This window comes from Pseudomonas fuscovaginae SE-1, assembly GCF_000364705.1.
Lineage (GTDB): Bacteria > Pseudomonadota > Gammaproteobacteria > Pseudomonadales > Pseudomonadaceae > Aquipseudomonas > Aquipseudomonas fuscovaginae_A.
Genome location: NZ_AQOH01000127.1, coordinates 1 through 51,417 on the forward strand (window position 1 = coordinate 1; position 51,417 = coordinate 51,417).

Consider the following 51,417-nt stretch of genomic DNA (forward strand, 5'->3'; position numbering starts at 1 on the left):
AACGCCGTGGCGCGATTGACGGGGCAGCGTATCCGCAGCCTGCCGTTGAGCCGCTACACCTTCACCTGACCCGCGCGGAGTCTTCATGAACAACAGCCGATTCGCAAGAACCGCTGCCTGGCTGGCTGTGCCCTGCCTGGTCGCGGCAGGCCTGCTGGCCTGGTATGTCACCCGCGAGCCCGCCTCGCGCCTGGAAAACCAACCGCTCGCCGTGGCCGACATCGACCCGGCGCTGGTCAGCCGTGGCGAATACGTCGCCCGCCTCGGCGACTGCGTGGCCTGCCACAGCGTGCCGGGCGGTGCGCCCTTTGCCGGTGGTCTGGAAATGGCCACGCCGCTGGGGGGGATCCATGCCACCAACGTTACTCCGGACCGGGAAACCGGTATCGGCCGCTACAGCCTGGCGGACTTCGACCGCGCCGTGCGCCACGGCGTGGCACCGGGCGGGCGGCGCCTGTACCCGGCGATGCCGTATCCGTCCTACGCCAAGCTCAGTGATGACGATGTACGTGCGCTGTACGCGTTCTTCATGAAGGGCGTGGCACCGGTCAAGCAGGCGAATGCCGACAGCTCGATTCCCTGGCCGTTGAACCTGCGCTGGCCGATCGCCCTGTGGAATGCGGTGTTCACCGACTCCGCGCCCTATGCCGACAAGTCGGCCCAGGATGCCCTGTGGAACCGCGGCGCCTACATCGTCCAGGGCGCTGGCCACTGCGGCAGTTGCCATACGCCGCGAGGCCTGGCGTTCAACGAGAAGGCCCTGGACGAGTCCGGCACGCCGTTCCTGGCCGGTGCCTTGCTCGATGGCTGGTATGCGCCGAGCCTGCGCGCCGACCACAACACCGGCCTGGGTCGCTGGAGCGAGCCGGAGATCGTGCAGTTCCTCAAGACCGGTCGCAACAAGCACGCGGTAGTGTTCGGCTCGATGACCGAGGCGTTCAACAACTCCACGCAGTTCATGAGCGATGACGACCTGGCGGCGATCGCCCGCTACCTCAAGTCGCTGCCCGGCGACCGCCAGCGCGACGGCACCCCTTGGCAATACCAGGCAGCTTCGGCTGCGGAGTCTCCGGACAGGCCGGGTGCGCAGACCTACGCGACCCGCTGCGCGTCCTGCCATGGCCTGGACGGCAAGGGCCAGCCCGACTCGATGCCGCCGCTGGCCGGGGCGACGTCCGCGCTGGCCACCGAGAGCGCCTCGGCGATCAACATCACGCTCAACGGTTCGCAACGGGTGGTGGCCGCCGGAGTACCGGACGCCTACCGCATGCCGGCGTTCCGCGAGCAACTGTCGGACCAGCAGATCGCCGATGTCCTGACGTTCGTGCGCAGCACCTGGGGCAACCAGGCCAGCGCGGTGCGGGCCGAGGTGGTCGGCAAGTTGCGCGGGCATACCGACCCGGCCAGCAGCAGTCCGATCATCCTGCAGATGCGCTGAAGGAGGCCCCATGGAAAGCATCGATCTGCTGGTCCTGCGCACCGCGCGTGACTGGCTGGCCGCCGGCGAGCGCGTGCTGCTCGCCACCGTGGCGCGAACCTGGGGTTCGTCGCCGCGCCCGGTGGGCTCGATGATGGCGCTGCGCAATGACGGTCGCGTGGTGGGCAGTGTGTCCGGTGGCTGCATCGAGGACGACCTGATCCACCGCTACACCACGGCCCACGGCGGCACTGGCCTGGGCGAGGGGCCGGTCGAGGTGGTGCGCTATGGCATCACCGCGGATGAGGCCCATCGTTTCGGCCTGCCCTGTGGTGGCACGCTCGAACTGATCCTCGAGTTCAGGCCAAGCCAACAGGCGCTGGACGAGCTGCTGGCGCAGCTCGATGCCGGTCGGCTGGTGCGCCGTTGCCTGACGCTGGACTCCAACACGGTGACGCTGGCCGCCACCGCCACACCGGAAGCGTTCAGCTTCGACGGCCAGCGGATGCTCAACACCCTCGGCCCTGGCTATCGGCTGCTGATGATCGGCGCCGGTGCGCTGGCCGAGTACCTGGCGACCATGGCGCTGTTCAACGGCTTCAAGGTGGCGGTCTGCGACCCGCGCCCCGAATATATGGAGACTTGGGCGGTGGCTGGCGTGGAACGGATCGTCGGCATGCCGGACGACGTCGTGCGGGATTTCTCCGTGGACCTGCGCACCTGCATCGTCGCCCTCAGCCATGATCCCAAGCTCGACGACCTGGCGTTGCTCGAAGCGCTGCACAGCCCGGCTTTCTACATCGGTGCCATCGGTTCGCGGCGCAACAGCCAGGCGCGGCGCGAGCGCCTGATCGAGCATTTCGGCGAAACCGAAAGCTCCCTGGCGCGCCTGCACGGGCCCATCGGTCTCTACATCGGCAGCAAGACACCGGCGGAGATCGCGGTGAGCGTGATGGCGGAGATTCTTGCGGCCAAGAACGGTATCGTGCTGCCTGACACCGTCACTGTCGCCAGGGCCAAGCAGGCGAGCGAGCGTCTGTCTGTCGTGCAGTCTTCCGCATAGCGTTTCGATGTAGCGGTTAGCGCAGGTGCAGTTGCTCCAGCACTACCCGCAACGGCGCCGTCTGCTGACGGCTCGGGTAGTACAGGTGGTAGCCGGGAAACGGCTCCGACCAGTCCGCCAGCACCTCGATGAGCATCAGCGATATCCGGGAGATCCTGGTGCAGTTGTATGCCTACGCCGGATTCCCGCGCAGCCTCAATGCCCTGAGCGAGCTGATGAAGGTGCAGGAGGCGCGCCGGCAGCAGGGCATTCACGACCTGCCTGACACTGAATCGAAGCGCCCGATCCCCCGGGGCGATGCCTTGCTGGCGGCGGGTACCGCCAACCCGACGTGGCTCTCTGGCGCTCCGGTGCAGGGGCCGCTGCTCGACTTCGCACCGGTGGCCAACCAGTACCTGAGCACCAACAAAAAAGCCGCCCGAAGGGGCGGCTTCCTGCCAACCGGCGTGACTACAGCCAGGCCTTGATCCGGGCGCTCACCGCGTCGGTGGAGATGCCGTAGCGATCATGCAGCGTCGGCAGGGCCCCGGCATCGAGGAAGGCATCCGGCAGGGCGATCTGCCGGAAGGTCGGCGTCACGCCGTTGCGCAGCAGCAGGCCGGCCACGGCTTCGCCCAGGCCACCGATGATCGAGTGGTTCTCCGCCGTCACCACCAACCGACCCGGTTTGCGGGCTTCGGCAAGAATGGTCTGCTCGTCGAGGGGCTTGATGGTCGGCACGTGCAGCACGGCCACATCGACCCCATCGGCCTGCAGCTGTTGCGCCGCTTCCAGCGAGCGCATGGTCATCAGCCCGGTGGAAATGATCAGCACATCGTTGCCGGTACGCAGGGTCTTGGCCTTGCCGATTTCGAACCGGTAGCTGTATTCGTCGAGCACCAGCGGCACGTTGCCGCGCAACAGGCGCATGTACACCGGGCCCTGGTGGGCGGCGATGGCCGGCACTGCCTGTTCGATCTCCAGCGCGTCGCAGGGGTCGATGATCATCAGGTTCGGCATGGCCCGGAAAATCGCCAGGTCGTCGGTCGCCTGGTGGCTCGGCCCGTAGCCGGTGGTCAGGCCCGGCAGGCCACAGACGATCTTGACGTTGAGGTTCTCCTCGGCGATCGCCATGCAGATGAAGTCATAGGCCCGGCGCGAGGCGAACACCGCGTAGGTGGTCGCGAACGGCACGCAGCCCTCGCGGGCCATGCCGGCGGCGGCACTCATCAGCAACTGTTCGGCCATGCCCATCTGGTAGAAACGCTCCGGGTGGGCCTTGGCGAAAATGTGCAGGTCGGTGTACTTGGACAGGTCCGCCGACAGGCCGACGATCTCCGGGCGCTGCTCGGCCAGGGCCGCCAGGGCGTGGCCGAACGGCGCCGGGCGGGTGGCCTGGCCTTCGGCGGCGATGGAGGCGATCATGGCCGAGGTGGTCAGGCGCTTCTTGCCGGTTTGTGGGGTGTTTGCGGTGCTCATGCGGTTCTCCCGACCTGAAGGTTTTGCAGGGCCAGATCCCATTCGTTTTCGTCGACGCGGATGAAGTGGGTTTTTTCCCGGGATTCGAGGAAGTCCACGCCCTTGCCCATGCGGGTGTCGCAGATGATCACCCGGGGTTGCGCGCCCTCATGGCTGCGCGCGGCGTCGAAGGCGGCGACCAGCGCCTCGATATCGTTGCCGTCGACCCGCTGGGTGAACCAGCCGAAGGCCTGCCAGCGGTCGACGATCGGCTCGAACGCCAGCACTTCGCTGGAATGCCCGTCGGCCTGCTGGTTGTTGACGTCGATGATCGCGATCAGGTTGTCGAGCTTCCAGTGCGAGGCCGACATGGCCGCTTCCCAGGTCGAGCCTTCGTTCAGTTCGCCATCGGAGAGCAGGTTGTAGACGAACGACTCGGACTGCTTGCGCTTGAGTCCCAGGCAGGCACCGACCGCGATGCCCAGGCCGTGGCCCAGGGAACCGCCGGTGATTTCCATGCCTGGCGTGTAGGCCGCCATGCCCGACATCGGCAGGCGGCTGTCGTCGGCGCCGTAGGTTTCCAGCTCGTCCAGCGGAATTACCTCGGCCTCGATCAGCGCTGCGTAGAGGGCGATGGCGTAATGACCGATCGACAGATAGAAACGGTCGCGCTGTTCCCACTCGGGGTCGTGCGGCCGGTAGCGCAGGGCGTGGAAGTAGGACACGGCCAGCAGGTCGGCGGCGCCCAGGGCCTGGCCGACATAACCCTGGCCCTGGACCTGACCCATGCGCAGGGCATGGCGACGAATGTTGTAGGCGCGTTCGGCAAGCGAGGGCGCCGCGTTAGAGGATGAATGTACATTCATGGTGATGACTCCGGGGACTTAACGGTTGACCTGGGCGGCCGGGATGCGCAGCACCAGCGTGGCGCCGAACAGCAGCACGGCGGTGATCAGGTACATGCCAATGGCGCTGGAGCCGGTCGAGGTGGTGACCCAGCCAATCAGGTAGGGCGAACAGAAGCCGGCGAGGTTGGCGAAGCTGTTGATGCCGGCGATACCGGCGGCCGCCGAGACCCCGCCCAGCAGCGTGGTGGGCAGCATCCAGAACAGCGAGGACGCCGACAGCACGCCAGCCGCCGCCAGGCACAGGCTGAGCACCGAGAGCAGCAGGTTGCCGCCCAGCAGGGCCGCCAGGGTCAGCCCGGCGGCGCCGGCGATCATCGGCAGCACCAGGTGCCAGCGGCGTTCCTGATGCTTGTCGCCGCTGCGTCCCATCAACAGCATGGCGACGATGGCGCACAGGTACGGCAGGCTGGTCAGCAGGCCGATGTGCAGCGGGTCGGACACCCCGGCGTTGCGCACCAGCGTCGGCAGCCAGAAGGTGATCGCGTACTGGCCCATGACCACGCAGAAGTAGATGCCCGCCAGCAGCCACAGGCGCCGGTCACGCAGGAACTCGCGGGTCGAGGCGTGGGTGACCTTGCGGCTGTTGTCCTCGGCCAGTTCGCGGTTGACCAGGGCCTTTTCCTCATCCGTGAGCCAGGTCGCCTGGTGCACGCCATCCTTGAGGTAGGTCAGCACCAGCAGGCCGACGATCACGGTCGGCACCGCCTCGATGACGAACATCCACTGCCAGCCGGCCCAGCCGTGCATGCCGGCGAAGTGGTTCATGATCCAGCCCGACAGCGGGCCGCCGATCATGCCCGAGAGGGGGATGGCGACGAACCACAGCACGGTCATCCGGGCACGGCGGTAGGACGGGAACCAGTAGGTCAGGTACAGCAGCAGGCCGGGCGCCAGGCCCGCTTCGGCGACGCCGAGGAGAAAGCGCAGGGTGTAGAACTGCCAGGCGGTTTCGACGAAGGCGAACAGCGCGGAGATGATGCCCCAGGTGATCATGATGCGGGCGATCCAGCGCCGGGCGCCGACGCGGTGCAGGATCAGGTTGCTGGGCACTTCGCAGAGAAAATAGCCGAGGAAGAAGATGCCGGCACCGAGGCCGTAGACGGTTTCGCTCAGGGCCAGGTCGTTCATCATCTGCAACTTGGCGAAGCCGACGTTGACCCGGTCGAGGTAGGCGCACAGGTAGCACAGCATGAGAAACGGCATGAGCCGCCAGGCGGTCTTGCGATAGGCGTTGGAGCGGACGGACAGGCCCGCTTCCAGGGAGAGGGTACTCATGAGGATCTGATCTCTTGTTGTTATGGGCAGCGCGGGGCTGCTCTCGATTCAGAACAACGCCAGCCCGCAGGCTGGCGTGAGGCTCATCAGTGAATGAGCATGCCGCCGTTCACGTCCAGGGTGATGCCGGTCAGATAGGACGACAGGTCGCTGACCAGGAACAGCGCGGCATTGGCCACGTCCTGGGCTTCGCCGAGGCGGCCGAGGGGGATGCCTTCGATGATGGCATGGCGACGTTCGTCCTGCATCAGGCCGCCGGTGATGTCGGTGTGGATCAGCCCCGGGGCGATCGAGTTGACCCGCACGTTGTGCGGCCCCAGCTCGCGCGCCATGGCCTTGGCCAGGCCCAGCACGCCGGCTTTCGCGGCGCTGTAGTGGGGGCCGCCGAAGATCCCGCCGCCACGCTGCGCCGACACCGAGGACATGCAGACGATGCTGCCGAAACCCTGTTCGCGCATCAGCGGGATGACCGCCTGGGACATCAGCAGGGTGCCGCGCAGGCTGACATCCAGCACCTTGTCGTAGTCGCTGTGGCGGATGTCGAGAATCTTCAGCGGTTGGGTGATGCCGGCGTTGTTGACCAGGCCGTCGATGCGGCCGTACTGCTCGATGACCTGGGCCACGGCCTGCTTGACCTGGCCCTCGTCGGCGACGTTGGCGGCCAGGCCCAGGTGGCCTTCGCCCAGTTGCGCGGCAGCGTCGCGGGCGGCGCTGGCGTCCAGGTCGAGGATGACCACGCGGGCGCCCTGGGCGGCGAAGAGGCTGGCGGTGGCGCGGCCGATGCCACGAGGGGAGGCGGCACCGGTGACGATGATGACTTTGTCTTGCAGCAGCATGAGGAAGACCCCTGATTGTTTTTATGAAGTCGATCGTGGGGGATCGATGGGCGCAGCTTGGTCTTCGGTCGAGGCGTGAGCAATAACGCAAAAATCATTAAGCGCTGAAAAAAATTCAGCACTCGTCAGGCGTTCGGCTTAGTGGTTGAATGAAAAATCTCATGAATCCCGCGGAAGGATTGGTATGCGCTCACTGGACGATACCGCGCCCACCCTGCCACCCCTGAGGGCTATTCAGGCCTTCGAGCAAGCCGCGCGCTTCGGCAACGTCGCCCGTGCGGCCGAGGTGCTGGACCTGACGCCGTCGGCGGTCAGCCATCAACTGGCCAAGCTGGAGGCCATGATCGGCCGCCAGTTGTTCGTTCGCGGCGCGCGCGGCGTGACCCTGACGCCGGTCGGCGAGCAGTACCTGAAGGAAGTCTCCGGGCTGCTGCACAGCCTGGCCGTGGCGACCGAGCGCGCCAGCAGCGACGTCAGCCTGGATTGCCTGCGCCTGCATTCCTCGCCGAGTTTCGGCCTGCTGTGGCTGATGCCGCGGCTGGAGGCGTTTCGCGATGAGCACCCGGACATCCAGATCAACCTGTCGTGCTCCTACGAGTCGTTGCACTTCAGCCGCGACAAGATCGACGTGGACATCCGCCACGGCGAACCCAACTGGCCCAGCTACGAAGTGCGCACCGTGCGCAACGAAACCTTCGAAGTGCTGGCGGCGCCGAAGCTGCTGGCGCGCCAGCCGGTCAGCAGCGCGTTGGACCTGCTCGATCGCGAGCTGATCCTCTCGGAGGCGACTCTGCTCCGCTGGCCGGCGTGGTTCGCCCAGCACGGCCTGGCCCGTCCGGAGAAACCCTACGCCTTGAGTTTCGACCGTTCCTACATGACCCTGGAGGCGGCCAGTCACGGCTTGGGGTTCGCCCTGGAAAGCGCCTTGCTGGCGCGTAAGTACCTGGATTCCGGCGAATTGGTGAAGGTCTCACCCGAGTCGCTCAGTGCTCCCGTGGCGGCCCATCACCTGGTGTTCCCGAAAGCCCACTCGAGCTTTTCCCGGGTCCGCCGCTTCCTGGCGTGGATGGAGAAGGAACTGGGGCATGGCTTCGATTTTTGACGCAGACGAGCCATCTATGGCGGGCGACCACGACAGCGGTCTCAGTGCCCGCCCTTCATCCGCCGGGCCACCAGGAAGAGGCCCAGCCCCGCCAGGGCCGTGGCGGCACCGATGTAGCCGGTGCTGGTCCAGCCCAGGCCGGCGGTGATCGCCATGCCGCCCAGCCACGGGCCCAGCGCGTTGGCCAGGTTGAACGCCGCATGGTTCGACGCGGCGGCCAGGCTCGGCGCCTCATGGGCGATGTCCATCAGGCGGATCTGCAACGGCGCAGCCAGGGCCACCATGGTGCCCACCAGGCCGATGCCCAACAGAATCGACCACAACGAACTGGCCGCGAAGCTGAAGAACAGCAGCACGGCGATCGACCACACCAGAATCAGCCCCACCGCGCGGAACTGCAGGCGATCGAACAGCTTGCCGCCGACGATATTGCCGATGATCCCGCCGACGCCGAAGGCCGCCAGGCCAAACGGGATCCACTGCGGCGACACCTTGGTCACCTCCAGCATGGTCGGCGCCAGGTAGCTGAACACGCAGAACATCCCGGCAAAGCCGATGGACGCGATCGACAGCGCCATCCATACCTGCGGCAGGCGGAAGGCCTGCAGCTCCTTGCGCGGATCGCTGCGCGCCTCATCGTGCCGCTGCGGCACGAAGCGCCAGACCATCGCGATGGTGCACAGCGCGATTGCGCCCACCAGCACGAAGGCCGAACGCCAACCGAAGAACTGCCCGAGGAAGGTCGCCACCGGGTTACCCAGCAGCATCGCCAGCGTGAGGCCCATCATCACCCGCGCCACGGCGCCGGCGCGCTGGTTGCTCGCCACCATGCTCGACGCCACGACCGCGGCGATGCCGAAGTAGGCACCATGGGGCAGGCCACTGATGAAACGGAAGGCCACCAGGCTGCTGAACGAGGGCGCGAACGCGGTCGCCAGGTTGCCCAGCGCATACAGTGCCATCAGCAGGAGCAGCATGTGCTTGCGCAGCAGCTTGGCGCCGAGGATCGCCAGCGTCGGCGCGCCGACCATCACGCCCAGGGCGTAGGCGCTGATCGCATGGCCGACCTGGGGCTCGGTCAATTGCAGGTTGTGGGCGATGTCCGGCATCAACCCCATGATGGCGAATTCGCCGGTGCCGATGGCGAAGCTCCCCAACGCCATGGCGGCCTCCATCCTGGCGACCGTGCTCTTTGAATAGGTGGGCGGTGGTGCTTCGTGAACAGACATCGGGATCCTTACTGAAATACGCTGAAACGATAAAGGTCCGATCTTAGACAATGGGGGGCGGGGGCGTCGAGGATTGATGTCGGTCAATGGACGGTGGTTTTGGCTTGGGTAACGCAGGTAGGGGGAGGGGGCTTGTAGCCACTGATGTCGACGACCGATAAGTAAAACAAGAAGGCGGTTCCCAAACGCATAAAGTATCTGTAGCGCCGGGTTGGCGAGAGGAAGGGGGAGATCTGCTGGGTTGCGCTGCACAACGCTGTTGTTCTGATTGCAATCAATGCTTAAAATGCAATCATTGATGAATGGCGGGGGACACCATGGCCAGCATGACGATTCGTAATGTTGATGAACAGCTCAAGGCACGCTTGCGAGTGCAGGCGGCTCTACACGGTCGTTCCATGGAGGAGGAGGCTCGCGATATCCTGTGTTCGGCGTTATCGGTAACGTCCGGGCGCTCCGGTTCGCTGGTCGAGGCCATTCGTGCACGGCTCGAACCGTTAGGTGGCGTGGATTTGGATATCGCGCCGCGTGAGGCAACGCGTGAGCCACCGGGTTTCGATGCATGATCATTCTGGATACCAATGTCCTGTCTGAAGTCATGCGGCCTGATCCGTCGGCGGGAGTCGTGGGTTGGTTGATGAAACAGCCACGAGCCTCGTTATTCACCACCACGATCACTCGCGGTGAAATCCTCTATGGTTTGCGTCTGATGCCTGAAGGGCAGCGACGGGACCGGCTGTGGGGTGTGGCTTTGGACATTTTCAATATCGACTTTGCCGGTCGATTGCTTGAGTTCGACAGCGATGCGGCAGATGCCTTTGCCGAGATATCGGCATCGCGCCGCCTTGCAGGTGCTCCCATGAGTCAGTTTGATGCGATGATCGCGGCGATGGCATGCTCGCGTGGTGCGATATTGGCGACTCGCAACGTCAAGGATTTTGTAGGCTGTGGCATTGATGTCGTGAACCCTTGGGACTGTTAGATACTGCCTCGAGTCCCACTGCGCCAGCCATGGATAGCTGGTTGCCCTGCTGGCTTGTGCATGGGCCGGGATTGAGGCAGGGTCGAAATAACATTAATCAAGATTTCTTCTGCCCCCAGGCGATAAATCCATTTCCGATCCACGGATAGTCATGGGCCATAGGCGTCATTTACTCGTCCCTTGTCTTCTACCGAGCCAGATGTAGAAATAAATTTTTCCCTCTCTGGGCGTAGGTCTGATCAGGCCTGACTTACCACTCCTCAGCCCGCTCCGTCCTCTGGTGCAGAATACGAAGCACTTGCACCTCGTCATAGCGCACCCGGTAAGGCGCAATGAATGGATAGCGAGAGAAAACCAACTCTCTGACATCTGGCGTCTGAGAGGGCCTGCCCAAACCGGTGAACGTTTCCAATCGCTCAAGCGCCTCGATCATCTCGGCGATGACTGCATCGGCTGATGCCGTACCTAGGCGCGCTTCGTAGTACTCATGAATGGCCTCAAGATCACTGTCCGCTTTGTCCGTCAACGCGATGTTTGGCACGGTTCACCCATTTGGCCTTGATGGCTTTCAGATCTGTCAGGTTGCCTGCATCTGCGTCGGCGATACCCTCGGCAATGGCGTTCATGTGCCAGGACTCGGACTCAATGTAGCGGGCCAAGGCGCGTTTCAGGTGATATTGGCGATCACGGTCCGTGGCTTCGGACAAGCGATCGAGTTGTTCAACCAGCTCATCCTCCACACGGAATGACAGCACAGGCGATGCCATGGCGGCGTCCTCATTGGTAGGTGTATACAAAGTATACGGGTCTGGAAAATGTATACCCCTGCGCGCGTGGCTTCAACTATCCCCGGCATCCTGTCCCGCACCCGCGCGGTGATTACGACGATTGGTCTTCATTAAATCTTTATTTGAGAATATAGTGTTTTAAATCATCTCAATTAGAGAATGAAAGTGGACCTAACCTCCCTCGAAATCTTCCAAACCGTGGCCGCCGAACTGAGCGTGACCCGCGCGGCGGCCGTGCTGGGGCGTGCGCAGTCCAACGTCACCACGCGCATCCAGGCGCTGGAGCAGCAACTGGGCGTCGATCTGTTCGTTCGGGAAGGGCGGCGCTTGTCGCTGACCGATCAGGGCAAGCTCTTCCTTGACTACAGCCAGCGCCTGCTGGCCTTGGCGGGGGAGGCCGTGCAGGTGCTGCATCCCGGTCAGCCGCAGGGCACCTTGCGCATCGGCAGCATGGAGAGCACGGCGGCGGCGCGTTTGCCCGGGGTGATGATCGGCTTCCAGCAGCGCTGGCCAGGTGTTCGCCTGGCGGTCAGGACCGGGACGACGCAGGCGCTCCTGGACCTGCTGGGTGATGGCCTGGTCGACTGCGCCTTCGTCGCGCTGACGGCGGAGGAGGGCAGCACCGTCGAGGAGGCGTTGGCCCAGCAGGGGCTGGCTGGCGTTGCGGTCTTCGAGGAACAGCTTGTCGCCGTGCTGCCGGCGGGGTTTGCCGAGGCGGGTACGCCGCTGACGCTGGCGGCCTTCGCGACCGGCTGCACCTATCGTCGCCTTGGTCAGCAGTGGCTGGCCGAGCAGCGCGACGTGGCGGTGTCCCTCACCCATGAGGTCGCTTCCTACCATGCCATGTTCGCCTGTGTGGTCGCCGGGCAGAGCCTGTGCATTGCGCCCACCAGCCTGTTGGCGCTGCAGCCGGCGTCGCAGGCGATCACTACCCGGCCGATCGCCAGCGTGGCGACCTGGCTGGTGTACCGAAAAGCTGGCCGGACGGCCGCTGTCGATGCTTTCACGGATCTCGCCCTGGCCTCGTAGATTACAGGTGACGCCATGCTCGCTTCTCGCTTGGAAACGGCTTCTTCGTTGGATCGCACGGTCACTTCCGCCCTGGCCGCCGCTGCGGTGATCGCGGTGGGCATGGGCTTTGGGCGTTTCGCCTTTACCGGGGTCTATCCGCTCATGGTGCAGGAGGGTGTGCTGTCGGTCAGCAACGGTACGCTGGCCGCTTCGGCCAACTACCTGGGCTATCTGGTCGGGGCCTTGCTGGCGGCCCGGCTGCAGGCGCCGAGTGCGCGGCGCTGGGGGCTGGTCTCGGTGGCCGCATCGCCAGTGCGCTGGTGGTCGGGGCGACCTTCATGGGCACGGTGACCATCGCGCTGCCGGCGTCCAAGCCGGTCTCGGCGGCCTTTCGGATGAACATCATGGCGGTGATGACCGCCGCGCACGGCATCGGCCAGATCCTCGGGCCGCTGGTCGCCGGTTTGCTGTATGCACGAACCCACTCGTTTTCCCCGTGGCTGTGGTGGGCGGCGCTGCTGACCCTTGGTCCTGTCACGCGCGAGTGAAACCCCTTTCAATACATCGTTCAGGTGCTGCCATGTCAAACGCTCTGCTGTCCTTGCTCAATGTGCAACTTCCCCTCATCCAGGCGCCGATGGCCGGGGTGTCGACGCCGACGTTGGCGGCCGCCGTGTCCAACGCGGGCGGGTTGGGTTCCCTGGGGATCGGCGCCTCCAGCGTCGACCAGGCGCGGCAGATGATCCGCGACACGGCGGCGCTGACGGCCAGGCCGTTCAACGTCAATGTGTTCTGCCACCAGCGAGTGCCGCATGACCCGGCCAGGGACACGAACTGGTTGCAGGTGATGGGCCCGCTGTTCCGCGAGTTCGGGGCCGAGCCGCCGTCCGTGCTGCGCGAGATCTATCGCTCGTTCCTCGACGATGCCGGGATGTTGCAGATGTTGCTGGAGGAGAAGCCGGCCGTGGTCAGCTTTCATTTCGGGCTGCCGCCTCAATCCACCATCACCGCCCTGAAGGGCGCCGGTATCACCTTGCTGTGCTCGGTGACCAGCCTGGCCGAGGCGAGGTTGGCGGAGCAGGCGGGCGTCGATGCACTGGTCGCGCAAGGCTATGAAGCGGGCGGCCATCGCGGGGTGTTCGATGTGCGCCAGGATGCCCGGATGGGGACGTTGGCCCTGGTCAGGCTGTTGGTGGCTCGCGGCACGTTGCCGGTCATTGCGGCCGGCGGGATCATGGACGGGGCCGGCATCCATGCGGCCCTGGCGCTGGGGGCTTGCGCCGCGCAGTTGGGCACGGCGTTCATCCTCTGCCCGGAGTCGGCCGCCAATGCGGCGTACCGTGCCGCGCTGAAGGGGCCGGCCGCCGAACACACCGAAGTGACCAGCGTGATCTCCGGGCGGCCCGCTCGTGGGTTGGTGAATCGCAACTTCACGCTGCTGGACGGGCGGGACGTCGAGATTGCCGCCTATCCCTACGCCTATGATGCGAACAAGCAGTTGAACGCGGCGGCGACAGCACAAGGCTGCCACGATTTTGCGGCGCAATGGGCGGGGCAGGCGGCGCCACTGGCGAGGGCGCTTCCCGCCGCCGAACTGGTGGCGTTGCTCGTGGCGGAACTGGCCGCCGCGCAAGGCTGAAAATCTTTCCCTGTCACTCACCACCGATGTGCGGATTCGGGCGCATCAGCGCCCGAGGAGGCCCACGAGGTGCGGTAGAATGCCGCATTTGGGACTAGCTCTTGATTGAGTTGTACGATAACGTACCTCAATGCCGAGCCAATAAATTCCCAATAAGTGCTACCGGAGCGTGTGTTTGTGAAAGTCCGCAGTATCGAGATCATCCGTCTGAGCATTCCTTTCAGCGCCGGGACGGTCGAACGCCAGTCCCAGGGGCAGGCCAAGGATGATGATGCCTTCAATGCCGCCTCTCCCCGTCATCGCCGCATGGAGTGCCTGGCGATCAAGGTCACGACCGACGATGGCCGGGTAGGCTGGGGCGAGGCCTTCGGCCACGGCTCGAACCCTGCCACTTTCAAGGCGCTGACCGATGTCGTCGCGCCGCAGTTCATCGGCAGCCCGGTGGCCGACCACCGGGCACAGATGGAGAAGGCCCGCCGCGCCCTGCACGGTTTCGGCAGCACCGGTCCGATTTTCTATGCGCTCTCGGGTATCGATATCGCCCTCTGGGACCTGGCCGCTCAGGCGGCTGGTCAGCCACTCTACGACTACCTCGGCGGTACGCCCCGGGAGCTGGAACTGTACGCCAGCCTGGTCAGCTACGGCGGCGATCCCGATGAGGTGTACCGCCAGGTGCGTCGTGCCCGCGACCTGGGCTTTCGCAAGATCAAGCTGCACGAAACCACCTACGAGTCCATCGCGGCTGCCCGCGATGCGCTGCCGGCTACCGAGGGCGAGTTGATGGTCGACGTCAACTGTCCGTGGACGGTGGAAGAGGCCGGGGCAATGGCCGCCCGCCTGCACGACCTGGACCTGACCTGGCTGGAAGAGCCGGTGTGGCCGCCGGATGACGCCCGTGGCCTGGCGACCTTGCGCGCCAGGGGCGTGCCGCTGTCGGCGGGCGAGAACGCTGCCGGCGTCAACGGCGTGCGCGCCTTGCTCGACCAGGATGCGATCGACGTGGTGCAGCCGAGTGTCGCCAAGATCGGCGGCATCAGCGCCATGCTTGAGGTGTTCGAGCTGGCCCGGCAATACGGCGTCAGGGCCGTGCCGCACTGCTTCTATTATGGGCCGGGGCTGCTGGCGGTGGCCCACCTGTGCACGCTGCTGCCCGAAGACGTGGCGGTGGAAGTGCCGTTCATCGAGTTCGAACGCCTGTTGTTCCCTGCCTTGGCGTTCCAGCCGCACATGCGCTTGAGCACCACCCCGGGACTGGGCTTTGCGCCGGACCTCGAGGTGCTCGACACCTATTGCATCGACCGGGCACTCATCGACTGACCCGCCGCCTCACCTGTTCAAATAACTATAAAAGGCCAGACAACAATGATAGGCAAATACCGCTGGAAGATCGCCGGGCTGCTGTTTTTCGCCGGCATCCTCAACTACCTGGACCGTGCCGCGCTGTCGGTGGTGGCGCCACTGCTCAAGACCGAGCTGCATATCGACGATGCGCAGATGGGTTTCATCTTCAGCAGCTTCTTCATCGGCTACTGCGCCTTCTGCTTCATCGGCGGCTGGGCGGCGGACAAGTTCGGGCCCAAGCGCGTGTTCGCGATGGCCGCGGGGACCTGGTCGGCGTTTTGCGGTGCCACCGCGCTGATCACCGGCTACTTCCAGTTGCTGGTGTTCCGGGTGCTGTTCGGCATGGGCGAGGGGCCGATGGGCACCACCACCAACAAGGCGATTTCCAACTGGTTCCCACGGGAAGAGGCGGGGCGGGCACTGGGCCTGACCAACTGCGGGCAGCCGCTGGGCGCGGCATTGGCTGGTCCGATCGTCGGGATCGTCGCGCTGAACTTCGGCTGGCGCATCTCGTTCGTGGTGATTGCCTTGCTGGGCATGGTCTGGCTGGCCGCCTGGCTGATGTTCTTCAAGGACACGCCAGATCAGCATCCGAAGGTGTCCCCGGCCGAACGCGAGCTGATCCGCAGCAGCCGCGCCACCTCCGCCGTCGAAGGCGTGCAGGAAGAGCGCAGCCTGGTTTCGTGCATCTTCTCGGCACCGGTACTGGCGGTGGCCACCGCGTTCTTCTGCTTCAACTATGTGCTGTACTTCTTCCTGACCTGGCTGCCCAGCTACCTGATGGACTATCAGCACCTGGACATCAAGAGCATGAGCATCGTCAGCGTGATTCCCTGGTTGGGTGCCGCCGTGGGTTTCCTCGGCGGTGGCGTGCTGACCGATTTCCTCAGCCGCAAGCTGGGCAGCGTCATCCGGGCCCGCAAGATCATGCTGGTGGTCGGCCTTGGCGTCGCCGCCGCTTGCGTGCTGCTGACCACCCGCGTGACGTCGCTGCACATGGCGGTGGCCTGCATTACGGTCTCCAGCGTGTTCCTGTTCGTCACGCCGCAGATCTGCTGGGCGCTGATCCAGGACATCGTGCCGAGCAACCGCGTCGGTGGCACTGGGGGCTTCGTGCACCTGCTGGCGAACATCGCGGGCATCATCGCGCCGTCGTTGACCGGGCTGCTGGTGCAGTACGGTGGCGGCTACAGCGGCGCCTTTGGTGTCGCGGCGCTGGTGTGCGCGGTCGGTGGCCTGGTGGTGGTCGTGGCGGTGAAGGGCCGCGATTCCGGGACCGGGCAGTTGGTGGCGCAGCATTGATTTGAATACGCCCGGACGGCCGTAGAGCCGGGCGGGCAAGCATGCGTGGGCCGGTTGGTGATCGCCGTTCGGCCTGACGTATCCGGCGGGGCGTCACAAGCGCCTTGTCGGCCTCCCACGATAGAATGACTGGCTTATTGCAGTGACGGTGCACCACGAGTGCGCCGTTTTTTTTGGGTCAGGGCCGGGGTGTATATCCGGTTGCGCGTTTTGATGATGTTACGGTTTCGCCCCTTACGGGCGAGTTCCTTTTGGCAGTCGTCGGGGTGCCGCATCACCCAAAAGGAACCAAAAGGGCTTGCCCCTCCATTGGCCCTCGCTGCGCGAGGGTTCCTTCGCTCCGGTCCTGTTTCGAGAGCACGCCGTGACGGGCCATCCATGGCCCAACACGGCTCGCCCGGCATCCCTGCCGGGCGACTCTCGGAACAGAACCTCCACTCAGCCGGCTGGGAACGGGGCCGGTAGATCAAAAGCCAAAGCCAAAGCCAAAGCCAAAGCCAAAGCCAAAGCCAAAGCAAAAGCAAAAGCAAAAGCCGAGTTCTTGGTTGAGCTGGATATTGCAGGCGCCACCGCCTCCTGTGGGAGCCGGCTTGCTGGCGATCCGCCAAAGGCGGCCATTCAACAAGATCCATGCTGCCTGACACATGGCCATCGCCAGCAAGCGCAGCGCCGCCCGTCTCCCACAAGGTATCACCTGTGTCCAACCGACCTACCACATGAACTTCAGCTCAACCCCGAGGTAGTTGCTGTCATCCCCGCCGGCATCGCGCAAGGCCTCGCCGACTTCGTAATGCACCGCCTCGATGGCCCCGCTCAGGTTGCGGTTGAACGCATAGTCCATCCGTAGCTGATCGTAGTAACCGGTCCAGCGTCCACCCTGTCCGGCCGTGCCGGCCACCGGCAGGTTCGGTTGGGTGTAGACGGCATCCTCGGTGGTCTGGCGCCACAGCAGGCCGACGGCCGTCTGGATCGACAGGTTGGTGACCGGCTTGACGGTGATCGATGGCTTGACGTGGATCAGGTTGCTGTAGCCCGTATAGCCCGCCAGGGAGAAGTAGTAGCCATTGGGGAACAGCGGGTTGAAGGTGTTCAGCGTGCCGTCACCAGGATGCCGGTCACCCGAGGCTGCATCGAGTTGCAGGCCCAGGCGCGGTTTCCACGGGGTCGCTTGCCAGGTGTAGCCCAGGCGGCTGCCGCCACCCCAGGCGCGGATGTCCTTGGAACCCACCGAGCCGCTCTGGACCATCGCTTCCACGTCCCAGTCGTAAGGGCCGGAAGCACCACCGAGGCGCATGTCGAAGATGTTGCGGTGCTCGTCGCCTTGGGCGTCGAGGTAGCGTGCGTCGCGTTCTTCATACAGGCCGTAGTAGGCCGACAGTTCGTTCTTGCCACCAATCAGCCGCTCGACCCGCAGCATGTGAAACGCCACGTCCGCGTTGGACTTGTCGTCGAAATGCCGACCGTCCAGGTACTGCACCGGGTGGCTGGCCAGGCCGATGAAGCGCCAGTTCTCGGTTTCCCAGTCGCCCCACACCGCATCGAACGACTGGCGCACATTCGGCCCGTCGCGCGAGGAGATGAAGCGCTGCAGGTCGAAGGCGAAATCCTGGCGGCCAACCCGCGCCTTGAAGGTGTGGTCGGCCGTCTGGTCGACGTACTCGGCGAACGCCAGGCGCAGGTCGAGATGATTCTGGTCGGCGCCGCCGATGGTTTCCTTGCCGAAGGCGCGGGCGTCTTCCAGTTGGGTGAACACGCGCCAGTGTTCGTTCAGGTGCAGGTCGGCATGCGCCTGCAGGCGCTGGATCAGCCAGGAGTCACGCGAGCGCCCGCCAATGCCGAAACCGGCGGCATCGTTGAGTTCGAAACGCTCGCGCAGGGTCGCCCCGAACGACAGGTAGCTGTCCGGATTATTCGCGGACAATGGGATGTACTTGAGGTCGTCCAGCGGCGCGGTCTTCAGGGCCGGGTTCTGCAGCACCGACCAGTCTTCCTGCCAGCGGTTGGTTTTCAGCACCGGGCGTTCGGCGGGTTCGGCGGCGTGGCCGCTGGAAACTCCCAGCGGCCACAGCACGGCCAGAGCCCAGGCATAGACGCTATGCGAAGGGCGTCGGCTCATGGTTCACCTCTCTTCAAATCACTTGGCCGCGACGGGCTGGTGGATCTCGGCGACGTAGCCGCCAGGGAATTCGACGATCGCCGACTGCCGGCCCGGTTCGGCCTTGGGCTCGACCACCAGGCGCGCGCCCGAGCTTTCGGCCTTGGCCAGGGTCGCGGCCAGGTCGCTCACCTCGTAACCGGTGGTTTCCCGACCATATGGGTAAGGCAGGTGACCGTCGGTGACGAACACGACCATCTTGCCGAAGTCGGACTCCAGCTTGACCCGGCGGATGTGCTTGCCCGGCTCGCCGACCACGGCGCCGTCCAGGCGTTTTTCATCGGCGACGACCTTGCCGTGGGAGAACCCGACGAAGCCCTTGATGAAGGCGTCGGCGCGCTGTTCGGAGAGGTACACGCGGTTCTCCGGTACGGTCTGGAACGCCGCGTAGTCCGGGGTCTTGGTGTGCCAGTAGAGCTGCATGTTCACGCCGCCCGGCCATTGCACCACGGCATCGCGGCCGATCGGATCGGGGAAGTCGTGGACGATGACGTCGGCGCCATGCTTCTTCGCTTCGGCCAGGGCCACGTCGAGGTCCTTGACCAGGTAGCCGTTGCGCTCGGCACCGAACGGGTACGGGACCGGCGTGGTGAAGCCGAACAGCGACACGGTACCGACCGGCGTCTGCAGCAGCTGGGAGGTGGTGCTGCTGGGAACGGGCAGTACGTTGACCACGACCTGAGGCGTGCTCTTGCCGCCGAAGGTGGCGAGGAAGCTCTTGACGAACGGATCGACGTCGCCCGGGGCCACATACACGTGGCTGGTGTCGTACTGCGGCGCGACGGCCACGCGGGTGGAGGTGGCGGCATGGGCCGACAGCGAGGCGGTGAGTCCCAGTGCCAGGGCCAGGGAGAGCGGCTTGAATGAATGTTTCATTGAATACCCTTTCAATTGGAGGTGAGCAGTAAGGGCGCCCTCATCGGGTGGCGGGCGCCATGACGTTGCGGATGGCTTGAGAGTCAGGGCTATCGGGTTGCGGTAGTTCGGTGCGGGGAGGGCGCGGGCAACGCGCCCTCCGTCGATACGGGAGCGCTCAGTCGGCGGCGAGCCAGGCGGCCAGCCAGCGGGTCACCCTGGGCATGATCAGGTAGGTGACGAGGCCGACGATGCAGGCGGTGATGATCAGGTTGCTCGGCACGATGCCACCCAACGCCGGATAGGCCTGGAACGTCGGGCCCCAGAGTTGCGGAATCACCATCGACAGCGGCGCGATCACCACGTAGCTGAGCAGCGCCTGCTTCCACTTCGGCGGCTGCCTGGAGTCGCTGTGGTTGGGGGTGAACCAGAACTCGGCCTGGCTTTCGATCTCGGGATGGTCTTGCTCTTCCAGCATCGGCGCGACTTCGCGGATCAGTTGCTCGCGCAGTTGCGAGTTGATCCAGGCCTGCAGGCGGGTGGAGTCGATGAAGCGCACGATGGTGGTGAAGGTGTTGTCGGTTTCGCCCGGACGGATGACGTTGACGCCCAGGTGGCCTTCCTGCGACATGGCGGCGCGCACCGAGGTCTTGAGCCAGGCTTCGTACTCGGCCAGGTACGCCGGGCGTACGCGGTGTCTGACCACAAGTGTCACGATGTCATGGGTTGCGGTCATGGTCGGCATGGCGAAATCTCGGAGAGGAAAACATGCCGCACAGGATAGGGAGTGAGAACCATCCGTGATTGAACACCTGTGCTGTCTTCCCGATGCCCCGTGGCAGACGCCTCGCTACTCGCCCAGCGTCGGCACGAACATCCCGGTTTTCACGTTGCTCATCGACACCAGTGTCTTGAAGCGCTTGACGTTGTTGTTCTCGAAGAACAACTGCCGGGTCAGCTCGGTGTACTGCTCCATGTTGCGCACCAGCATGATCAGCACGAAGTCGCACTCGCCGGCGACGTAGTAGCACTGCTGCACCTGGGGGCAGGCCAGGAAGCTGCGCTTCATCTCGTCGAGCAGGTCCAGGCGTTCGTTCTCCACTTCCACCTCGGTGATGACCGTGAGGGTGTAGCCCAACACCTGGGCGTCGACCTGGGCCACCGTGCCCTTGATCACTCCCTGGGCGGAGAGTTTCTTCAGGCGCCGGTTGACGGCGGCGGAGGACAGGTTGACCTGCGCCCCCAGGTCCAGTTGCGAGGTGCCAGCGTCGCGTTGTACCGCGTCGAGCAGTGCCAGGTCAAAGTGATCGAGGTCCATGGGGAGCCTTCCGTAAAGCAGTGGCGAGAGATGCCTTGAAGGCGCAATAAAATTGCATCTAATGCCTGGAAATCAAGCTTTTCGTACACCGGATGCGAATAAAATTCTTCCATGATCGATAGCGAGGGCTGCGCCGACCGGTGCGCGGTCCCGGAGGAATGGACGGATGAAGGCAAGTACACCACTGCAATTGAACGGTCCGCTGCTGCTGCAGCAGATCCAGGCGCTGGGCCAGATCGGCGCTGATACCGAGCAGGGTGGCCGCACCCGGATCGCCTTGACCGACGCGGAAAAGGCCGGCCGCGACCTGCTGGTCGGCTGGATGCGCGAACTCGACCTCGACGTCCAGGTCGACCGCATCGGCAATATCTTCGGCACCCTGCGTTCGGCCAGCGACAACGGCGAGCAGCGGCCGCTGATGATGGGCTCGCACATCGACACCGTGACCAACGCCGGGGCGCTGGATGGCTGCTATGGCGTGCTGGCAGGTCTCGCGGTGATCCGCGCGTTTCGCGAGGCCGGCGTGCTGCCGCAGCGCTCGATCACGGTCGGCGCGTTCACCAACGAGGAGGGCGTGCGCTACCAGCCGGACATGATGGGCTCGCTGGTGTATGCCGGCGGCCTGTCGGTGGAGGAGGCGCTGGACACCATCGGTACCGATGGCACGCGCCTGGGTGACGAACTGCTGCGCATCGGTTATGCCGGCGCCCTGGAGCCGGGCGCCATCGTGCCCCATGAGTACATCGAATTGCACATCGAGCAGGGGCCGATTCTCGAAGCCGAGCACACCCTGATCGGCGTGGTCGAGAACCTGCAGGGCATTTCCTGGCAGCAGGTCGAGGTCAAGGGCAACGCCAACCATGCCGGCACCACGCCGACCCGCCTGCGCCATGATGCCGGCTTCGTCGCCAGTGCCATCGTCGCCGAGTTGCGTACCATCGCCGTCGAGGCCGGCTCGACCCTGGCCACCGTCGGCTGCATGAAGTTCGAGCCGGATGTGATCAACGTCATCCCGCGCAGGGCGACCTTCACCGTCGACCTGCGCGACCCTGACGAGGGCCGGCTGGTCAGTGCCGAACAGCGCCTGAACCAGTACCTCGTCGACATCGCCGAACGCGAGGGCGTGACCATCGCCACCGAGCGCCTGGTGCGCTTCCAGCCGGTGATCTTCAATGCCGAACTGGCCGATGAAATCGAGGCCAGCGCCCGGAGCTTCGGCCTCAGCCACCGGCGCATGACCTCCGGTGCCGGCCACGATGCCCAGATGATCGCGCGCATCGCGCCGGCGGCGATGATCTTCGTCCCCAGCCGTGGCGGCATCAGCCACAACCCGCGCGAGCACACCGATGACGAACAGCTGATCCAGGGCGCTGAAGCCCTGCTCGACGTCGTCAGCCGCCGCCTTGGCGTTTCCTGATTCCAGCTTTTCATCCTGCGCCGCTGAACACCGGGTTCAGCGGCATCGGCCCCGCTTTGCCTGTCAAAAGGAGTTCCTGATGTTGATCGCCAACCCCAAGGCCACCCGCCAACCGTACCCCGACTCGCTGAAGTCGGTCATGAGCATTGAAAAGGCCCGGCAGAGCCGTCAGTGGCTGGCGCCCTGGGCCCGGTTGAATGCCGGTGCCACGCCGCTGTATTCGCTGCCCGACCTGGCCCGTGAGCTGGGCATCGCGCAACTGTCGGTCAAGGACGAGTCGGTGCGCTCGGTACTCGGCAGCTTCAAGGCACTGGGGGCGCCGGTCGCGTTGCTGCGGCTGATCCTGAGTACCTTTCCCGAGCAACGCTTCGAACCGCACAAGCTGCTCGAAGGCCAGTACGCCGATGTCCTGGCGGACTTCACCGTGATCAGCGCCACCGACGGCAACCATGGCAAGGGCCTGGCGGCCGCGGCGCAGAGCATCGGTTGCCGCTGCGTCATCGTCCTGCATGCCAATGTCAGCGTCGAGCGCGAGGAGGCGATTGCCGCCTACGGCGCGACCATCGTGCGCATCGCCGGCAACTATGACGAGTCGGTGGAAGAAGCGGCGGCGCTGGCCCTGGCCAACGACTGGATCGTGGTCTCCGACACCTCCTATGAAGGCTACGAAGTGATTCCCCGCGATGTCATGCAGGGCTACGGCACCATCGCCGCGGAAATCGTCGAGGCCACTGCCGGCGGTGCCACCCCGGCGTTCAGCCATGTGTTCCTGCAGGGCGGGGTCGGTGGCCTGGCCGCCGGCATCGTCAGCTACCTGTGGGAGCAGCATGGCGAGCAACGGCCGACTTTCGTGATGGTCGAGCCGGTGCAGGCCGATTGCCTGTACCAGAGTGCAGTGCAAGGCAAGCCGGCGAAGGCTACCGGTTCGGTGGACTCGGTGATGGCCGGCCTGGCCTGCGGGGAAACCTCGCCGCTGGCCTGGCGGTTCCTGGAACCCAGCGTCGATTTCTTCATGACCATCGAGGACGACGAGGCCGTGGCCGCCATGCGCCGCCTGGCAGCCGGCAGCGCCGGTGACATTCCGCTGGTGGCGGGCGAGTCGAGTGTTGCCGGCCTGGCCGGTCTCGTGCGCCTGGTCAAGGACGGCGGGGCGACGGATATCGGCCTCGACGCCACCTCGCGGGTACTGATCATCAGCACCGAAGGCGCCACCGCGCCGGGTGTGTACGCCGAGCTGCTGGGGGAAACCGCCAGCTCCGTCCTGAGCCGCCAGAAAGCCTGGGCCGCGCCGGCCTGATCCGCCCGCAAGCCAACGCCTGCGCGCTGGTCGAGGCCGGTGCGCGCGTCGCTCCACACAAAAAGAATAATCGCAGACTCCATGAACAAGATAAAACGCGACATCAGCCCCTGGTCGCTGATGCTGACCGGCCTTGGCTCGATCATCGGTTCGGGCTGGCTGTTCGGCGTCTGGCACGCCTCGGCCATCGCCGGGCCGGCGGCCATCCTGGCCGTTTCCCTGGGCTCGTGCACTGGTCCTGAACGGCGAACTGACCCCCAGCGGGCTGGTCGCCAGCGCCGGTCTGGTGATGGTCTACTTCGCGCTCAACTATTGGGGCGTGAAGCTGTTCGTCAAGACCAACACGGCGATCACCGTGTTCAAGCTGGTGGTGCCGGCGCTGACCGCAGTGGCCTTGATCTCCAGCCGTTTCAATACCGACAACTTCGGTGACGGCAGCCTGTCGAGCTTCGCGCCCTACGGCTGGTCGGCGGTGTTCACGGCGGTGGCCGCCAGCGACATCGTGTTCAGCTACAACGGCTTCCAGAGCCCGGTCAGCCTGGCCGGCGAAGCGCGCAATCCCGGCCGTAGCATTCCCTTCGCGCTGATCGGTTCGGTGGTGATCGCCCTGGTCATCTATGTGCTGCTGCAGATCGCCTTTATCGGTGCGGTCAGCCCCGAGAGCATCGCCGACGGCTGGCACCGGCTGAACTTCGATTCGCCCCTGGCGCAACTGGCCCTGGCGTTGAACCTGAACTGGCTGGCGATGCTGCTGTACCTGGATGCCTTCGTCAGCCCCTCGGGCACCGGCTCCATCTATACCGCGACCACCGCGCGGATGATCTACGCGATGGAGAAGAACAACACTCTGCCCAGGATCTTCGGCCAGTTGCACCCGCTGTACGGCGTGCCGCGCCAGGCGATGTGGCTGAACCTGGCGGTGAGCTTCGTCTTCCTGTTCTTCTTCCGTGGCTGGGGCATCCTCGCGGCGGTGATTTCCTGCACCGAGTTCATCACCGACGGCATCCGCAACGCGATCCTGACCCATGTCACGATCATGGGCGACACCCGCAGCTACAGCCCCGAGGTGCAGCGTCTGCTGGAGACACGGATGTGCGAGATCAGCGAAGGCATCTGCCACCTGCATGGTGCCCGCTGCGAGTTCGAATACACCCATGAGTTCGCCCCGACGGTGAACTGGGCGGACAACACCGCGCTGGCCGTGGGGCGGGTGGTGGGTGAACAGGCCGTGGATGCGCAGGTGTCGCCGATGATGATCTCCGAGGATTTCGGTGCCTTCATTCAGCAGGTGCCGGGCAACTTCGTGTTCATCGGCAATGGGGCGCAAGGGGAGGAGGGGGCGACGCCGTTGCACAACGCCGCCTATGACTTCAATGACGCGATTCTGGCGACCGGCGCGCGTTACTTCGCTGAGGTGGTGCGCTTGAGCCTGCCGGCCTGAGGTTTTTCCAGGTTGTTCCCATGGTGCGGCTGATGGTCCTTTCGCGGGCAAGCCGCGCTCCAGGGACGATGTCGTACGCAGAATTTGCGAACGCCTCATGTCTGTAGGAGCGCGGCTTGCCCGCGAAGGCGTCAGTCGCTTTCCTGATCAGCCAATGGCCTGACGCGTGGTGGCCAGGATCAGTTGGCGTCGATCCAGATGGTCTTCAGCTCGGTGTACTGGTCGTGCGCCCACTGGGACTTGTCGCGACCGCCGAAACCGGACTGCTTGTAGCCACCGAACGGCGTCGAGGCATCGCCTTCGCCGAAGGTGTTGACGGTGACGATACCGGCACGGATTTCCCGCGACAGGCGCAGCGCGTTGCGCAGGCTGCCGGTGTAGGCCGAGGCGGCCAGGCCGTAGAGGGTGTCGTTGGCGAGCTCGATCGCCTGGTCGAGGGTCTTGAACGAGGTCACGCTCAGTACCGGGCCGAACACCTCTTCACGAAACAGGGCGTTGTCGGATGGCACGTTGTCGACCACGGTCGGCTCGACGAAGCCGTCGGCAGCCTTGCCACCGAAGAGGATCGACAGCTTGTCGCCGGCGGCCTGTTCGATGTAGCTGCGCACTTTCTCGAAATGCGATTTGCTGACCAGCGAACCCAGGCGGTTGGCCGGGTCCAGCGGGTCGCCCAGGCTCCAGTCGCGCAGTTGCACGCCGATGCGCTCGAGCAGGGCGTCCTTGATGTTTTCGTGGACGATCAGGCGCGAGGAGGCCGAGCAGTTCTCGCCCATGTTCCAGAAGGCGCCGTTGACCACGTGACGGGCCACGCGATCCAGGTCCTCGACGTCGTCCATGACCACGGCCGGGTTCTTGCCACCCAGCTCCAGCACGATGCGCTTGAGGTTGGACTCGGCGGCGTATTGCAGGAACAGGCGACCGGTGTCGGTCGAGCCGGTGAAGCTGACCATGCTCACGTCGTCATGACGGCCCAGGGGCTCGCCGACTTCCTTGCCACCGCCAGGCACCACGTTGAACACGCCGGCCGGGATGCCGGCCTGGTGCGCCAGTTCGGCCACGCGCAGGGCGGTCAGGGTGGTTTCCTTGGCCGGCTTGACCACGATCGAGCAACCGGCGGCCAGGGACGGGCCGATCTTCCAGGCCAGCATCAGCAATGGGAAGTTCCACGGCAGCACCAGGCCGACCACGCCGATCGGCTCGCGCACGACCAGGGTCAGGGCACCGGAACCGGTCGGGGCGGTGGCGTCGTAGATCTTGTCGATCAGTTCGGCGTGCCAGCGCAGGGTGTGGATGGTCTCCGGTACGTCGGTGGCCTGGCACTCGCCCACCGGCTTGCCGCTGTCCAGGCTTTCCAGCACGGCCAGCTCGTGGGCGTTGTCTTCCAGCAGTTGGGCGAAGCGCAGCAGCACGTGCTTGCGCTCACCCGGCGAGAGCAGATGCCAGCGACCGTCGTCGAAGGCTTCCTTGGCCGCGGCCACGGCCACGTCGACGTCGCTGCTGTCGCAGGCGCTGATCTTCGCCAGCAACTGGCCGGTGGCCGGGTTGAAGGTGTCGAAGGTCCGGCCGCCCAGGGCGTCGCGGAATTCACCGCCGATGTAGGCCTGGGTCGGAAATTTCAGGTTGGCGGCAATCGCCGCGTATTCGTCTTTGCTCAGTACGTCGGCCATCTGCTTAGGCTCCCTTGATTGCGGCGACTTTGGCCTTGAGGGTCTTGATGATTTCCTGCAGGGCGGCTTGCTCCTGCTCGTCCAGGCCGCTCAGCGGCGCGCGCACGCCACCGGTGACCAGGCCGTTGAGGGCCACGCCGTGTTTGATCGACTGGACGAACTTGCCGCCTTCGAGGAAGTCCATCAGCGGCATCATCGCGGCCATGATCTTGCGGCCCTTGGCGAAGTCGCCTTCGAGCACGCAGGCTTCGTACAGGGCGATGTGTTCGGCCGGGATGAAGTTGGAGCCGGCGCAGACCCAGCTGCGCGCGCCCCAGGCGAAGAATTCCAGGGCCTGGTCGTCCCAGCCGCAGGACAGGGCGATGTGTGGGTAGCGCTCGGCGAAGTGGTGGAGACGGGCGATGTCGCCGGAGCTTTCCTTGATGGCGGCGATGTTGCGGCTGCCGCTCACGGCTTCGAAGAACTCGGGGCCCATGTCGACGCTCATGCGGCCCGGGTAGTTGTAGAGCATGATCGGCAGGCCGGCGGCGCGGTCGACCGCCAGCACGTGGTTGGCGATTTCCTGCTGGGTCGGCAGTGCGTAGGGTGGCGAACCGACCAGGATGGCGTCGACCTTGGCCGCCTTGGCGGCTTCGGCGTAGGCGACCGACTCCTCGGTGCGGATGGCGCCGGTACCGATCACCAGCGGGGTGCGGCCGTTGATCACCTCGGCGGCCAGGCGGGTCAGGTCCAGGCGCTCCTGGAGGCTGTGAGCGTAGTACTCGCCGGTCGAGCCACCGATGATGATGCCGTGGACCTTCTGCTCGATCAGGTATTCCAGGACCTGGGCGAAGGCGTCGGTGTCGATGGAGCCGTCAGCGGCCAGGGGGGTGATGGCGGGGGTAAAGATACCGTCGAAGTTCATCATTGTTCTCCAGAGAAACAAGGGTCGGGTGGCGCTGCCGGCGAACGGGGTGCTGGCGGCGCCGGTACTACGGGTTTCAAGGCAGTCAGGTCAGCGAAGCGGCTTGTTGCAGGTTCAGCGAGCGGGTTTCCGGGGCCAGGCCCCAAGAGAAGGCCAGGCCGACGAAAGTGACGATGGCGGCGGCGTACATGGTCTGTTCGATACCGATGCTGTCCAGGGCCGCCGGTACCAGCCAGGTGCCGATCGCGGCGCCGACGCGCGACATCGAGGTGCCGACGCCCACGGCCTGGGCACGGATCTCGGTGGGGAAAATTTCGTTCGGGTACACCAGTTGCAGCACCTGGGCACCGCCGATGAACAGCGCGTAGGCGCCGAACAGGGTGAGGATCACCAGGCCCGAAGCGTTGTGCGAGGCGCCCAGGGCGAGCAGGGCCAGGCCGGACCAGAAGAAGCTGTGGATCAGCATCCGGCGACGACCCAGGCCGTTGATCAGGCGGGTGGCGACGATGCAGCCGACCACGAACAGCAGGGTGATCGCCACCGAGCCGACCGAGGCCAGGGTGCCGTCCAGGTTGAGCGCGCGCAGCACTTGCGGGGCGAAGGCGTATACGGCGAACACCGGAATCACCGAGCAGGTCCAGAACATGGTGACGAACAGCATGCGTTTGCCGTAGCCCGAGTGCAGCAGGCTCAAGATCGAGACTTTGCGCTCGGCCGGTTCTTCCGGCAGGTTGGCCAGCGAGTACGAAGGGCCGAACACCTGCTGGATGATCGCTTCGGCTTCCTGGGCACGACCTTTCTTGAGCAACCAGCGGGGCGACTCGGGGGTGCCCAGGCGTACCAGGAACAGCAGGGCGCCAATCACCGCGGCACTGGCCAGAACCAGGCGCCAGGCATCGGGGCCGGCGACGTGGATCAGCAACTCACCCACCAGGTAGGCGAAGGCGGCACCGGCGAACCAGAGGATGGTCAGCGTCGCCAGGCGTGGACCGCGATACTTGCGCGGCAGGAATTCCACCAGCAGAGCGGTGGCGACCGGGTATTCGATGCCGATGGCGACTCCCAGCAGCAGGCGGGCGATGAAGATCTCTTCACCGGATTGGGCCCAGAGCTGGGCCAGCGAGCAGAGGATGAACAGGGTCGGGCCGACGAAGAAGATGCGCTGACGACCGAAGCGATCAGTCAGCCAGCCGCCGACGAAACCGCCGAAGAAGATCCCGATCAGCGCCGAAGCGGCGATCAGTCCTTGCCAGAAGGCATTGAGGCTCAGGGCGGCGGCCATGTGCACCATGGCCACGCCGACGATGCTCAGTACGTAGCCGTCGACGAAGGAGCCGCCGCCCGAGCGGACGGTCAGGCGCTGGTGAAAGCGGTTGAGGGGGGCGTCTTCGATCGAGTGATTGTTGTTTTTCATATTGTCTCCACGTGTTGATCGTTCGTGGCTTCCGGCCTGATGCGGACGGGGCCGGGCCGCACCGCGATATCCGGGGAGGGTCGCGGCAAATCGTTCAGGAGGCCGTCTGGAGCGGGCCCTGTTTTCAGCTCTCCGCGCCGGCGCGGTACTGACCCCAGCGCAGGTTCATGTTCACGCCCATCGACAGGAACGGTTGTGGCGGGTTGGCGCAAGGACCCGGGGCCTTGAGCAGGAACCGGGTGAGTTCGTCTTCCTGGCCGCTGAGCCAATCGCCCAGCAGCTTGCCGGTGGCGCTGCCGCGGGTGACGCCCAGGCCGTTGCAACCCAGGGCGCCATAGACGTTGGGTGCCAGTTGGCCGAAGAAGCCGTTGTGGTTGCGGGTCATCGCCAGGGCGCCGCCCCAGGTGTATTCGAAATCCACGTTCGGCAGCATCGGGAAGCGCCGGGCGTAGGAGGCGCGATGACGTTCGATGAAGCGTTCCAGGTAGCGCTCCCGGGCGCGGCCGTCCGGGTTGAAGCTGAAGCTGTTGCGGATCAGCAGACGCTGGTCCGGGGTGCGGCGCACGGTGGTGCCGAACGGATCGGCGGGGATGATGCCCCAGTACGGATCGCCGCCCAGGCGCGTCTGTTCTTCGTCGGTGAGCGGGCGGGTGATGCTGGCGTAGGTGAAGATCGGCAGCATGCGGCCCTTGAGGAAACCGAAGTGCATGCCGAAGGCGTTGTTGGCCAGGACCAGGCGGTCGGCCTCGATGCTGCCGTTGGCATGCTTGAGGACGATACGCGGGCTGTACCCGACTTCGAGGATTGGCGTGTGTTCGTATAGGCTGACGTTGCCGGGCAGGGTGTCGGCCAGGCCCTTGACCAGGGCCGACGGCTGGATCAGCGCGGTGCCGGGGGTGAACAGCGCCTGGCGGTAGAAGCCAGTGCCGACCCGCTGGCGCAGGGCCTCGGCACCGACCATCTCGCACGGCTCGCCGAGCTTCTCCAGGCCACGCCGGTAGGCGTCGAGCACGGCCATGCCGCGATCCTCGACGGCGGCCTGGTACTTGCCGCAGAAGGTCATCTGGCAGTCGATGCCGTAGGTGTCGACCAGTTGCTTGAGGTAGCGCTGGCCGGACAGATTCAGCTTGAGCACGGTCTTGGCGGTGTCGATGTCGCCGATGTAGTCCTCGGCGCCGATGTCGTGGGGCAGGTCGATGGCGAAACCGGCGTTACGCCCGGAGGGGCCGAAGCCGACCTCCTGCGCTTCCACCAGAATCACTTCGTCATCCGGATGACCCAGCGCCAACTGGCGAGCGGCGGCCAGGCCGGTGAACCCGGCGCCGACCACCACCCAGCGCGCCTTGGAGTGGCCGGTATGCGCGGGGCGGGCCTGGCGCTTCTGGCTGAGGTGATACCAACCGCAGGTCTTGTCGTCGGCTGGAAGGGAACTGATCTGTACCATGGGCACCGCTCTTTTGTTATTTGACATCACCCGTGGGCGATACGGATCGTCACGGAAAACTTGATGTATACATGTTGTATCCATAAATATGCGGCAGGTTGTCGCGGCTGTCGAGTGCCGTTGGGCCTGCTCGTGAGCAAAGTGCTGCAAATGTCGTTGGCAGGCGATGGGATGTCGCAGGCAAACTGATCGACCTGGACGACGTGCCGGGAAACCGGCTGAAGAGGGCAGGCACGTCTCGGAAATCGGTGTTTATCGATTTCCGACAGACTCATACTTAAAACCGACTATTTCCCGTATGACGAATTTCGGTTAACTAATTGATTTAAAACGTAAAAATCTAAATCCATCTTGTGTTCGTTGTGTATACACAGTGAATTCAATGGATTGACCACGCCCGAGTTGCGTGGGAGTCTGTTCTCAACCACGGTGCCATCACTGGCATCCAGAACACCGGAGGTTCCTGGTGAAAAGTGGCAAAACTGGGCTTTACGAAGACCTGAAGCGGCAGATCCTGACGATGGAGCTCGATCCAGACCAGGTTCTGGACGAGGTCACCTTGAGTGAGCGCTACGGTCTTTCTCGCACCCCGGTTCGAGAAGTGTTTCGGCGCCTGGAAGGTGAGGGCTACCTGGATATCCGCGAGAACCGTGGAACCCGGGTGATCCCGATGAACCATTCGACGCTGCGTAATTTTTTCCTGGTAGCACCGATGATCTACGCTGCCATAGGGCGTCTGGCGGTGCAGAACTTCACACCGGCGCAGTTGGAGGAGCTCAAACAGACCCAGCAGCGTTTTCGGCGGGCCTCGGTGGAAAGAAATCCCCTGGCTCTGGCATTGGAGAACAATCGCTTTCACGAAATCATGGGTGAAATGGCCGGCAACCCGTACCTGAAGCCGAGCCTGTCACGGTTGTTGATCGATCACGCACGGATCGGCCACACGTTCTACCGGCCGCGTGATCAGGACATGGAGCAACGCCTGGATCTATCGGTGGAACACCACGATGAGTTCATCGAGGCGATCGCCAGGCACGATGAAAACCGGGTGGTGGACCTGGTGTTCGAACACTGGGAGCTGTCGCGAGCGAACATGCAGCTGTTCATTGCCCCGCAGGCGCTGAAGGCTGACTCGCTGGTGGAGGGCCCCTTGAGTTAAACGTTGGCGTGTTGTGTGTCGAGGTTCGAAGGTATGACTGCACCGGTCGCCGTGGCGTGGTACGGGCCAACCCTCGAGGGCGACACCTGCCATTCCCCGGCTGCTGGTACAGGGCCGGTCTATCCGCGAGGACACAGGCTCCCCGAATACGGTCAGGGTCTTTTCAATATTCCTGAATAACAGCGTCAACGCTGACCTTGTACAGAACTTCCGGCAGAAGCTTTTGCCGGGAATGGGTTGCCACGCGCCGTAAAAGAGGGTTCAGACACTCACATCGACAATAAAAACAAACATCAAAAGTCCAACAAAAATAGCAAGTGCTTGTTCTGCCGTTTCAAAAAAACAACCAATTCGGGGAACCACCATGAAGATGTTTAAGCAAGCGTTCTGTGCCCTGACTCTGGCCGCTGCAGTTGTTTTGCCGACCCACGCCGAAGAAAAAACCATCACCATGGGCACCTTGTCCTGGGAAGATCTGACACCAATTACCGGTATTACCAAGAAAGTGCTGGAAGATCAGGGCTATACCGTCAAGGTCACGCAGTTTTCCGAGTGGGGCATCGCCTACGCGGCATTGGGCAAGGGTGATGTGCAGATTCTCGCCTCGCAGATCGACTATGCCGCCAACGACTACTGGAACAAGAACAAGAACCGGCTCGAGAAGATCTCGCCGGTCTCCTACGGCCTCTACCAGGCCATCGCCGTCCCCAACTACGTGACGATCAACTCCCTGGAGGAACTCAATGCCAATGCCGACAAGTTCGGCGGCAAGATCGTCGGTATCGAACCCGGTTCGGGCCTGATGAGCGATGCGGCCAATGCGGTCAAGGCCTATGGCCTCAAGCTCAACCTGCTCGAAGGCAGTACCGCGGCGATGACCGCCGCGCTCAAGGCCGCCGTGGACCGCAAGGAGTGGATCGCCGTAGCGATCTGGGATCCGTCCTGGATGACCCAGAAGTTCGACGTGAAATTCCTCGCCGACCCGAAAGGCATCTTCCCGCCACCGCAAGGCTACTACTGGATCGGCCAGAAGGGCTTCAGCGCCGCCAACCCGCGTGCGCGTGAAGTGATTGCCAGCGTTTATGTACCGCTGGCCGACATCAAGGCGATCAACGGTGAAGTCAAGGACGGCAAGAGCATGGACGAAGCGATCAAGAACTGGACCGACAGTCACGCCGACTTGCTCAAACGCTGGGAAAACATCAAGAAAGACTGATGGTCTTCGCACTTGCAGCTGCCGAACTTGAATGCATTACAGGCCTGAACTTTCAAAAGGCCGGACGGGATTGATATGAGTACGCAAACAGTAGACGCCCAAGAAGTACTGGTGAGTTGCCAGTCTGTCTGGAAAGTATTTGGCGAGCGCTCCGAAGAGGCGATGCGCGCGGTCATTGAAAAGGGGCTCTCGAAGAAACAGATACTGCATGACTACAGTTGTGTCGTGGGCGTATCGGACGTCAATCTGGAAGTGCACCGTGGTGAGATTTTCTGCATCATGGGCCTGTCCGGCAGCGGCAAGTCGACCTTGATCCGCCTGTTGAACAAACTCATCACGCCCAGTGCCGGCAAGGTGCTGGTCAAGGGGCGTGAACTCAATTCGCTCAATGCCCAGCAACTGCGCGACATGCGTGCCAGGCACATCGGCATGGTGTTCCAGAGCGTGGCCCTGCTGCCACACCGCACGGTGCTGGAAAACACCGCCTTTGGCCTTGAGGTACAGGGCGTACCCAAGGCCGAACGGCTGAAAGTGGCCGAACGGGCGTTGGCCAAGGTCAGCCTCGGCGACTGGGCCAACCGCTACCCCAACGAACTCTCCGGCGGCATGCAGCAGCGTGTCGGCCTGGCCCGCGCCATCACCGCGGACCCTGAAGTGATCCTGATGGACGAACCGTTCAGCGCGCTCGATCCGCTGATCCGCCGCCAGTTGCAGGACGAATTCCGTCAGTTGACCAAGGAGCTGGGCAAGTCGGCGGTGTTCATCACCCACGACCTGGAAGAGGCGATCCGCATCGGCGACCGCATCGCGATCATGAAGGACGGCATGATCATCCAGGTCGGTACGGCCGAGGACATCGTGCTCAACCCGGCCGATGACTACGTGGCCGAATTCGTTGCCGGCATCTCGCGCCTGCACCTGGTCAAGGCGCACTCGATCATGGCCCCGCTGGCGGTGTTCCAGCAGGCCCATCCCGGGGTCGATGTGTCGCGCCTGGTCCAGGTCGCCTCGGATGCCGACCTCGATCACATCATCGGCCTGGCGACCCAGTCCGATCGCGATGCGCTGGCGGTGGTCCAGGCCGGCGTGGTGGTCGGGGGGATCACCATCCGTGACCTGTTGCGCGGTGTGCAGGGCATCGCCAACGAACACGCCGAGGCGGCCGGCGAACAGCGGGAGAGGGCGTGATCATGGCCTTCGAAAGCTTTCCCGAACAATTCGACAGCCGTGTCGACGCGATGCTGGAGTGGCTGCAGGACAATGCGTCCTCGCTGTTCGATGGCATCAACGCCGGGCTGCAGGGCATGTACCAGGGCCTGTACTGGCTGCTGCAACTGCCACCGTTCTACGTGACGGCGCTGTTGCTGGCCGCCCTCGGCTGGCGCCTGGCCGGTTTGCGTTTTGCCCTCGGCACGCTGGTGGCCATGCTGTGCTGTGCGTTCATCGGCCTGTGGGCGGAAACCATGAGCACCCTGGCGCTGGTGGTCGCGGCCACCGTACTGGCGTTGCTCGTCGCCATCCCATTGGGCGTGGTGGCAGGGCTGCTGCCGGCCCTGGACCGGGTGGTGGAGCCGGCCCTGGACCTGATCCAGACCCTGCCGCCGTACATCTACCTGCTGCCGGCCATCGCCTTGCTCGGCTACGGCCCGGGCACCGCGCTGATCGCGACGTTCATCGTCGCCTTCGCCCCGGCGTTTCGCCTCACCGCGCTGGGTATCCGCATGACGCCCACCGCGTTCGTCGAGCTGGGTAACGCCAGTGGTGTGACCCACTGGCAGATGTTCAGCAAGATCCGCCTGCCGTTCGCCCTGCCGAGCATCATGGCCGGGGTCAACCAGAGTCTGATGATGGCCTTCGGCATGGTGGTGATCGCCGGCATCGTCGGTTCCGGCGGCCTGGGCCAGGTGATCTACAACGCCATCCGTACCCTGGACATCGCCACCTCGATCAACGCGGCCATCGCCATCGTGATCCTGACCATGGTGATCGACCGCATGGCCCAGAGCGCCACGCCCAAAGCCCGGGAGAATCGCGAATGAACCTCGCCGACCTGCAGTTTTCTCCAGGGCGCTACATCGCGCCGCTGGTCGATTGGCTGAACACCAACCTGCACGGCTTCTTCGCGGTCTTGAGCAACCTGATCTCGCTGGTGCTCGGCGCCGTGGAGTCGGTGTTCCTGGCCTTGCCACCGCTGGCGGTAATCGCCATCGTGTTCATCGGCACGTGGCTGGCCGCGCGCCTGCGCGTGGCGATACTGGCGGCGGTGATGCTCGGCTTCTGCCTGATCGCCGGCTTGTGGACCGCTTCGATGCAGACCATCGCCCTGGTCTCGGTGTCGGTGCTGCTGTCAGTGAGCATCGCCTTCCCGCTGGGCATCCTGGCCTCGCGGATCAAGCGGGTCGACGCCATGCTGAGCCCGCTGCTGAACGTGATGCAGACCGTGCCGCCCTGGGTCTACCTGATCCCGGCGGTGATGATCTTCAGTCTCGGCCGCGTGCCGGCGATCATTGCCACGGTGATCTACGGCATCCCGCCGATGCTGCGCCTGACCACCCTGGCGTTCAACCAGATCCCCAAGCACATGCTGGAGCTGGGCAATGCCATGGGCGCCTCGCCGCGCACCATCCTGTTCAAGATCGAAATCCCCCTGGCGATGCCGACGCTGCTGGTCGGTCTGAACCAGTGCATCCTGCTGTCGCTGGCGATGGTGGTGCTGGCCGGACTGGTCGGCGCCGGTGGCCTGGGCGCCGAAGTGACCCGCGGGCTGACGCGCATGGAAATGGGCCTGGGCCTGCGGGCGGGGCTGGCGATCGTCGCCGTTGCCTTGCTGCTCGACCGCGTCTCGCGCGGTGCACTGGAACGCAATCAGAAGCCACGCCACGGGGAATGATCGCCATGAAGCACAGCTATTTCTGCATCGACGCGCACACCTGCGGCAACCCGGTACGCCTGGTGGCCGGTGGCGCGCCGATGCTGCCGCACCTGCCCATCGCCGAGCGTCGCGAACTGTTCGTCGAGCACCATGACCGGGTCCGCCAGGCGCTGATGTTCGAGCCGCGCGGCCATGACGTGATGTCCGGTGCCATTCTTTACCCGCCGTATCGCGACGACTGCGACGTGGCGGTGCTGTTCATCGAGGTCAGCGGCTGCCTGCCGATGTGCGGCGCCGGGACCATCGGCCTGGTCACCAGCGCCCTGCAGGAGGGGCTGGTGACGCCACGGGTGCCGGGCAAGCTGGCGCTGGAGACGCCGGCCGGCCGGGTCGATGTCGAGTACCGCATGGAGGACGGCCGGGTCAGTAGCGTGAAGATGCTCAACGTCACCAGCTACCTGCATGCCACCGACGTGGCGGTGGAGATCGAGGGCGTCGGGCGCCTTACCGTGGACATCGCCTACGGTGGCAACTACTACGCCGTCGTCGAGCCTCAGCAGAACTGGCCGGGGCTGGAAGGCGCCAAGGCCTCCACGCTGATTGCCGTGAGCCAGAAGCTGCGCAGCGCACTGGCCTCGGTGATCGATCCGGTGCATCCGCTCGATGAGCGCATCCGTGGCGTGCACCACGTGATCTGGTGCGACCAGCCGGACAACCCGCAGATCGACGGGCGCTGCGCGGTGTTCTATGGCGAACAGGCCATCGACCGCTCCCCGGGCGGCACCGGCACCAGTGCCCGCATGGCACAACTTCACGGCCGTGGCCGGCTCGCGGTGGGCCAGGATTTCCGCCACCAGAGCCTGATCGGCACCACCTTCACCGGACGGGTCGAGTCACAGACCACGCTGGGTGCCCATGCCGCTATCCAGCCCAGCGTAACGGGTTGGGCCAGGGTCATCGGATACAACACCCTCATCGTCGATGACGAGGATCCGTTGGCCCATGGCTTTCAGATCACTTGATATGAGCAATAAATGGTAGATAGAAGAGTGTTCAGCGGTGGTCTTCAGGTCAAAAACTATCGCTATCTGCAAAAGAAGGACGAGTCATCCCCGGCAGGGCAGGCCGGCGTGGGGTTCATCTTGATGGAGCATTTCTCGATGCCGGCATTCACCCAGGCCCTCGATACCCTCGTGACTGCCAACCTCTTGCAGCCTTCGCTGTTCGCCACGCGGACCGTGACGCTCAATGGACAGGACGTGGTCAGTGACCTGGGTATCGTCATTCGACCCGACACCGACCTCGCCAGTTGCAGCCCGGACGACTTCGATCTGCTGGTGGTCTGCGGCGGCCTGCGCACGCTCCTGCACGAACAGCCGGAACTGCGCGCGTTCCTGAAGAAAGCGGCGCAGAAGGGCGTTGCCCTGGGCGGACTGTGGAACGGCGCCTGGTTTCTCGGCCAGGCCAACCTGCTCGACGGCTACCGCTGCGCGATCCATCCCGAACACCGGCCGGCGCTGGCCGAAGCGTCGCGCGAGAGCCAGGTCACCTGCGAAAGCTATATGGTCGACCGCGATCGCTATACCGCTGCCAGCCCGACCGGGGCGTTCTACATGGTGCTCGAATGGATCGGCAAGATGCACAACGGCGCGCTGGTCGACGGCATCATCGACATCCTGGCCTTCGAAGCCTCGCGCTATCGCCGGGTCAATCCCACGTTGCAGGTGAAGATGGCCGAGCCGCTGCGCGAAGTGGTCAAGCTCATGGAATCGAACCTGGAGGAACCGCTGGACCTGAGGCAGTTGTCGAGCTACGTCAACCGCTCCCGGCGGCAGATCGAACGGCTGTTCAAGGAGCAACTGGACACCACGCCACGCCGTTACTACCTCGAACTGCGGGTGACCGAAGGCCGTCGGCTGCTGCAGCACTCGGGGCTGACCATCGTGCAGGTCGCCGTGGCCTGCGGTTTCGTGTCGCCCAGCCATTTCAGCAAGTGCTACACCGCCTATTTCGGCTACCCACCTTCGCGGGAAAAACGCTTCGAGTAAACCGCCGCCGGCTGCCCTGGGCCCCGGCCCTCCTTACGTTCTGGAACGACCACAATGAAAATCAGAGACAAATTGACGTGCGTGTTTGCAGGGATCGCCGGTGTACCGCTGCTGCTGGTGGCGGCCGTGGTGGTGGTCAACCTGCGCGAGGAGGCCCGGGACGGCTTCGTCGACAGCAGCACCCGTGAGATCCGGCAGATCGACAACGGCATGCAGCAGTTCTTCGACGGCATTGCCCGGAACGTCCAGTACCTGTCCCAGGACCCGCGCCTGGCGTCGCTCAGCGGGCTCAAGCGCTACATGGCCGCTGACGCCGCGACCGTCGCGCCGCCGGCGATCGCCAAGACCACCCTGGATATCTTCGACATCTTTGCCAAGGCGCACCCGAACACGGCCTATGTGTCTCTGGCCACGGATGACGGCGGTTACGTCGCCTGGCCGGATGTGCCGGACCTGGCCGGCTACGACCCGCGCACGCGGCCCTGGTACCGCCTGGCGATGGCGGCCCCGGGGACCATCGTCCGTACGCCGGCCTACTACTGGGCGGCCAGCGATTCGGTGCTGATCTGCACCATGCGCACCCTCAACGACGCCCAGGGCAACCCTCGCGGCGTGGTGGGCCTGGACGTTTCGCTCAAGCAACTGACCGAGCTGGTGCGCAAGATCAAGCTGGGACAGAGCGGTTACCTGATGCTGACCGAAGCCGACGGCAACGTGCTGGTCGATGCCGCCGATCCGGCGCATTCGTTCAAGCGTCTCGCCGACCTGGGCAATGACTACGCGCCGTTGGCGGCATTGCGTGAAGGCTCGACGCAGGTGACGCTCAAGGGCGTGACCTACATGGCCAACGTCTACACCTCCAAGGCCCTGGGCTGGCACCTGATCGGGCTGATCGAGAAGCGGGAGGTGATGGCCAAGGCCGATCGCCTGAGCTGGATCATTCTCTGGGCCGCGGTGGCGATGGCGGTGCTGTTCGCCCTGGTCGGCGCGCGGTTTGCCGGGATCATCCTCCGGCCGATCCGGGGTGTGGCCAGCGGCTTGCAGGACATCGCCCAGGGCGAGGGTGACCTGACCCGCAACCTGGCGGTGCGCGGCAATGACGAGACGGCGGTGTTGGCTGGCTGGTTCAATGAGTTCCTCGGCGCCATCGCGCAACTGGTGCGCAACATCGGCCATACCTCGGGCCGGCTGCAGCACACCAGTGGCGACAGTCGCAAGGTCGCCCATGCGGTGAACGATGCCGCGTTGCGCCAGCGCGAAGCGGTCGAGCTGGTCAGCACCGCGTTCAACGAGATGGTCGCCACCGCCAACGAGGTGGCCCGTTCCTGCACCGAGGCGGCGGCTTCGGCCGATGCCGGCCAGCGCGATGTACAGAGCGGGCAGCGGCAGATCGACGAGGCCACCGACAACGTCGGGCAGCTGTCGAGCAACCTGGAGCAGGCCACCGAGGCGATGCAGGCGCTGGAAGCGGACAGCCGCAACATCAACGGCATCCTCGACACCATCCGTTCGATTGCCGAGCAGACCAACCTGCTGGCCCTCAACGCGGCCATCGAGGCGGCCCGCGCCGGCGACCAGGGGCGTGGCTTTGCCGTGGTGGCCGACGAGGTCCGGGCGCTGGCGCGGCGCACCGCCGACAGCACCGGCGAGATCGACGGCCTGCTGGGCAACCTGGTGCGGGGTACCGAGAACGTCACCCGGCAAATGCAGGCCAGCGTCGGCATGTCGCGCCAGAGCGTCGACCGTATCCAGCAGGCACGGGAAAGCTTCAACAAGATCCGTGATCAGGTGGACAACATCCGCGACCAGAACAGCCAGATCGCCACCGCCGCCGAAGAACAGCACCAGGTGGCCGAGGACATCAACCGGCACATCACGCAGATCCATACCGATGCGCGCGAGGTCGAGGACCTGGCCCGCGCCGCCCGCAACGATGCCGAGCAACTGGCGGATATTTCCAGCGAACTCAATACGCTGGTGGGAAGGTTCAAGTACTGAGGTCAAGCCGACCGCTGTTGGTCATGTGAGAGTGTTTCCGACAGCGGTTTTTGTTGTAAGGCGACAGGGCCAGACTTTGCGGATGTTTATGGCGTTCCACCAAGGGGCGCTGTAACATCCGCCTTTTTTGGAAGCCCTGACGTTATGGACGCCTTCGCAGGACGGGTGGCTAAAAAGCCCTGCCTGAGTATTTTTCTACTCGCGCTTATTGTCTTCATGGGCTTGCAGTACAAGCCAGCCATTCTCAATTATACCACCCGTTTCGTCGATTTCGCCGAGTACATGCTGTATCACGGCGTGACGCTGTTTCCGATTGCCGACGACTTGAAGCCTTATCCCGACTATACGGTCGCCAATACGGTGTTGATGTATCTGGTGTCCTTGCCTTTTGGTCGGGTTTCGGTTCTTTCGATGGGTTTGCCTTATTGCATAACCGCGTCGTTGATAGTGGTGTTCATCTATAAACTGGGGGCACTGCACGAGCGGAAGTGGGGCCTGCATGGTGCACTGTTCTCGCTGTTGACCTGGTCATTCCTCGATAGCGTCAACTCACTGGCCCTGGATGTCTATCCCGCGCTCTTTACGGTGATCTGCTTTTACCTGGTGTATCGCGCGGACATGAAGCAGGACCGTTCGCGCCAGCCGCTGGTGTACCTCGCGCTGGCGCTGGGCTTTGCGTTTCGCGGGCCTATCGGCCTGATCGGGCCATCGATCGTCGTCGGTTGCTACTACTTGCTGAGCCGTCAGTGGCGCGCACTGATCGTCTTCTCGCTGCTGTCCGGGCTGATTTTCGCCGCCGGGGTCGCGCTGCTGTCCTGGGCGGCCTATGTGCAGGGCGGCATGGATTTTCTGCGGGAAGTCTTGATGATGCAGGGGCTGGATCGTTTTGCCAGCGACCATGCACCCCGTTACTACTTCTACTTCACCGGTGGTCTGTTGACCTATGGCATCACGGTGTTCTTCGCCTTGCAGGTCATTGCACGTCGATACAAACAATTCTTCCGTGCGCCGCAAAAGACGGACATCGCCCTGTTGTTCCATCTCTCGGCCTGGTTTATTGGCCTGATCGTATTCTTTACCTTTCCAAACTCTAAAAAGGCCCGCTATATCCTGTCGATCACCCCGGCGATATCCTTGTTGGCGGCGTATATATTCGTCGATAAAAGCGGCCTGTTCGAAGGTGCGAAGAACGGGTTTCTGCGTTTCTGTCTCAGGCTGCCGTTGATTGGCCTGGGGCTGGTCGCGTTTGTCTTCATCTATAACTTCTTCACGGCACATCCCTTGTTGCCGAACTATGTGGGAGTGCTCGCCAGTCTGATGTTGTTGGTTATCGCTCGTCATATGATTGGAAAAAATTGTGCTGATCACCGTCATCGTGAACTGATCATTCTTTTATTCGGTGTCACGACTTTCCTGGCGCTGGACGCATTCTTCTTCAATTCCATCACCTATCACCTGGAGTTGGCGAACGAGCCGACGCCAAAGTTCCTGCCGTACTGGTTCTGGTGAGGACGCTGTGGGGGGGAGATTCCGGATCGTGACAGTGGGGGGGGCACGCAAAGGTAGGCATGGCAGCAGCCGTAGCCTGTTCGATCGGGCGCCACGACGAGGTCGGGCACCGTCGAGGTGGGCAAAAATGAGGCAATTATCCTGATCCGCACTACATTGATTGCAGACAGACGAATAGTTGAGCGCCACCGGCCGGAGCCACCCATGACGATGATCGACTCGGAACTCTTGACGCCCTACCTGGCGGCCAGGGACAGCGCCCGCGCAGCCTGGCGGCTGACCGTGGCCTCCCTGAGCAAGACGCCCCCGCAAGCACTGGAGGAGGGTTTCAAGGCGGTCAAGATCGCCGAGCGTTCCTACTTCCGTTGTTGTGAAGACCTGTGTGACGTGGTGCGCAGTGAGATCGACCGGGCAGAGGAGGTGGCTGCCCGGGAGGCTTCGCACAATGGCGTCGCGCAGGACAGCGTGTAGCCGGCAGGTCACGGATGCTCTCTTGCCAGTTCATTATCCTCTATCAGTACTGCCAATGCCCCGGCACCCAGATCCACTGGCCATGGCCCCAGCGGTAGTGGCCGGCCACCCAGTGGTAGCCGGGGGCGGGGGCCACGGGGACGACTTCGACGAGCGGTGGCGGGCGACGTGGATGAATCGGCTCGACGACGCAACCGGTCAGGGCGGTCGCCATCAGGGCGGCGGCGAGAGTGGCCTTGAGTATTCGGGACATGGCATGGATTCCTGAGTGACGATGGGGCCGGCGCCTGGCTGGCGGGCTTGTGTCTGTTAAACGCCGTGGCCCGCCAGATCCGTCGCTGTCGTCACTCCTTTCTGGCGATTTTCGCCTTGCCCTGTCCACGCGGGTACAAGGCCTTGCCCAGTTCCTGGCGTTCATCCTGCGGCAGGCTGCTGGCGAAGTCCGCCAGGGTGTTGTCGACCAGTACCCGAAGCGAGTTGTCCGCCTCACGGGCACGACTGAGGTCGGCCAGCAGCGCGTTGCGGTCGAGGGTCGGCGCCTCCAGTTGTCGAATCACGTCCAGGCGTGCTTCACGTCCGGCCATGACCAGCGGCTGGCTGTTGGCCTGGTTCTGCCTGAGCAACTGGCGCAATTGCTTGCGTCGGGGCTCGGGCAACTGCTGCAACGCCAGGCGCAAACCATGCTGGTTGATCGCGACCTGTGCGGGCTTGGCGTTGGCCAGCCAGTGATACAGGCCGCCGGCGACGCCGCCGACCAGGAACACGTTGAGCAGCAATGACACGACCAGCAGCGGTTTCAGGTACTTGGGTGGGGTCATTGCTCGCTTTCCTCGGCGTTGACGGTGAAGACGATGTCGGCATCGCCGTGATCGAAGACGCTGGGCAGCACTTCGGCTGAGTGCAGGGGCAACGGCAGGCTCAGCGAGGCCACCAGGATGCCGGCGGCGATGCCGGCCACGCCGATCCCGACAATACCGGCAGGCGACAACCAGCCGGCATAGCGCTGCCAGAACGACGGTGGGCGGGCCGTGTTGGCCGAGAGACGGATCTGTCGGACCAGTGCCGGGTCCGGCGCCGGCAGCCGGTAGCCGTCCAGCAGGCCATCGAGCGCGCGCGCCTGATCCAGGGCGGCGAGGGCGCCGCGGTCGCGCTGTTCGAGCAATACCTCGGCGCCGGCCCGCTCGGTGGCCGGCCAGCGTCGCAGGTCCGCGCCATAGGCCTCGGCCAGTTGGGCAAATCGTTCGGGCGTCATCGTCTTTCCCTCCCTAGTCCGGCATCGCCGAGCGTCTCGGCAAGGTGGCCGCGCAGGTTACGCCGGGCCCGCGACAGCAGGCTCTCCAGTGCCTCGACGCTGATGTTCATCAGGGCCGCGGCTTCGATGTTCGACAGTTCCTGGTAGTACTGCAGCACGATGGCTTCGCGCTGCCGTTCGGGCAACGTCGCCAACGCCGCGGCCATCTGTTCGCTGCGCGCGGCCGCTTCCAGTTGCTCGTCGGGTGCCGGCGTGCTGTCGGGCAGCTCGACCGGTTCCTCGTCATCGGCCAGCGGGCGCTCGCGGCGCCGACGCAGGCGGTCATGGCAGAGGTTCAGTGCGACCCGGTGCAGCCAGGTGTCGAAGCGCGCTTCGCCGCTGCGCCAACTCGCCGCCTGCTTCCAGATTCGCAGGAAGCTCTCCTGCGCCACATCCCTGGCCTCTTCGGCATCGCCGAGGATCCGCCCGGCGAGCGCCAGCAGACGGGGCAGCTTGCGCGACACCATCTCGTTGACGGCCGCCGGTTCGTTGTTGCCGATGCGGGCCAGCAACTCCAGGTCCGGATCAGTTTCTTTCAATATGGCAAATCCCGGTCCGGTGGTTCAGCCTCGGGTTGATCGGATGCCCCGGCTGCGAGGTGCGCAGCCGGGCACCGGCATTCAGCGGATCCAGTGGCCTTCGACCCACACCCAGTTAGGCCCGCGCGGCGCCCAATGGCCCGGTTCCCAGCGGGCGTTGTAGCGCACGCGCTGCCAGTGGCCCGGCTCCCAGACGTAGCCGCGGCCTTCCCAGCGCCAGTGCCCGCGATCCCAGGCGTAGCCGGGACGTTCGACAGGAATGGCTTCGACGCGCATGGGCGGCGGGGCCTCGCGAATGATGATCTCGGGCTGGGCGAAGGTCGGGGTGCTGGTCAGGGCCGCGAACGCCAGGGGAATGAGCAGGGCAAGGCGAAACTTGGCCAGAGGTCGTGCAGGTCTCATGACAACTCCTTCATGCGGCGGACGAAAATGAACGCTGCTGATGGGTTGAACGCAGGACGCCGGAACAATCCGTCGCGGGAAAGCCGAAAATTTTTCGCGGGATTTTCCGGGGTTTCGGGCAGAAGTATTACCCAGAGTGGGCCTGGCGTAGATGAAATCGTACGAGGTTGCGACGGATTGCTGCAGGTGGCGGCGTTCAACCGGTAACCGTTGGCGATTGACAGGCGTTCCGGCGTCGTCCGTGCAGCGGCTTTATCCATCGCACCATGAGGAAAATCACCATGTCACGTCGTCTCTCGCTGCTCGTTGCCGCGGTCCTGCTGCTGAGCCTCAGCGGCTGTGTGATTCTGCCGGGGCACCGGGACCATTGCTGCTGGCGCTACTACGGTGCTGTCGCCCACTCGACGCAGGATGCGGCGGCCTGACCACGGTCCCGGGCCCGTGCAATGACGGGCCCGGGATCGGCCTCATGGTGCCGTCGGAGCGGCCAGGGCCTGGCGCAGCAGATCGTTGATGAGGCTCTGGCTACCGATGGTGTCGCTTTGCGCACGGGCCCGTGCGGCCGTCACCACGGCGTCGTCGAGCAGAAGGGTCATGCGGATCTTGCCGTCAATGGCGGCCACTGCGCCGCGCTTGGCCCTGGCGAAATCGTATTGTGCCTTCATCGATCAGTTCTCCAGATATTGGCGGGCTTCATGGCTCGAGGCGATTCGGGCCGCCAGGAGCTGCACGCTGCCGGGCGCCGAGTGGGTGTAGGAGGCCACGAGCAGGCGTCGGGTCGCATCCAGCCCCATGATGATCCAGGGCGTGCCCTCAGCCTCCCGGTCCTGGAGCCTGAGGGCCCCTTCGTCGTAGAACACCGCCTCGGCATCGGCCAGGCTGATGCCCGCATGTTCCTGTTTGTTGGTGGTGTTGCCGGTTTCGTCGTATCGAATCTGGAAGGTACTCATCATGGGCCCTGTCTGGGTGAATCGGGGTTCGAGGGCATGAGAACAGCTTCCCGGGCCGGCAATCCTGATGCTCGGTGTTGAGCGGGTCTATCCAGGGCGTGGGGTGTTTCGCAAGGGGTCGAGCGAGGGTTCTGCGCACTGCGGCGCGAGGACCGTGGCCGCCTTGTCATAAAAAGAATTAGTTTACTGCTTGCCTTTTTGCTTTTGTTTTAACTGGAAATTCGCTGGGAACCGGCCCATCATTCGCCGCGCTGTGTCTAAGCGTCAAGGCCCTGCTGCGCGCCTGTGCGACGACCGTGAACCCTTTGGCCCTTTTTCAGGAACTCATTTTGTCTAACGTCTGCTCCAGCGGCCTCGATATCGGCTTCGCTTCGCTGAATTACCTCCAGATCGGCATCCTCGGGATCATCCAGGGCATCACCGAGCTGCTGCCGATTTCCTCCACCGCGCACATGCGCATCGTCCCGGCGGTACTCGGCTGGCAGGACCCGGGTTCGGCGTTCTCGGCGGCCATGCAACTGGCGGCCCTGGCGGCGGTGGTCAGCTACTTCTGGCGCGACGTGCGCGATGTGGTCGGCGGCAGTGTCACTGCCGTGCGCCAGCGCGACTTCGACAGCCAGTGGTTCAAGCTGGCGGTGGCGATCATCCTGGCGACTATCCCGATCGGCATTGCCGGCCTGGCCCTGTCGTCAACGCTGAACCGCTGCGACTCGCCGCTGCGTGGCCTGACCGTGATCGGGATTTCCTGCCTGGTGATGGCGGTATTGCTGGCGGTCTCGGAATTCACCTGTCGGCACCGGCGGGTGGTCGGCGAGATGCGCCTGCGTGATGCGCTGACCGTCGGCATCGCCCAGGTTGGCGCGCTGATCCCGGGTGTCTCGCGTTCCGGGTCGACCCTGACGGCGGCGCTGTTCCTCGACTTCAAGCGCGAAGAGGCGGCACGCTTCTCGTTCCTGCTCGGCCTGCCGGCGATTGCCCTGGCTGGCCTGAAGGAGCTGTGGGTCTTGCACCATGCGCAGATTCCGGCCGAGGCCTGGAGCCACCTGCTGTTCGGCATCGTGGTCGCCAGCGTTTCGGCCTTCGTCGCGATCTGGGGTCTGATGCGTTTCCTCGAGCGCTTCTCCACCTGGCCCTTCGTGATCTACCGCGCGGTCCTCGGCATCTTCCTGATCGCCGCCGTGCAGCAGGGCTTCCTCTCCTGATTCAAGGGCCGGGCGCGGCCTCGCGGCCGTGCCTGGTCACGGGTTCGGCCCCAGCGCATAGCGCCGGCAATGCTCCAGATACCCCTGTTCGTGATTGCCCACCAACTGCACCACGCTGGTCCATAGCCAGGAAGGCGCATCGAGGGTTCTGGAGCGATTCAACTGCAGTTCCGCCAGCCAGCTCTTGCGGGTCGCCTCATCCATCTGCCGGGCATGCGCCCGGCCGACCACCCGCGCCAGGTAGCCGGCGGCGTGCTTGGCGTCGGTCTTGTCGAGGCTGTCCAGATCGAGCTTGAGGTCCTGGGGCAGCAACTCGCGAATGAATACCCCGTGCTCGAGAAAGCGCGTCGCCATCATCCGCTCGCCCAGGCTCGGTGACAGTTGGCGTGCGCCTTCGAGCACGCGCCGGGCATTGTCGCGGGGCATGTGCACGTGGGCCCCGCGAGGGGCCAGGGCGGCCACCGCTTCCTTGATGTCGAGCAGGCAGTAGTCCTGCTCGTCTCTGTGGCCGACCCCGAGCAGCACCGCATAGCGCATCAGGCCCAGGGAGCTGCAGCCCTTGACCCAGTAGGCGCTGTCGAGCAGTTGCACCTGGGCATCGCGTGGCCGGCCCTTGAGGGCGGTGACCAGGTCGTGGATTTCCGGTCCCTCGCAGAGCGCCTTGATCGCGGCTTTCTCGCTGCGCGAGGTGGGCCAGAAATGGCGGCCGATCGGTAGGGTCGGTTTGGTGTGCTCCATGCGCTCGCGGGCGAGGTTTTTCCAGGTGCGCTTGACCGCATCGCGCAGGCCGGCCTTGACCTGGGATGGGCGATGCGGCACCAGGTCGGTTTCGTCCAGCAGGGCCTGCTCGTAGCCGACGATCATTTCCTCGAGCATGCGTGCGGTGGTCACGCCGGGCAGGTCCGAGCCACGGGCGGCGGTCGCCAGCGACAGGGCCAGGCGCACCAGGTCGTGCACCGGGTTGCCGATCACGGTCTGGTCGAGGTCGCGGATGTGAATGTCGATATCGCCGTTGATGTCCCCGGTCGGCCCTAGGTTGCCGACATGGCAATCGCCGCAGATCCACACGTTCGGGCCATGGGGCAGGCGGCGGCCGCGCTGGCTGTGCAGCCACTCGTAGAACTGGGCGGTGTTGCCGCGAACGTAGGCATGGGCGGAGCGGGCCATTTTCTCGTTGCGCAGGTTGGACAGGATGGCGGCACGCTGGCCGGGGCGAGGTGGTTTCAAGGCGTACGCTCTCTGGCTGGTCGATGTGCGGGCATGACCCTTTGAGCGTAGGGCGTGTGGATTGGTTTCGCCTGAGCGCATGTTGCGCAGGCATTCGGAGCCTGCCCACTCAGAGGACGAAAAAAAAGCCCGCATGCGGGCGGGCTCAACGGGAGGTTCGTCAAAGGAGCGGGTTCAATATAAACAGCCAGGCTGCCCGGCACAGTGAAAGATGTTTTACCTCCAGGCCACGTCCGGCAAGGCTTCAGAGCGGTTTGTGGTGCTCATCTCGACGTCGAGGTCGTTCAGTTGGCGATCGCTGCAGATGGCGATTTCGCTGGCCTGTCTGGCCCGTGCGCAGTCGAAGCTGGCGGCCTGGGCCGTGGCGATGAACAGGGGGAGGGCGGCCAGTGCCCATAAAGTTTTTTTCATGCGGGTGCCTGCTGCCCGGTTGTGCCTGGATGTTCATCAGACCAGCCAGAGTGCCATTCGCTCCCGGCGTGGGTGCCGGCAGTGGTCGCGCCTTGTTTCCAGTCAGCACGCCACGCCGTGGCAAGGGCCATTGACCCGCAAACACCAGTGCCAAGCCGCCGGGTGGGCAGCCCGGCTTCAGGCCTGGCTGATATCGACCAGGCGCGGCTGGGTGATCGCCAGGTAGTCGTGGCTCGCCAGGATCATCGAGGCATCCAGTCGCCCGGCATTGAAGGCGATCTCTGCATAACGTCGGGTCAGGCTGGGGTCGACAATCAGCTCGATACGTTCGTCGAACACGAATGGCGGAATCGCACCGATCCGGCAGCCGGTCAGTTCCATGGCCGTCTCGGCCTTGACCAGTTCGGCCTTCTTCCCGCCCAGGGCGGCGCCGAGCTTTTTCATGTCGAGCTTGTGGTCGCCCGGCAGGATCGCCAGGGCATAGCGTTCGCCCTGACCCTTGAGGGCGCAGAGCATGGCCTTGGCACCTTGGCCCGGTTCGGTGCCGCGGATGTCGGCGACCCGAAACGACTGCCCTTCGGCATCGTGCTGCAGGACGCGGTAGCGGGCACCATGGCTGTCCAGCAGGCTGACCAGTCGATCGAAAACGGCAGGCATGGGCTCTCCTCAGAAGGGTTTGATCAGGTCATAGGAAAGCTTGCTGATCAGAATCACCAGCAAGACCAGGAACAGCGCGCGTACGAACGGCACGCCCCGGCGCACCGCGAGCCAGGTGCCGGTCAGGGCACCGAGGATATTGAACAGCGCCATCGGCAGCGCCACCAGGTACAGGACGTTGCCGGTGGGGATGAAGAACACCAGCGCGGCGATGTTGGTGGCGATGTTCACCAGTTTGGCCGAGGCCGAGGCGTGCAGGAAGTCGAAGGCGAAGCAGCGGATGAACAGGAAGATCAGGAAGCTGCCGGTCCCGGGACCGAAGAGGCCGTCATAGAAGCCGATGGCACCGCCGATCAGCACGGCCAGCAGTTTTTCCCGGGTGCCGATCCGCATCGGCTTGTGCAGGGCGCCGAAGTCCTTTTTCCAGAAGGTGTAGAGCGCCATCACCACGATCATCACCAGCACCGCCGGGCGTACCACCGACTGCGGCACGGCCGAGACCGTGGCCGCGCCGAAGAACGACATGATGAACGCCGCGGCGGCTGCCGGTATCACCAGGCTCCAGTCGATCACCACCTTGCGCACGAACGAGCGGGCGGCGAAGGTCGTGCCGCAGGCGGCGGCCACCTTGTTGGTGCCCAGCAGCGCGGCAGGCGGGGCCGAGGGCAGCACGTTGAACAGCGCGGGGATCTGGATCAGTCCGCCACCGCCGACCGCCGCGTCGATGAGGCCGGCGGCGAAGGCGAAGCAGCAAAGGATGACGATATCAAACATGCAATCAGGCTCTGACGATAAAGGGTTGGGTCGGGTCCAGCGGCACCACGCGCGCCGGATCATCGACCCCGAACACGCGGATCATCCAGCGGTCGCGGCCGTCGTAGCGCGGAGCGAAGCCATCCCGGGCGTGCAGGGTCTGCTGGTTTTTGAAGATCAGCATGTCGCCGGGCTGGAGCAGGATGTGGCGAATGACATCGGGGTGGTTGGCGGTGGCCGCGAACAGTTGCATGGCAAAGTCGGCGTTGGCGGTGGTCGCGCTGACCGCGGCCTTGTTGTAGCGGCAATGCAGCCCGCCGCTGGCGGATTTGTAGAGCAGCGGGACGTGCTCCAGCACGTTGCCTTGTTTGCCGAAGGACTCCGGCCGGCGAACGTTGAAGTTCGGTCGCTGCAGTTCCTGTTCGACGAAGTCGGGCAGGCTGTCCAGCACGTCGCGAATGGCGACGATGCGGGTGGGCACCTCCAGTTCACAGCGCAGGCCGGTCAGGCTCAGGTATTCGGGGCAGGCCGAAAGCCCGTCGACCGTTTCGCAGGTCAGCGGCAGGTGCGGGTTGTCGACGTGCATGCCCAGGCTCAGGCGCGAGCCGAAGGAGCTGGCTTCGCTTTCGCGCTCCTGCTTGGGTGAGACGTGGCGGAACACCGTGTCGTCGCTTTCGCCGGCGTAAGCCACGGGACGGGTACCCAGCGCTGCCAGCACGGACAGGATCGCTCCCGCCAGCACCGGCAGCTCTTCGATGCCAGGCTCGTCGTCGTAGGGCGTTGCCGGCAACTGTAGGTCGATCGGCAGGCCACGGACAATCAGTGCCACCGCGTCGGACTGGGGAAAGTCGCGCAGTGCCTGGTGTTTTTCGGCACCCAGGACGTTCTCCAGCAGGCGCGCCAGCGTCGGCATCCGGTCGATGCCCGAGGCGCTGTCGTGGATGGCCAGGGGAGCGAGCGCTGCCTGCAATCGTCGTTGCTCGGTGAATGAGAGATGGATTTCGGGCAGGGCCTGCAGAGTCGGCGCCTGCGTATTTCGGACCAACCAATGCGGGTGTTCCCCGCTGATTCGGCTAGCCGAATTTCTGACAGCCTCATCCAGTTTTGACACGTCCTTTGCTCCTCTTTTCCTACGTCCCTGTGGGTTAAGCGCGAAGGCTAACGGAAGGGACCTTTTTGTGTTGCAATACCACGTTGCGAAAAGTGCAACGAGGTGAGTGATGGCACTGGATATGTTGGGTGAGCTCGAAGCCTTCGCGACGGTGGCGCGCAAGCGCAGCTTCATTGCCGCGGCGCGGACCCTGGGGCGTTCGCCAAGCACTGTGACCCGTGCCGTTCAGGCACTCGAAGAGAGTGCCGGGGTCAAGCTGTTCAATCGTTCGGCCAATGCGGTGAGCCTGACCGAGGCCGGCGAGCGGCTGTTGCCCCATGCCCACAAAATGCTGGATCTGCAACGTGAGGCCGACGAGGACCTGGCGGGCATCAGTGGCCTGGCCAATGGCTGGATCCGCTTCTCGGCGCCGGAGTTTCTCGGCCACGGTGTCATGCCCAGGCTGATCGCCCAGTACTGCGAGCGTTATCCGCAGGTGAACATCGACGTGATCTTCACCGATGAAACCATCGACCCGGCCCGGAGCAAGCTGGATTTCTCGATTCGTGGCGCCTTTCCGCAATCCAGCGACCTGATCGGTTTTCCGCTATGGAGCTATGCCCGCTACCTCTATGCCAGTCCCGCCTATCTGGAGCGTCATGGCAGCCCCGACTCAATCGAGGCATTGGACCGTCATTCGCTGATTCTGCACACCGCCCCGCGGATTCTTAAGGAGTGGAATTTTCGCAATGAGCAGCAGGCCATCAGCTACCGGGTGCATCCGAAATTTCGCTTCAGCTCCGGAGCCGCCGTATTCCAGGCTGCGTTGGCCGGGGTGGGCATTGCCCGTCTGGCCGACTGGCTGGCGCAGCCGGAGGTGGAGCAGGGGCGGCTGGTGCGGGTGTGTTCCGAGTATCGGCTGACCTCCAGTAGCGGCGAGAACCCGCAGATGCATGCGGTGTACCCCGCAGGCAACCTGCCACTGCGGGTGAAAATGCTACTGGAGCTGATCCGGGCCTTCGGCGACAACGTCAGCCGGCTCTGAGCGGGTGCTTGCCGGCAGCGCGAAGCGTTCGCGCACCAGCGCACTGAAGCGCGCCGCCGCCGGTCCCAGGGTCTGACCGGTGCGGGTGATCAGACCGATTTCGCGGCTGACGCCGGCGTGTGCCACCGGCAGGCGTCGCAGGCCGCTGAGGCGGTCGTCCGCCGACTCCGGTAGCAGAGTCATGCCCAGGCCCTGGCGCACCAGCGCCAGCACTGTGGACATATAGTTGGCCTCCAGCCCCGGCACCAGGTTCAGGCGCTGCTCGTCGAACAACTGCTCGACCCGCTCGCGCACACTGCTGTCGCGCCCGGTGAGGATCATCGGCTGGGGGGGGG

The 51,417-nt window shown here is 64.4% G+C and carries 55 protein-coding genes and 4 pseudogenes; 29 read left to right on the top strand and 30 right to left on the bottom strand.

Annotation, left to right across the window (positions count from 1 at the left end):
• Window positions 1–85: 85 nt before the first annotated feature.
• Window positions 86–1,438: a c-type cytochrome gene (locus K675_RS0113075; RefSeq protein WP_017903965.1), complete on the top strand. Its 1,353-nt coding sequence runs from the start codon at window positions 86–88 to the stop codon at window positions 1,436–1,438.
• Window positions 1,439–1,448: 10 nt separating this feature from the next.
• A complete protein-coding gene (locus tag K675_RS0113080) occupies window positions 1,449–2,480 on the top strand; it encodes an XdhC family protein (protein WP_017903966.1) in 1,032 nt (343 codons plus the stop codon).
• Window positions 2,481–2,496: 16 nt separating this feature from the next.
• Here K675_RS0113080 and K675_RS32290 read toward each other — a convergent pair.
• Window positions 2,497–2,613: pseudogene (locus K675_RS32290) on the bottom strand (LysR family transcriptional regulator); the annotation flags it as partial.
• A 1-nt stretch (window position 2,614) separates the two neighbouring features.
• On the opposite strand from K675_RS32290, the pseudogene K675_RS30730 reads away from it, so the two are divergent.
• Window positions 2,615–2,887, top strand: a pseudogene (locus K675_RS30730) (carboxymuconolactone decarboxylase family protein); the annotation flags it as partial.
• A gap of 43 nt (window positions 2,888–2,930) precedes the next feature.
• On the opposite strand, the gene K675_RS0113095 reads toward K675_RS30730, so the two are convergent.
• The 4 genes from K675_RS0113095 to K675_RS0113110 all read right to left on the bottom strand — a co-directional run bounded on the left by K675_RS0113095 (window position 2,931) and on the right by K675_RS0113110 (window position 6,936).
• Window positions 2,931–3,938, bottom strand: coding sequence for a transketolase family protein (locus K675_RS0113095; protein WP_017903969.1), 1,008 nt, complete (start codon window positions 3,936–3,938; stop codon window positions 2,931–2,933).
• Window positions 3,935–4,783: a transketolase gene (locus K675_RS0113100; RefSeq protein WP_017903970.1), complete on the bottom strand. Its 849-nt coding sequence runs from the start codon at window positions 4,781–4,783 to the stop codon at window positions 3,935–3,937. Before K675_RS0113100 ends, K675_RS0113095 begins: the two co-directional genes overlap by 4 nt.
• 18 nt (window positions 4,784–4,801) lie before the next feature.
• A complete protein-coding gene (locus K675_RS0113105; RefSeq protein WP_017903971.1) occupies window positions 4,802–6,100 on the bottom strand; it encodes an MFS transporter in 1,299 nt (432 codons plus the stop codon).
• An 86-nt stretch (window positions 6,101–6,186) separates the two neighbouring features.
• Window positions 6,187–6,936, bottom strand: a complete 750-nt coding sequence (locus K675_RS0113110; protein ID WP_017903972.1) for an SDR family NAD(P)-dependent oxidoreductase — start codon at window positions 6,934–6,936, stop codon at window positions 6,187–6,189.
• A gap of 184 nt (window positions 6,937–7,120) precedes the next feature.
• On the opposite strand from K675_RS0113110, the gene K675_RS0113115 reads away from it, so the two are divergent.
• A complete protein-coding gene (locus K675_RS0113115) occupies window positions 7,121–8,038 on the top strand; it encodes a LysR substrate-binding domain-containing protein (RefSeq protein WP_017903973.1) in 918 nt (305 codons plus the stop codon).
• 41 nt (window positions 8,039–8,079) lie between these two features.
• Here the strand turns inward: K675_RS0113115 and K675_RS0113120 are convergent, their stop codons facing one another.
• The gene (locus tag K675_RS0113120) at window positions 8,080–9,267 is read right to left on the bottom strand and encodes an MFS transporter (protein ID WP_026145145.1); all 1,188 of its coding nucleotides are present in this window, start codon (window positions 9,265–9,267) and stop codon (window positions 8,080–8,082) included.
• Between the two features lie 317 nt (window positions 9,268–9,584).
• Between K675_RS0113120 and K675_RS0113125 the strand changes: the two genes are divergently transcribed.
• Both K675_RS0113125 and K675_RS0113130 read left to right on the top strand, forming a co-directional pair.
• The gene (locus K675_RS0113125; protein ID WP_026145146.1) at window positions 9,585–9,833 is read left to right on the top strand and encodes a FitA-like ribbon-helix-helix domain-containing protein; all 249 of its coding nucleotides are present in this window, start codon (window positions 9,585–9,587) and stop codon (window positions 9,831–9,833) included.
• Window positions 9,830–10,249, top strand: a complete 420-nt coding sequence (locus K675_RS0113130; protein WP_017903976.1) for a type II toxin-antitoxin system VapC family toxin — start codon at window positions 9,830–9,832, stop codon at window positions 10,247–10,249. Before K675_RS0113125 ends, K675_RS0113130 begins: the two co-directional genes overlap by 4 nt.
• Window positions 10,250–10,499: 250 nt before the next feature.
• On the opposite strand, the gene K675_RS0113135 is transcribed toward K675_RS0113130, so the two are convergent.
• Window positions 10,500–10,790 carry a type II toxin-antitoxin system RelE/ParE family toxin gene (locus tag K675_RS0113135; RefSeq protein WP_026145147.1) on the bottom strand — a complete coding sequence of 97 codons (291 nt, stop codon included), beginning with the start codon at window positions 10,788–10,790 and terminating at the stop codon, window positions 10,500–10,502.
• Window positions 10,753–11,016, bottom strand: coding sequence for a CopG family ribbon-helix-helix protein (locus K675_RS0113140; RefSeq protein WP_017903978.1), 264 nt, complete (start codon window positions 11,014–11,016; stop codon window positions 10,753–10,755). Before K675_RS0113140 ends, K675_RS0113135 begins: the two co-directional genes overlap by 38 nt.
• A gap of 180 nt (window positions 11,017–11,196) precedes the next feature.
• On the opposite strand from K675_RS0113140, the gene K675_RS0113145 reads away from it, so the two are divergent.
• The 6 genes from K675_RS0113145 to K675_RS0113170 all read left to right on the top strand — a co-directional run bounded on the left by K675_RS0113145 (window position 11,197) and on the right by K675_RS0113170 (window position 16,330).
• Complete coding sequence (locus K675_RS0113145; protein ID WP_017903979.1) at window positions 11,197–12,066, top strand: LysR family transcriptional regulator; 870 nt, start codon at window positions 11,197–11,199, stop codon at window positions 12,064–12,066.
• Between the two features lie 15 nt (window positions 12,067–12,081).
• The gene (locus K675_RS0113150) at window positions 12,082–12,399 is read left to right on the top strand and encodes a YbfB/YjiJ family MFS transporter (protein WP_080635344.1); all 318 of its coding nucleotides are present in this window, start codon (window positions 12,082–12,084) and stop codon (window positions 12,397–12,399) included.
• Window positions 12,366–12,596, top strand: a complete 231-nt coding sequence (locus K675_RS0113155) for a YbfB/YjiJ family MFS transporter (RefSeq protein WP_420066339.1) — start codon at window positions 12,366–12,368, stop codon at window positions 12,594–12,596. The genes K675_RS0113150 and K675_RS0113155 overlap by 34 nt, the downstream gene beginning before the upstream one ends.
• Window positions 12,597–12,628: 32 nt before the next feature.
• A complete protein-coding gene (locus K675_RS0113160; RefSeq protein ID WP_017903980.1) occupies window positions 12,629–13,687 on the top strand; it encodes an NAD(P)H-dependent flavin oxidoreductase in 1,059 nt (352 codons plus the stop codon).
• 177 nt (window positions 13,688–13,864) lie between these two features.
• Window positions 13,865–15,004: a mandelate racemase/muconate lactonizing enzyme family protein gene (locus tag K675_RS0113165; RefSeq protein WP_017903981.1), complete on the top strand. Its 1,140-nt coding sequence runs from the start codon at window positions 13,865–13,867 to the stop codon at window positions 15,002–15,004.
• A gap of 45 nt (window positions 15,005–15,049) precedes the next feature.
• Window positions 15,050–16,330, top strand: coding sequence for an MFS transporter (locus K675_RS0113170; protein ID WP_017903982.1), 1,281 nt, complete (start codon window positions 15,050–15,052; stop codon window positions 16,328–16,330).
• A gap of 466 nt (window positions 16,331–16,796) precedes the next feature.
• Here the strand turns inward: K675_RS0113170 and K675_RS32745 are convergent, their stop codons facing one another.
• The 5 genes from K675_RS32745 to K675_RS0113190 all read right to left on the bottom strand — a co-directional run bounded on the left by K675_RS32745 (window position 16,797) and on the right by K675_RS0113190 (window position 20,658).
• Complete coding sequence (locus tag K675_RS32745; protein ID WP_085986954.1) at window positions 16,797–16,991, bottom strand: hypothetical protein; 195 nt, start codon at window positions 16,989–16,991, stop codon at window positions 16,797–16,799.
• Window positions 16,992–17,039: 48 nt separating this feature from the next.
• A complete protein-coding gene (locus K675_RS0113175; RefSeq protein ID WP_017903983.1) occupies window positions 17,040–18,446 on the bottom strand; it encodes an alginate export family protein in 1,407 nt (468 codons plus the stop codon).
• An 18-nt stretch (window positions 18,447–18,464) separates the two neighbouring features.
• Window positions 18,465–19,361 carry a hypothetical protein gene (locus K675_RS0113180; protein ID WP_017903984.1) on the bottom strand — a complete coding sequence of 299 codons (897 nt, stop codon included), beginning with the start codon at window positions 19,359–19,361 and terminating at the stop codon, window positions 18,465–18,467.
• Window positions 19,362–19,518: 157 nt separating this feature from the next.
• Window positions 19,519–20,085: an antibiotic biosynthesis monooxygenase gene (locus tag K675_RS0113185; protein WP_017903985.1), complete on the bottom strand. Its 567-nt coding sequence runs from the start codon at window positions 20,083–20,085 to the stop codon at window positions 19,519–19,521.
• 105 nt (window positions 20,086–20,190) lie between these two features.
• A complete protein-coding gene (locus tag K675_RS0113190; RefSeq protein WP_017903986.1) occupies window positions 20,191–20,658 on the bottom strand; it encodes an Lrp/AsnC family transcriptional regulator in 468 nt (155 codons plus the stop codon).
• Between the two features lie 166 nt (window positions 20,659–20,824).
• Between K675_RS0113190 and K675_RS0113195 the strand changes: the two genes are divergently transcribed.
• The 3 genes from K675_RS0113195 (at window position 20,825) to K675_RS33360 (ending at window position 24,813) form a co-directional block, all read left to right on the top strand.
• On the top strand, window positions 20,825–22,075 hold the full coding sequence (locus tag K675_RS0113195) for a Zn-dependent hydrolase (RefSeq protein WP_017903987.1): 1,251 nt from the start codon (window positions 20,825–20,827) through the stop codon (window positions 22,073–22,075).
• A gap of 79 nt (window positions 22,076–22,154) precedes the next feature.
• On the top strand, window positions 22,155–23,372 hold the full coding sequence (locus K675_RS0113200) for a diaminopropionate ammonia-lyase (protein ID WP_017903988.1): 1,218 nt from the start codon (window positions 22,155–22,157) through the stop codon (window positions 23,370–23,372).
• 133 nt (window positions 23,373–23,505) lie between these two features.
• The gene (locus K675_RS33360) at window positions 23,506–24,813 is read left to right on the top strand and encodes an amino acid permease (protein ID WP_198291643.1); all 1,308 of its coding nucleotides are present in this window, start codon (window positions 23,506–23,508) and stop codon (window positions 24,811–24,813) included.
• Window positions 24,814–24,992: 179 nt separating this feature from the next.
• On the opposite strand, the gene K675_RS0113210 is transcribed toward K675_RS33360, so the two are convergent.
• The 4 genes from K675_RS0113210 to K675_RS0113225 form a co-directional block, all read right to left on the bottom strand.
• Window positions 24,993–26,480 (bottom strand): aldehyde dehydrogenase, encoded by a 1,488-nt coding sequence (locus K675_RS0113210; RefSeq protein ID WP_017903990.1) that lies wholly within the window; start codon window positions 26,478–26,480, stop codon window positions 24,993–24,995.
• Window positions 26,481–26,484: 4 nt separating this feature from the next.
• Window positions 26,485–27,384 (bottom strand): dihydrodipicolinate synthase family protein, encoded by a 900-nt coding sequence (locus K675_RS0113215; protein WP_017903991.1) that lies wholly within the window; start codon window positions 27,382–27,384, stop codon window positions 26,485–26,487.
• A gap of 85 nt (window positions 27,385–27,469) precedes the next feature.
• On the bottom strand, window positions 27,470–28,798 hold the full coding sequence (locus K675_RS0113220) for an MFS transporter (protein WP_017903992.1): 1,329 nt from the start codon (window positions 28,796–28,798) through the stop codon (window positions 27,470–27,472).
• A 124-nt stretch (window positions 28,799–28,922) separates the two neighbouring features.
• Window positions 28,923–30,242, bottom strand: a complete 1,320-nt coding sequence (locus K675_RS0113225) for an NAD(P)/FAD-dependent oxidoreductase (protein ID WP_017903993.1) — start codon at window positions 30,240–30,242, stop codon at window positions 28,923–28,925.
• A 466-nt stretch (window positions 30,243–30,708) separates the two neighbouring features.
• On the opposite strand from K675_RS0113225, the gene K675_RS0113230 reads away from it, so the two are divergent.
• The 11 genes and pseudogenes from K675_RS0113230 (at window position 30,709) to K675_RS0113275 (ending at window position 41,515) form a co-directional block, all read left to right on the top strand.
• Window positions 30,709–31,401, top strand: coding sequence for a GntR family transcriptional regulator (locus K675_RS0113230; protein WP_017903994.1), 693 nt, complete (start codon window positions 30,709–30,711; stop codon window positions 31,399–31,401).
• Between the two features lie 364 nt (window positions 31,402–31,765).
• Window positions 31,766–32,617, top strand: coding sequence for a glycine betaine ABC transporter substrate-binding protein (locus K675_RS0113235; protein WP_017903995.1), 852 nt, complete (start codon window positions 31,766–31,768; stop codon window positions 32,615–32,617).
• A gap of 75 nt (window positions 32,618–32,692) precedes the next feature.
• The gene (locus tag K675_RS0113240; protein ID WP_026145152.1) at window positions 32,693–33,805 is read left to right on the top strand and encodes a quaternary amine ABC transporter ATP-binding protein; all 1,113 of its coding nucleotides are present in this window, start codon (window positions 32,693–32,695) and stop codon (window positions 33,803–33,805) included.
• Between the two features lie 2 nt (window positions 33,806–33,807).
• Window positions 33,808–34,656, top strand: a complete 849-nt coding sequence (locus K675_RS0113245) for an ABC transporter permease (protein WP_026145153.1) — start codon at window positions 33,808–33,810, stop codon at window positions 34,654–34,656.
• Window positions 34,653–35,507: an ABC transporter permease gene (locus K675_RS0113250; RefSeq protein WP_017903998.1), complete on the top strand. Its 855-nt coding sequence runs from the start codon at window positions 34,653–34,655 to the stop codon at window positions 35,505–35,507. Before K675_RS0113245 ends, K675_RS0113250 begins: the two co-directional genes overlap by 4 nt.
• Before the next feature lie 5 nt (window positions 35,508–35,512).
• The gene (locus K675_RS0113255; RefSeq protein ID WP_026145154.1) at window positions 35,513–36,511 is read left to right on the top strand and encodes a 4-hydroxyproline epimerase; all 999 of its coding nucleotides are present in this window, start codon (window positions 35,513–35,515) and stop codon (window positions 36,509–36,511) included.
• Window positions 36,512–36,523: 12 nt separating this feature from the next.
• A complete protein-coding gene (locus K675_RS0113260; protein ID WP_026145155.1) occupies window positions 36,524–37,537 on the top strand; it encodes a GlxA family transcriptional regulator in 1,014 nt (337 codons plus the stop codon).
• A gap of 54 nt (window positions 37,538–37,591) precedes the next feature.
• Window positions 37,592–38,674, top strand: a pseudogene (locus tag K675_RS34165) (HAMP domain-containing protein); the annotation flags it as partial.
• Window positions 38,675–38,998: 324 nt separating this feature from the next.
• A pseudogene (locus tag K675_RS34170) lies at window positions 38,999–39,535 on the top strand (methyl-accepting chemotaxis protein); the annotation flags it as partial.
• Between the two features lie 144 nt (window positions 39,536–39,679).
• On the top strand, window positions 39,680–41,044 hold the full coding sequence (locus K675_RS0113270) for an ArnT family glycosyltransferase (RefSeq protein WP_051070750.1): 1,365 nt from the start codon (window positions 39,680–39,682) through the stop codon (window positions 41,042–41,044).
• Window positions 41,045–41,248: 204 nt separating this feature from the next.
• Window positions 41,249–41,515, top strand: a complete 267-nt coding sequence (locus K675_RS0113275; RefSeq protein ID WP_017904003.1) for a hypothetical protein — start codon at window positions 41,249–41,251, stop codon at window positions 41,513–41,515.
• Between the two features lie 43 nt (window positions 41,516–41,558).
• Here K675_RS0113275 and K675_RS0113280 read toward each other — a convergent pair whose 3' ends face one another.
• The 5 genes from K675_RS0113280 to K675_RS0113300 form a co-directional block, all read right to left on the bottom strand.
• Window positions 41,559–41,768 carry a YXWGXW repeat-containing protein gene (locus K675_RS0113280; protein ID WP_017904004.1) on the bottom strand — a complete coding sequence of 70 codons (210 nt, stop codon included), beginning with the start codon at window positions 41,766–41,768 and terminating at the stop codon, window positions 41,559–41,561.
• A 91-nt stretch (window positions 41,769–41,859) separates the two neighbouring features.
• Window positions 41,860–42,333, bottom strand: a complete 474-nt coding sequence (locus K675_RS0113285) for a periplasmic heavy metal sensor (RefSeq protein WP_017904005.1) — start codon at window positions 42,331–42,333, stop codon at window positions 41,860–41,862.
• On the bottom strand, window positions 42,330–42,767 hold the full coding sequence (locus tag K675_RS0113290; RefSeq protein ID WP_017904006.1) for a hypothetical protein: 438 nt from the start codon (window positions 42,765–42,767) through the stop codon (window positions 42,330–42,332). The genes K675_RS0113285 and K675_RS0113290 overlap by 4 nt, the downstream gene beginning before the upstream one ends.
• A complete protein-coding gene (locus tag K675_RS0113295; protein ID WP_017904007.1) occupies window positions 42,764–43,345 on the bottom strand; it encodes an RNA polymerase sigma factor in 582 nt (193 codons plus the stop codon). The genes K675_RS0113290 and K675_RS0113295 overlap by 4 nt, the downstream gene beginning before the upstream one ends.
• Before the next feature lie 81 nt (window positions 43,346–43,426).
• Window positions 43,427–43,747: a YXWGXW repeat-containing protein gene (locus K675_RS0113300; protein WP_017904008.1), complete on the bottom strand. Its 321-nt coding sequence runs from the start codon at window positions 43,745–43,747 to the stop codon at window positions 43,427–43,429.
• Window positions 43,748–44,028: 281 nt separating this feature from the next.
• On the opposite strand from K675_RS0113300, the gene K675_RS33365 reads away from it, so the two are divergent.
• Window positions 44,029–44,172, top strand: coding sequence for a hypothetical protein (locus K675_RS33365; protein ID WP_017904009.1), 144 nt, complete (start codon window positions 44,029–44,031; stop codon window positions 44,170–44,172).
• Between the two features lie 42 nt (window positions 44,173–44,214).
• Here the strand turns inward: K675_RS33365 and K675_RS30740 are convergent, their stop codons facing one another.
• A complete protein-coding gene (locus K675_RS30740) occupies window positions 44,215–44,412 on the bottom strand; it encodes a hypothetical protein (RefSeq protein WP_017904010.1) in 198 nt (65 codons plus the stop codon).
• A gap of 3 nt (window positions 44,413–44,415) precedes the next feature.
• Window positions 44,416–44,700 carry a BrnT family toxin gene (locus K675_RS0113315; protein ID WP_017904011.1) on the bottom strand — a complete coding sequence of 95 codons (285 nt, stop codon included), beginning with the start codon at window positions 44,698–44,700 and terminating at the stop codon, window positions 44,416–44,418.
• Between the two features lie 326 nt (window positions 44,701–45,026).
• Here K675_RS0113315 and K675_RS0113320 point away from each other — a divergent pair, with 326 nt between their 5' ends.
• Window positions 45,027–45,899 (top strand): undecaprenyl-diphosphate phosphatase, encoded by an 873-nt coding sequence (locus tag K675_RS0113320; protein WP_017904012.1) that lies wholly within the window; start codon window positions 45,027–45,029, stop codon window positions 45,897–45,899.
• Window positions 45,900–45,935: 36 nt separating this feature from the next.
• On the opposite strand, the gene K675_RS0113325 is transcribed toward K675_RS0113320, so the two are convergent.
• The 5 genes from K675_RS0113325 to K675_RS0113345 form a co-directional block, all read right to left on the bottom strand.
• Entirely contained in the window at window positions 45,936–47,126 is a 1,191-nt protein-coding gene (locus K675_RS0113325; RefSeq protein WP_017904013.1) for a DUF2252 family protein, read from the bottom strand.
• A gap of 216 nt (window positions 47,127–47,342) precedes the next feature.
• Window positions 47,343–47,537 (bottom strand): hypothetical protein, encoded by a 195-nt coding sequence (locus tag K675_RS30745; protein ID WP_017904014.1) that lies wholly within the window; start codon window positions 47,535–47,537, stop codon window positions 47,343–47,345.
• 177 nt (window positions 47,538–47,714) lie between these two features.
• Window positions 47,715–48,194: a YbaK/prolyl-tRNA synthetase associated domain-containing protein gene (locus K675_RS0113335; RefSeq protein WP_017904015.1), complete on the bottom strand. Its 480-nt coding sequence runs from the start codon at window positions 48,192–48,194 to the stop codon at window positions 47,715–47,717.
• Between the two features lie 9 nt (window positions 48,195–48,203).
• The gene (locus K675_RS0113340; protein WP_017904016.1) at window positions 48,204–48,968 is read right to left on the bottom strand and encodes a sulfite exporter TauE/SafE family protein; all 765 of its coding nucleotides are present in this window, start codon (window positions 48,966–48,968) and stop codon (window positions 48,204–48,206) included.
• 4 nt (window positions 48,969–48,972) lie between these two features.
• Complete coding sequence (locus tag K675_RS0113345) at window positions 48,973–49,992, bottom strand: TauD/TfdA family dioxygenase (RefSeq protein WP_232434428.1); 1,020 nt, start codon at window positions 49,990–49,992, stop codon at window positions 48,973–48,975.
• Between the two features lie 175 nt (window positions 49,993–50,167).
• On the opposite strand from K675_RS0113345, the gene K675_RS30750 reads away from it, so the two are divergent.
• Window positions 50,168–51,082 (top strand): LysR family transcriptional regulator, encoded by a 915-nt coding sequence (locus K675_RS30750; RefSeq protein WP_017904018.1) that lies wholly within the window; start codon window positions 50,168–50,170, stop codon window positions 51,080–51,082.
• On the opposite strand, the gene K675_RS0113360 is transcribed toward K675_RS30750, so the two are convergent.
• A partial coding sequence (locus tag K675_RS0113360; RefSeq protein ID WP_037006472.1) for a LysR substrate-binding domain-containing protein occupies window positions 51,035–51,417 on the bottom strand: 383 nt, incomplete at its 5' end. The two genes, K675_RS30750 and K675_RS0113360, sit on opposite strands and share 48 nt — an antisense overlap.

Excerpts from the sequence above, each read along its gene's own strand:
- K675_RS0113075 (WP_017903965.1), top strand. The coding sequence starts at position 86 with ATGAACAACAGCCGATTCGCAAGAACCGCTGCCTGGCTGGCTGTGCCC.
- K675_RS0113080 (WP_017903966.1), top strand. The coding sequence starts at position 1,449 with ATGGAAAGCATCGATCTGCTGGTCCTGCGCACCGCGCGTGACTGGCTG.
- K675_RS0113095 (WP_017903969.1), bottom strand. The coding sequence starts at position 3,938 with ATGAGCACCGCAAACACCCCACAAACCGGCAAGAAGCGCCTGACCACC.
- K675_RS0113100 (WP_017903970.1), bottom strand. The coding sequence starts at position 4,783 with ATGAATGTACATTCATCCTCTAACGCGGCGCCCTCGCTTGCCGAACGC.
- K675_RS0113105 (WP_017903971.1), bottom strand. The coding sequence starts at position 6,100 with ATGAGTACCCTCTCCCTGGAAGCGGGCCTGTCCGTCCGCTCCAACGCC.
- K675_RS0113110 (WP_017903972.1), bottom strand. The coding sequence starts at position 6,936 with ATGCTGCTGCAAGACAAAGTCATCATCGTCACCGGTGCCGCCTCCCCT.
- K675_RS0113115 (WP_017903973.1), top strand. The coding sequence starts at position 7,121 with ATGCGCTCACTGGACGATACCGCGCCCACCCTGCCACCCCTGAGGGCT.
- K675_RS0113120 (WP_026145145.1), bottom strand. The coding sequence starts at position 9,267 with ATGTCTGTTCACGAAGCACCACCGCCCACCTATTCAAAGAGCACGGTC.
- K675_RS0113125 (WP_026145146.1), top strand. The coding sequence starts at position 9,585 with ATGGCCAGCATGACGATTCGTAATGTTGATGAACAGCTCAAGGCACGC.
- K675_RS0113130 (WP_017903976.1), top strand. The coding sequence starts at position 9,830 with ATGATCATTCTGGATACCAATGTCCTGTCTGAAGTCATGCGGCCTGAT.
- K675_RS0113140 (WP_017903978.1), bottom strand. The coding sequence starts at position 11,016 with ATGGCATCGCCTGTGCTGTCATTCCGTGTGGAGGATGAGCTGGTTGAA.
- K675_RS0113145 (WP_017903979.1), top strand. The coding sequence starts at position 11,197 with ATGAAAGTGGACCTAACCTCCCTCGAAATCTTCCAAACCGTGGCCGCC.
- K675_RS0113150 (WP_080635344.1), top strand. The coding sequence starts at position 12,082 with ATGCTCGCTTCTCGCTTGGAAACGGCTTCTTCGTTGGATCGCACGGTC.
- K675_RS0113160 (WP_017903980.1), top strand. The coding sequence starts at position 12,629 with ATGTCAAACGCTCTGCTGTCCTTGCTCAATGTGCAACTTCCCCTCATC.
- K675_RS0113170 (WP_017903982.1), top strand. The coding sequence starts at position 15,050 with ATGATAGGCAAATACCGCTGGAAGATCGCCGGGCTGCTGTTTTTCGCC.
- K675_RS0113175 (WP_017903983.1), bottom strand. The coding sequence starts at position 18,446 with ATGAGCCGACGCCCTTCGCATAGCGTCTATGCCTGGGCTCTGGCCGTG.
- K675_RS0113180 (WP_017903984.1), bottom strand. The coding sequence starts at position 19,361 with ATGAAACATTCATTCAAGCCGCTCTCCCTGGCCCTGGCACTGGGACTC.
- K675_RS0113185 (WP_017903985.1), bottom strand. The coding sequence starts at position 20,085 with ATGCCGACCATGACCGCAACCCATGACATCGTGACACTTGTGGTCAGA.
- K675_RS0113190 (WP_017903986.1), bottom strand. The coding sequence starts at position 20,658 with ATGGACCTCGATCACTTTGACCTGGCACTGCTCGACGCGGTACAACGC.
- K675_RS0113195 (WP_017903987.1), top strand. The coding sequence starts at position 20,825 with ATGAAGGCAAGTACACCACTGCAATTGAACGGTCCGCTGCTGCTGCAG.
- K675_RS0113200 (WP_017903988.1), top strand. The coding sequence starts at position 22,155 with ATGTTGATCGCCAACCCCAAGGCCACCCGCCAACCGTACCCCGACTCG.
- K675_RS0113210 (WP_017903990.1), bottom strand. The coding sequence starts at position 26,480 with ATGGCCGACGTACTGAGCAAAGACGAATACGCGGCGATTGCCGCCAAC.
- K675_RS0113215 (WP_017903991.1), bottom strand. The coding sequence starts at position 27,384 with ATGAACTTCGACGGTATCTTTACCCCCGCCATCACCCCCCTGGCCGCT.
- K675_RS0113220 (WP_017903992.1), bottom strand. The coding sequence starts at position 28,798 with ATGAAAAACAACAATCACTCGATCGAAGACGCCCCCCTCAACCGCTTT.
- K675_RS0113225 (WP_017903993.1), bottom strand. The coding sequence starts at position 30,242 with ATGGTACAGATCAGTTCCCTTCCAGCCGACGACAAGACCTGCGGTTGG.
- K675_RS0113235 (WP_017903995.1), top strand. The coding sequence starts at position 31,766 with ATGAAGATGTTTAAGCAAGCGTTCTGTGCCCTGACTCTGGCCGCTGCA.
- K675_RS0113240 (WP_026145152.1), top strand. The coding sequence starts at position 32,693 with ATGAGTACGCAAACAGTAGACGCCCAAGAAGTACTGGTGAGTTGCCAG.
- K675_RS0113245 (WP_026145153.1), top strand. The coding sequence starts at position 33,808 with ATGGCCTTCGAAAGCTTTCCCGAACAATTCGACAGCCGTGTCGACGCG.
- K675_RS0113250 (WP_017903998.1), top strand. The coding sequence starts at position 34,653 with ATGAACCTCGCCGACCTGCAGTTTTCTCCAGGGCGCTACATCGCGCCG.
- K675_RS0113255 (WP_026145154.1), top strand. The coding sequence starts at position 35,513 with ATGAAGCACAGCTATTTCTGCATCGACGCGCACACCTGCGGCAACCCG.
- K675_RS0113260 (WP_026145155.1), top strand. The coding sequence starts at position 36,524 with ATGGTAGATAGAAGAGTGTTCAGCGGTGGTCTTCAGGTCAAAAACTAT.
- K675_RS0113270 (WP_051070750.1), top strand. The coding sequence starts at position 39,680 with ATGGACGCCTTCGCAGGACGGGTGGCTAAAAAGCCCTGCCTGAGTATT.
- K675_RS0113275 (WP_017904003.1), top strand. The coding sequence starts at position 41,249 with ATGACGATGATCGACTCGGAACTCTTGACGCCCTACCTGGCGGCCAGG.
- K675_RS0113280 (WP_017904004.1), bottom strand. The coding sequence starts at position 41,768 with ATGTCCCGAATACTCAAGGCCACTCTCGCCGCCGCCCTGATGGCGACC.
- K675_RS0113285 (WP_017904005.1), bottom strand. The coding sequence starts at position 42,333 with ATGACCCCACCCAAGTACCTGAAACCGCTGCTGGTCGTGTCATTGCTG.
- K675_RS0113290 (WP_017904006.1), bottom strand. The coding sequence starts at position 42,767 with ATGACGCCCGAACGATTTGCCCAACTGGCCGAGGCCTATGGCGCGGAC.
- K675_RS0113300 (WP_017904008.1), bottom strand. The coding sequence starts at position 43,747 with ATGAGACCTGCACGACCTCTGGCCAAGTTTCGCCTTGCCCTGCTCATT.
- K675_RS33365 (WP_017904009.1), top strand. The coding sequence starts at position 44,029 with ATGTCACGTCGTCTCTCGCTGCTCGTTGCCGCGGTCCTGCTGCTGAGC.
- K675_RS30740 (WP_017904010.1), bottom strand. The coding sequence starts at position 44,412 with ATGAAGGCACAATACGATTTCGCCAGGGCCAAGCGCGGCGCAGTGGCC.
- K675_RS0113315 (WP_017904011.1), bottom strand. The coding sequence starts at position 44,700 with ATGATGAGTACCTTCCAGATTCGATACGACGAAACCGGCAACACCACC.
- K675_RS30745 (WP_017904014.1), bottom strand. The coding sequence starts at position 47,537 with ATGAAAAAAACTTTATGGGCACTGGCCGCCCTCCCCCTGTTCATCGCC.
- K675_RS0113335 (WP_017904015.1), bottom strand. The coding sequence starts at position 48,194 with ATGCCTGCCGTTTTCGATCGACTGGTCAGCCTGCTGGACAGCCATGGT.
- K675_RS0113340 (WP_017904016.1), bottom strand. The coding sequence starts at position 48,968 with ATGTTTGATATCGTCATCCTTTGCTGCTTCGCCTTCGCCGCCGGCCTC.
- K675_RS30750 (WP_017904018.1), top strand. The coding sequence starts at position 50,168 with ATGGCACTGGATATGTTGGGTGAGCTCGAAGCCTTCGCGACGGTGGCG.